Below are 57,671 nucleotides of genomic sequence, written 5' to 3' on the forward strand. Positions count from 1 at the left end.
ATAAAGTAGAGTAAATTTCATGCAGACTTTACAAATCAGCATTTATGTCGTCGCAGCTCTGGTTGTGCTGGCACTGCTATTTGATTTTATGAACGGCTTTCATGACGCAGCCAATGCGATTGCAACCGTTGTTTCTACCGGGGTATTGAAACCTCAGCAAGCGGTGGCAATGGCCGCGTTTTTTAATGTTCTCGCGGTGACGGTGTTTCCGCTGACGGTCGCGGCAACGATAGGTAAGGGCACGATACAACCGTGGGCAATTGATCATTATGTTATTTTCGGAGCACTGGTCGGCGCAGTATTCTGGAATCTGGTGACCTGGTATTTTGGTATTCCATCCTCGTCATCGCATGCGCTGATCGGCGGCCTTGTGGGAGCTGCAGTCGCAAAGTCGGGCACGACAGCGCTGGTCTCTGCCGGCTTGATTAAAACGATCGCGTTTATCATAGTTTCTCCGTTACTGGGATTTATTCTTGGTTCTCTGATGATGCTGCTGGTGTCGTGGTTATTTGTCCGTTCAACGCCGATGAAAGTCGATAAATGGTTCCGTCGTCTGCAACTGGTCTCTGCATCTATGTACAGCTTGGGTCATGGCGGTAACGACGCACAGAAGACCATGGGTATCATCTGGATGTTGCTGATTGCCGGCGGTTACTCGAGTACGCAGGATGCGATGCCGCCCTGGTGGGTAATTTTGTCCTGCTATACCGCGATCGGTCTGGGGACTTTGTTTGGTGGCTGGCGTATTGTGAAAACGATGGGACAGAAAATTACCAAGCTCAAACCGGTTGGTGGTTTTTGTGCCGAGACAGGTGGTGCGATCACCCTGTTTATCGCGACAGCACTGGGTATCCCTGTCTCGACGACGCATACGATTACCGGCGCAATTGTCGGTGTTGGATCTGCGCAAAAAATGTCAGCGGTGCGCTGGGGTGTTGCCGGTAACATCGTCTGGGCCTGGATATTAACGATTCCGGCGTCTGCGTTCGTTGCTTCGATTGCATGGTGGGCGGGAACGAAAATTTTATAACGGACAACGTATTAACTGAGAAAAAAGCGCCCATTGATGTGGGCGCTTTTTTATTCATAGCACAACTGATCTGGGGCATTTCTCACTACATCTGTTTAAATAAATGGACGAAGCTTCTGCTGACTTCCAGTTTTTCCGTCAACCCTTTGACCTGTACCAGATGCCTGCCGCGCAAGTCCCGTACAACGCCCGAAATTGCTTTAGCATTGACCAGCGTTGAGCGGTGAATTTGCCAGAATAAAGCCGGGTCCAATTCTTCGGACAGGTCTCTTACAGGTTTGCGTATCAGTGCCTCATAGTTCGCAGTCTGAACCCGGGTGTATTTTTCATCAGACTGAAAAAACAGTATTTCCTCAACCGGAATCAGGCGCAGTTCCTGTCCGATTGAGGCTTGTATCCATTGCAGATAGCTAGGTTTCGACATCCCCATCTGTTTCGCCAGCTGTGACAGCATATTGCTCATGTCTGCTGGCTGATCGTGTTTCTTTAAGCGGGATTTCAGGCGTTCCACGGTTTTACTGAGTCGCTCGACATCTGCAGGCTTCAGCACATAATCAACAGCGCCGTGATCAAACGCCTGAATTGCATACTGATCATAGGCGGTAATGAATACGATATGAGCTTTGTTACCGATCTCCTGTGCTGCCTCAAGTCCTGTTTTAATCGGCATCCGTATGTCGAGGAAAATCAGATCCGGTTTGTGCTTTTCAACCAGTTGTATGGCTTCTTCTCCATTTTTTGCTTCATCCAGAATTTGAAGTTCTGGCCATACTTGTTCAAGACGTGACCGAAGCTGCTCTCGCATCAGTCTCTCATCATCGGCAAGGATTGCGGTTGGCATCATAATTATTAATTGGCTAATTCATAAGGAATTTCTATGGTAACGCAAACACCGCTGGGTTGATTCGGCGTGATGATCATTTGCCCTTTTTCTTTGTAAATGAGTTTCAGGCGTTCACGAATATTTTGCAGGCCCAGCCCGGTCCCATTACTTGGCATTGCACCAAATCCCAGGCCATCATCGGTGACGGAGACGCGCAGCTTATTATGCGCAACTTCCGCTCTGAATTTAATCGTGCCACCTTCGGCTTTACATTCGAGACCGTGTTTAATCGCATTTTCGACCAGAGATTGCAACATCATCGGTGGGAAAGATGCACTGCGTAAGCCTTCTGGCATAACGAAGTCAACATTGAGTCTTTCCTCCATCCGCATTTTCAGCAGGTCGAGATAGGCTTTGATCATGTCAGCTTCACGTCCCAGATTGGTCGTCGATGCATTCTCCCGCATTTGTGGCAAGACCGCACGCAGATAGCTGATCAGGCTCCGTTGCATCGCGGCGGCACGAGGCGGATCAGTTTCGATCAGGTGCTCGACAGATGCTAGTGTGTTGAACAGGAAATGTGGTTCGACCTGCGCTTGCATCATCTGCATCTTGGCTTCACTGACCTGTCGCAGTAAGGATTCTCTTTCTGCTGCGAGACCGGCTTCTTCTGCTTTTTCTTCAGCTCTGACTTTGCCGCCCATCAGTATTTTCATACCGAACAGCCCGAATACCAGTAGCAGAACAAAATTAACAAACCACTTCGACGATGTTTTTTTGTAGCTGCGCACCTCCTCATCGGCTGCATCAGCAACAGCATTGTTGATATCTTCACTGATTTCTTTGGCGACATCAGGAGGAAGCTTGATATGGATGTCCTCTGTTGCCGGGCCCGTTTTTTCCATTATGCCGGGTGTCGGCGGTATTCCCGGAGCGGCCGGGGCTGCCGGCGTCGCTGGAGCAGCCGGGGTGGTAGGAGCCTCGGGTGCGGGCAGGGAGTTGCCGGAGCTTAAATCGATATCGCTTTTGGTGCGGATACCATTTTCATCGATTTCGATTTGCTTGCCTTTGCCGTTCGAATTGGCCTTACGGATGCGGATGCCCGTGTCATCAATCTCGATGCTGGTATCGTTGTCAACGACCTGTGCTTTCTTTTTTGCTTTCTTTGCCGGTACGTTTTTTGTGACAACCACACTTTCTTCCGACGTGAACAGCATATCCTGCAGCATTGCACCGGCGATTATTGTGATCAGAGCGAACAAAAAAAATTTCCACCAGGATAATTTAGTCACCCATGCTGCGGTCTGATCGAAGCGTTTGCTCAGCCAGTTACTGAATTCTCCAATCAGATCTTTGATCGTTTGTGTTGTTGTTGGGTTCATTGATGATCTCCCTGTCTGTTGCGCTGTACCGTTGTGCCCTGCGTCTTTTTCACCGCAGAAGCGTTTTTTTGTTGATGGACAGACTGTGACAAAAATAAGGTCCGCACGCCACCGTTATGCGATAGTCTGTCAGAAACGGGTGGCAGAATGAAAAAAAGGCGACACGACTGCGCAGTGTGTCGCCTTCCGTAATTTATCTATGCGGACTTTGCGTCTGAAAATTCAGGGAGAAGGTCTGCTTTCCAGCCATGCGTGAAGATCGCTGCGTGTCAGCGGTTTTGTGTAGAAATAGCCTTGCGCCAGATTGCATCCATAAGACAGTAAGGTATCTGCCTGCATCTGATTTTCCACGCCTTCAGCAATCACAGCCAGTCCAAGATTCTGACCCAGCTGAACGATCATTTTTGCAATGCTGCCCTCGCTGGCATTTTCCTTTATGTCATTAACAAAGGCGCGGTCGATTTTAAGTTTATCGATATCGAGTTTTTGCAAATGACTTAATGAGGAGAAGCCGGTACCGAAATCGTCGATCGAGATACTGACGCCAAGTTGTTTAATCTGACGCAGGGTTTTAATCAGTAATTCCGGATCTTTCATCGCCATCGATTCGGTAATCTCGAGTTCGATGAATTGTGGTGGGGCATGAGTTTCTTCGAGAGCTTTGTTGAGCGTTTGCAGGAACAGTGGATGAGAGAACTGAACCTGAGAAACGTTGATCGCCATCTGGAAATCAGTGTAACCAAGGCCGCGCAGATAGACCAATTCATGGCAGGCGCTGCGCAGCACCCATTCGCCGATATCAACAATCAGACCTGAATATTCCGCAATGGGGATGAATTGATCTGGCGGGACAAATTTACCATCATCGGTTTTCCAGCGTAACAGGGCTTCGGCGCCGAGAATTTTACCGTTACGGATATCGACCTGCGGTTGATAGACAACGAATAAACGCTGATGCTCAAATGCAGCGCGCAAAGCATGCATCAGCAGCACACGCTCGCGGATTTCCACACCCATATTGCGCGTGAAATACTCGTAACCGCCCCGTTGGTGTGTCTTCGCGCGTTTGAGTGCGATATTGGTGTCTTTTAATGCTTCAGAGCCGTCGCCGTCGTATTCATCGAGTTTGATTAAGCCTATCGTCGCAGAGAGTTGTACTTCCTGATTGTCAACATCAAACGGCTTGGTGAAGAGCGCAAGAATATTTTCGGGGCAAACTAGTTTCTGGTCTCCCACCAGGGCAAAGGTATCGCTGCCGACCCTGGCCAGCTTGCATTCGCAACCGAAATGATTAATCAGGCGCTGCGCTACAGAATACAGCAGAAGATCGCCGAAATGATGGCCGAGCGCGTCATTGGTCTCAGCAAAATGATCAATATCGATCAGCGACAGCGTACTGTGATTCTTGAGCGGTGACGCGATAATTTCATTGAGGGTCTGTAGTAGTTTTAATCGATTGGAGAGGCCGGTCAATACATCATAAAACGCATAATTGTGCAGGCGGGAAGTCAGCACGACGTTATCCAGCCCCACGGAGACATTACTACAAAAGACTTCAAGCAATCGCTTGTTCATTTCATTGAGGCGCAAACCTTTTTCAAGGTAGAGCGTGAAGTCTTTTCTGGCAGGATTATTGAAACGGAGTACGGTGGCATCACTGCCGTAGATGCTTTGTCCTTCCGTGAGTGACTGCCTGATGATGTCCAGTGCGTTGGTATTCCTGATCGCTGCAATCGGCTGATCCAGCAGCTCGGAAAACGCTTTTGTTGCCGCGACGACGTGCAGATCATGAACTTGCTCGTCATTACTGAGCGGATTTTGTCGAGCGCAGATGAAGCCTTCCGCATTAATTCCGAGCAAATTATTGATCTGTGTGAGCACGCCCTCGGCAAAATGAGGCAGGCCATGCAGTGCCATTAACTCAGTGCTCGCATTAATCACATTCTCGAGTCCGTGCCGGCTTGCGTTGATGTCGCAGATCTGCTCGTAAGAGCGTATCGCCGAGGTGACTGCGGTATAAAGCTTGGTGCGGGTCAGTTCTGATTTAGTTTTGTAATCATTGATGTCGTAGTCCCGGATCGCATCAATTTCAGGTGCGTAGCCAGGTTGCCCTGTTCTCAGAATAATGCGGACATCACTCAGCCGCAGGGTTTTGCGAATGTAATTGACGAGCTGTAAGCCTGCATCTTCCTGTTCCATCACCACATCGAGCAGGATAATGGCGATGTCCGATTCGGATTCCAATATGGCTTGTGCTTCTGCTGCAGAGTAGGCATGGAGAAAACTCAATGGCCTGTGCTGTATTTCAAGGCTGCCAAGCGCAAACGTCGTTGCTGAATGCACATCATGATCATCATCGATGATCATGATTCTCCAGCTGGAGCGCGCTTTAGATTCCGCCGGCGATGTTTCCTGATCGTGCTCATCAAGAAAAATCAGATTATCTTCGGCGGGGTGAGTCTGTGAAATCATCGGAAATGCTGCTCCATGCGTTGCATATCTTTGTACTCAGGTTGCGTGATTTTGTCATCTGCTTCAACTATGACATTAAAAAACACCTAAGCCAAGCCTCGGGCCTTTTGTTTCGCAATAAAAAGAGCAATATTAGTGCGGAAAACATCAAATGTCTGTATTTCGCCGTCCAACAGACGGGGCCGCGATGCGTACACCGGCAGCAAGCCCCGATTAAGCTGTTAGAATGATTTAAATTCTGTTTTTAACCTCTCTCGCAAAATATTATGTCTGGCAACACTTTTGGAACGCTGTTTACTGTTACTACGTTTGGTGAATCTCATGGTCCTGCGATCGGTTGTGTGATCGACGGATGTCCACCCGGCATGGAGTTATCAGAGTCTGATATTCAGCCGGAGCTGGATCGCCGGAAACCCGGAACATCCCGCCACGTTACTCAGCGCCAGGAGCCGGACACAGTGGAAATCCTCTCCGGTGTTTATCAGGGTGAAACCACGGGAACGCCGATTGCACTGCTGATCCGTAACCAGGATCAGCGCAGCAAAGACTACGGCAATATTACTGAAACCTTTCGCCCCGGGCATGCCGATTTCACCTACTGGAGCAAATATGGCATTCGTGATCCGCGCGGCGGTGGCCGTTCATCGGCACGCCTGACCGCACCGGTGGTTGGTGCGGCGGCGATTGCAAAAAAGTGGCTGAAGCAAAAATTCGGTACGGAATTTAAAGGGGGCATGAGCCAACTGGGCGAGATTGCGATTCCGTTTCAGGCCTGGGCGCATGCAGCGGAAAATCCTTTTTTCGCGCCGACTGCCGATGCCGCATTGATTGCGCAACTGGAAAACTACATGGATGACCTGCGTAAAGACGGCGACTCTATCGGGGCGAAAATCGATGTGGTAGCGACCAACGTGCCGGTGGGGCTGGGGGAGCCGATTTACGACAAACTCGATGCCGATATTGCTTTTGCCATGATGGGCATCAATGCGGTGAAAGGCGTGGAAATCGGCGCCGGTTTTCAATCGGTTGCACAGCGTGGCTCTGTCCATGGCGATGAAATCACACCGCAAGGTTTTGTCGGCAACAATGCAGGCGGAATTCTGGGCGGCATCTCTACCGGGCAAGATATTACGGTGTCGATAGCAATTAAGCCGACCTCATCAATTCGTACCCCGCGCCAGTCGATTGATAAAGACGGCAAACCCGTGATGGTCGAAACTTTCGGCCGGCATGATCCTTGTGTCGGTATACGTGCAACGCCGATCGCCGAAGCGATGCTGGCCTTGGTGCTGATGGATCATGCGCTGCGTCACCGGGCGCAATGCGGTGATGTGGTCAGCCCGGACTTTTTTGCACGGTAAACCAAGTACGCACTCCCTCAGCCTGCCATAAAGTCACCGCAAATTTAGTATTTAGGGGAGTATCCGGTGTTTTAGCCTTTATCTCCGCGTAAAGACTGGTTCTCTGGGTATACTGGGGGGGAGTATATTTCGGCTTCCCACGGGTGTTATTACTCCCGTTTCTACTCCTTGGCCGTTTTATTCATGACGGAATAAATATTGGTTATTCTGTGAAAATTCCTTTTTATGCAGATGAAAATTCGGGAATTTTTTTAAATTTCAGACTTTTCTACTGATTTAGAATTCCATTTTTGGCTTTCAGCGTGGTTTTGCATAGCACAATTGTGGCATAATCAAATGCAAAAAACAGACCCAATGCGGTTTCGCGGTTCAAATTCATCACGACTTCTTCAGGCTTCAGATTATGCTCAAAACGCTTTACGACAAATTGTGGGAATCTCATGTAGTTCACTCCGAAGACGACGGCACGGCCATTCTGTATATCGACCGTCATTTGCTGCACGAAGTCACTAGTCCACAAGCGTTTGAAGGCTTAAAGATAGCGGGACGTCAGCCCTGGCGTAATTCCGCGAATCTGGTGGTTGCTGACCACAACGTTCCGACCACGAATCGTATTAATGGCATTGATGATCCGACGTCCCGTTTGCAAGTTGAAACACTGGATAAAAATGCGAAACAATATGGACTGACTTATTTCAGTATGACGGATAAGCGTCAGGGTATCGTCCACGTCATTGGCCCTGAACAAGGTGCCACCTTGCCCGGTATGACGGTCGTTTGTGGTGACTCCCATACTTCGACGCATGGTGCGTTTGCTTGCCTGGCGCACGGTATCGGAACTTCTGAAGTCGAGCACGTACTTGCAACGCAGACTCTGGTTGCGAAGAAATCGAAAGCCATGCTGGTGCAGGTTGATGGCGTATTGCCTGCAGGTGTGACGGCAAAGGATGTTGTTCTGGCGATTATCGGCAAAATAGGAACGGCTGGTGGTACCGGTTATGCGATTGAGTTCGCTGGTTCGACGATACGCAGTTTATCGATGGAAGGCCGGATGACCATCTGTAATATGGCGATTGAGGCTGGTGCCCGTGCCGGTATGGTGGCCGTCGATCAGACGACGATTGATTATGTCAAAGGCCGTCCATTCTCACCGGTTGGCCCGCACTGGGATCGTGCTGTGGAATACTGGAAAACCCTGCATTCAGATGCGGGCGCCAAGTTCGATATGGTGGTGACCTTGAATGCGGCAGAAATTAAACCGCAGGTGACGTGGGGAACGTCGCCGGAAATGGTGGTAGCGATTGATAGCTGCGTCCCCGATCCTGATCAGGAAAAAGATGCGGTCAAGCGCGATGCGATTGAGAAGGCGCTGGCATACATGGAATTGAAGCCAAATACAGCGATTTCTGACATTCGTATCGACAAAGTTTTTATCGGTTCGTGTACCAATTCACGGATAGAGGATTTACGTGCCGCCGCTGCCGTAGTGCGTGGCAAATTCCGCGCCTCCAACGTGAAGCTGGCACTGGTTGTGCCGGGTTCCGGTCTGGTCAAAGAGCAGGCGGAGCGCGAAGGTCTGGATAAAATTTTCCGTGATGCCGGTTTTGAATGGCGTGAGCCAGGTTGCTCTATGTGCCTGGCGATGAATGCTGATCGTCTGGAGCCGGGGGAGCGCTGCGCTTCCACATCTAACCGTAATTTTGAAGGGCGCCAGGGGCAGGGTGGACGCACCCACCTTGTGTCTCCGGCGATGGCTGCAGCAGCAGGAATTGAAGGTCATTTTGTTGACGTACGTCGCTTGTCATAAACATTTGCAAAAGGAATTATCATGAAAAAAATCTTCTTTATTTTGTCTTGTGTGGCTTGTGTACTGACTTTGTCTGCCTGCAATACTGTGCAGGGCATCGGTAAAGATGTGAAAAAAGCCGGTGAGGTTGTTGAAGGCGCAGGGAAAAAATAAGTCGTTATATGGAAAAATTTACTTTACTGGATGGCGTCGTAGCGCCTATGGACAGGGCGAATGTGGATACCGATGCCATCATTCCTAAGCAGTTTCTGAAATCGATACAACGTACTGGTTTCGGTCCGAATCTGTTTGACGAATGGCGTTATCTGGATCACGGCGAGCCGGGCATGGATAATAGTGCTCGTCCGCTGAATCCTGATTTCGTGTTGAATCAGGCGCGCTATCAAGGTGCCTCAATCCTGCTGGCCCGTAAGAATTTTGGCTGTGGCTCTTCGCGGGAGCATGCGCCGTGGGCGTTGGAGCAATACGGTTTCCGCGCGATTATCGCGCCGAGTTTTGCCGACATTTTCTTCAATAACTGCTATAAAAATGGGCTGCTGCCTATCGTTCTGAGTGAGACGCAAGTCGATCATTTATTTAACGAGGTTAAAGCTTTTCCAGGTTTCCGTCTGGTGATAGATCTTGAAAAACAAATGGTCACAACATCGAACGGCAGTGTCAGTTATCCGTTTGAAATTGACGCGTTCCGTAAATATTGCCTGTTGAATGGCTTGGATGATATTGGTCTGACCTTACGTCAGGCAGACAAAATCCGTGCGTTTGAAGAGCGTCACATTGCCGCCCAACCTTGGCTGGCTAATACGATTTAATAAAGAACAGAGAAAATGAAGATAGCAATTTTGCCAGGTGATGGTATCGGTCCTGAAATCGTCGACCAGGCTGTACAGGTGCTCAATGCGCTGGGTGAGTCATTTGAAATGGAAACCGCGCCAGTTGGTGGCGCAGGTTATGAGGCATCCGGTCATCCGTTGCCCGAAGCGACGCTGAAGCTGGCGCAAGAAGCGGATGCGGTATTGTTCGGCGCCGTAGGTGACTGGAAATACGATACGCTGGAACGTGCTTTGCGTCCTGAACAAGCGATTCTGGGTTTGCGTAAAAACCTGAAATTATTTGCTAATCTGCGTCCGGCGATTTTGTATCCTGAGCTGGCGGGCGCATCGACGCTGAAGCCGGAAGTGGTTTCTGGTCTCGATATTCTGATTATCCGTGAATTGACGGGAGATATTTATTTTGGTCAGCCGCGTGGTGTGCGTGAATGCCCTGATGGCCCGTTCAAAGGTGAGCGCGAGGGTTTCGATACCATGCGTTATGCCGAAACGGAAATCCGCCGTATTGCGCACGTTGCTTTTCAGACTGCGCAAAAGCGTGACAAGCGCCTGACCAGTGTTGACAAAGCGAACGTACTCGAAACTTTCCAGTTCTGGAAAGATATTGTTACGGATGTGCATAAAGAGTACCCGGATGTCGCGCTGGATCATATGTATGTCGACAATGCAGCGATGCAGCTGGTAAGGGCCCCGAAGAAGTTCGACGTGATTGTGACAGGTAATATGTTCGGCGATATATTGTCTGATGCAGCAGCGATGCTGACCGGTTCTATTGGCATGCTGCCATCGGCTTCACTCGATGCGAATAACAAGGGCTTGTATGAGCCTTCACACGGTTCAGCGCCGGATATCGCTGGGAAAGGCGTGGCAAATCCGCTGGCAACTATTCTGTCTGCAGCGATGATGCTACGCTACTCACTGAACAAAGCGGAGCAGGCGGATCGTATCGAAAATGCGGTGAAGAAGGTGCTGGCTCAGGGCTTGCGCACGCCGGATATTTACGAAGCGGGTACAACCAAAGTTGGTACCGCGGAGATGGGGCGCGCGGTGGTGAATGCGTTGTCGAGTTAAGGTTTTTATTGATGGGCAGGGACGTCCTGCAATTTTTAGGGAAAAATGATGAAACTGGTGGGTTTGGTAGGTTGGCGTGGGATGGTGGGATCGGTTCTGATGCAGCGTATGCAGGAAGAAAACGATTTCGCTCATATAGAACCAGTATTCTTTTCAACATCGAATACGGGCGGCACAGCGCCTGCGATGGCAAAAAATGAGAAGACGCTGAAAGACGCGAATGATATTGACGCATTAAAAAAATGTGAAATTATCATTACCTGCCAGGGCGGTGATTATACCAACGAAGTTTTCCCGAAATTGCGCGCTGCCGGTTGGAATGGACATTGGATTGATGCCGCGTCGAGTCTGCGTATGAACGACGATGCGGTGATCGTGCTGGACCCGGTCAACTTGCCTGTGATTAAAGATGCGCTGGCGAAAGGGCAGAAAAATTGGATCGGTGGTAATTGCACGGTCAGTTGTATGTTGATGGGTGTTGGTGCTTTGTATAAAGCCGGTCTGGTTGAGTGGATGAGTACCCAGACTTATCAGGCAGCATCTGGCGGAGGCGCTCAGCATATGCGTGAATTGCTGACACAATATGGAACACTGAATGCGGAAGTCAGAGATCTGCTGGATGATCCTAAGAGCGCAATTCTGGAAATTGATCGTAAGGTCATTGCAAAACAGCGTTCACTGTCTGCTGCTGAAACGGCGAACTTTGGTGTGCCATTGGGCGGCTCCCTGATCCCTTGGATAGATAAAGACCTTGGTGACGGTATGTCCAAAGAGGAATGGAAGGGCATGGCTGAGACGAATAAAATTCTTGGTCAGGGCGAAGGTTTTGGTACGACAGCAGTTCCAGTGGACGGGTTCTGTATCCGTATCGGAGCGATGCGTTGCCATAGCCAGGCATTGACATTCAAGTTGAAAAAGGATGTTCCTGTTGCAGATATCGAGGCAATGATCGCTGCCGACAATGAATGGGTGAAAGTTGTGCCAAATACGCGCGAAGCAAGTATTCGTGACCTGACACCGGTTGCAGTAACAGGCACGATGACAATTCCTGTCGGACGTATCCGTAAGCTGGCAATGGGACCAGAATATGTGGGTGCATTTACGGTCGGCGACCAGCTGTTGTGGGGCGCTGCTGAGCCTCTGCGCCGCATGCTGCGTATTCTGATCGACTGACATCGATATGTATTAAAAAGCAAAAAAAGGGGAGCGTTTGCTCCCTTTTTTTTCTTACAAATAATTACAAAATACGTTGTTAAATTACTTGCATTGTCAAATGACAACAACGATATTGGCAAATCGTGTCCTCATTCTCTTCTTCGTGTATTTACCATGCTTGCAAATCGGGTTAAGCTTGCACCGCTAAGTTGGTGATGTTATCGTAAAACGATATGATGCTTAGTTCGGCAATTTATTAAGCCTATCCCAGCGGACTTTGTTCGCCAAATTCCCAATATGTCTGACAAAATGCATAAACAAAAAAGAACATCTGTGACTTCCCTGGGACGTAAAGTCTTGAGCATTGCGGTAACTTCCAGCTTGCTGTTCATGTCGCAGGCAAATGCGACGGGCATGGGGCGACTGACAGTGCTTTCTTCTCTGGGACAGCCACTCAGTGCAGAAATAGAACTGACATCGCCCAGCAAAGAAGAAATCGGTTCTCTGGTGCCTAAGCTGGCATCTCCTGAGGCATTTCGTCAGGCAAACATCGATTTTAATGCGGCGCTTTTATCGTTGCGTTTTGCAGTCGAGCCGCGTGGCTCAGGTTACGTGATTAAAGTGACGTCGTCACAAGCGATGAATGAACCGTTTGTCGATATGTTGCTGGAAATGAATTCATCGAATGGGAAGTTGCTCCGTGAGTACACATTCCTGCTTGACCCTGCGGAGTTAAGAAATAGTCAGTCTCCTCAGCTGGCAAATCCGACGGTTGTAGCAAATAAGCGACAAGCAACGGCGACACCTGAAACAGCATCCCGCGCCGCTGCGCCTATGCCCCTTAACGGAAATCAGAAATCACCGGTTCAGGGAAAAGAGTCTGCTGTTCCTGCCCAGGCACAAACACAAACTAAGCCTGCCGGTGAGTATGTTGTAAAAAAAGGCGATACGCTGGCAAAGGTCGCGTCTGCACATCGTGCAGAGGGTGTTTCCCTGGATCAGATGCTTGTGAGCCTGTACAAGGCGAATCCGCAGGCATTCGTTGGTCAGAATATGAATCGCCTGAAGGCTGGTCAGATTCTGACAATACCAGACAGCGATACCGTAAAGACGAGTGCTGGAAACGCAGCCGGCGCACGCTCCGTCGTTCTGGCGCATGCCGCAGATTTTAATGCCTATCGTAATAAACTTGCTGATCATGTAGATCGTGCTCCTGCGGAAAAAGGACAGGCAGCAAAGCAGACAGCGAGCGGTACCATTACTGCGAAGGTAAAAGAAACGCCTACCGCGACCAGCGAATCCGCTGATAAGCTGAAATTATCAAAGTCAGCAAATGCTGCAGCCAAAACCAGCGATGGGAAAGGTGTTTCCGAAGAAGATAAACTGGCAAAAAGTAAGGCTGCCGAAGAGGCTGCCGGCCGTCTGAAAGAATTAGAGAAAAATGTCGGTGATCTGCAGCGATTGCTTGATATAAAAAATAAAGATCTTGCCGCAAAAGAGCTTGAGTTAAATGCGAAGGCAAAGGCTGAACAGAATCCGGTACCGGCAAGTGCAGCCGTTGCGGCTACTGGAAAGACTGAAGTCGCTTCAAATGTCGTCGCCACGCCTGAGCGTGCCGACGTTGCTTCTGGATCTGCGTCTGTTGTGGCCGCGAGTTCAGCGAGTGCTCCGGCAGCATCAAACAAGCCGCCAAGACGCAAGCCTGTTGCGCCTCCACCACCTCCGCCAGAACCAAGTTTCTTTGAAAGTATTTCTGAGTTCCTGCTTCCGGGCGGAGCTGTCGCTCTGGCGCTTCTTGCCGGCGCGGGTCTGTGGTTTAACAATAAAAAGAAAAAGGCACAGCAGTTTGAGGACAGTATTCTGACTGGTTCCAGTATGAAGGCGAACTCAATGTTTGGTTCAACTGGCGGTCAGAGCGTCGATACAAATAATAGTGTCTTTAATTCAAATTTTGCGCCGTCTGCCAGTCAGCTGGATGCGAATGAAGTTGATCCTGTCGCTGAGGCCGATGTTTATATTGCTTACGGACGAGATTCTCAGGCCGAGGAAATTTTGAAAGAGGCGTTGCGTACTCAGCCTGACCGTCATGCTGTCAGAGTTAAATTGCTGGAAATTTATTCAGCAAGAAAAGACACAAAGTTGTTTGAACGTCTGGCCAGTGAATTGTATGGTATGACAGGTGGTGAGGGTGAGGAATGGGCGCAGGCTGCCTCGATGGGGATTGCGCTAGAGCCTGGTAATCCTCTGTATGCTGGTGGTAAAGCGATGCCGGAGGCGGGTGTGCAGGGTGGTTTGGGGGCGACAACTCAACCATTAGAAGATCTTGATCCTGATGCTTTGCTGGCAAATTCTTTGTCTAGAGATATGCTTGATGCCATCAGTATTATCGATACTGCATCGCATGCACCGGAACCGACGCCGGAAGCTGAGAAGGAAATGGTCTCAGATACGGAAACAGATAATGCTGCAGCGCTTGATTTTGACCTGGGGCTGAGCGAGTCTGCGGTTCCAGAGATTTCAGCGACTCCGGAAGTTTCTGAGGTTCAGGCAACTGCACCAGCAGTCGCGGCTGATGAGCAAACCCATGATATCGATTTCGGCAGTATTGATTTTGACTTTGGCGATAACAAGCCTGTCGATGCTGAAGTTAAACCGGTTCCAGAAGAGGAGCCAGTGAATGATGTGGTTGCAGATCTTGACTTCGCATCGCTGGACTTTGATGTGCCTGCGATAGAAGCTGCTCCGGTTGAGCCTGGTGTGCTTGAAGTGCCGGTAGTTGATGAGCATGTCGAGTCAGTTGCCGAAGTCGTAGCCGACTCTGCGAAGCTTCAGGAGCAAGATCACGCAGCTGCATTTGAATTTGATTTATCGGGAATTGATCTTGATTTGCCGTCAGACGATACGCACAAAGCTGTTGACGCTGATTTGCCTCCGGCTGCAGTCGAAGAGTCTGTTGAGGAAAACGCTGAGATGTCCACCAAGCTCGATTTGGCGGTTGCTTATCATGAAATCGGCGATAAAGAAGGTGCCAGAGAGTTGCTTGATGAAGTGCTCAAAGGTGGTACCGCATCGCAGAAAGAGCGGGCGAGTGCTATGTTGGATCAGATGGCATAATCTGCTCTTGAAATTTTTGCGGGCGCAGCGCTTTGCTTGCGCCCGTTTTTCTTTTTGAATGGTGATTTGTTGTGAAACGTCTTGTGTTGGGAGTGCAGTACGACGGAAGTGGTTGGCATGGCTGGCAGACGCAACCGTCCGGTAAAACAATACAGGACGTTTTAGAGTCGGCGCTTTATCAATTTTGCGGGACAAAAGTTGACACCGTTTGCGCCGGACGAACTGATGCAGGGGTGCATGGCCTCGAACAAGTCGTCCACTTTGATACCGGGCTTGCCCGTGCTCCTTATTCCTGGGTCAATGGTGTCAATGCGTTTTTGCCTCAGACGATAGCAATACAGTGGGCGAAGGAACTGGTGCTGGATGAGAATTCGCTGGATAATTTTCATGCCAGATTCAGTGCCAGAGCCAGAACCTATCACTACGTATTAAGTAATAGTAAAATACGTTCTCCTATGTGGTCCGGGCGTGCAGGATGGGTGTTTCGTCCGCTTGATGTTGCGAGGATGCGCGAGGCGGCTGAATATTTACTGGGAGAGCATGATTTTTCTGCTTTTCGTGCTTCAGGTTGTCAGGCAAAGACCCCGGTTAAACAGATGTATGAGATCCGGATTAGGCAGCAAGGAGGATTGATTGTTTTTACTTTGAGGGCAAGTGCTTTTTTGCATCACATGGTGAGAAACATTGTCGGTTCTCTTATTTTTGTCGGTACAGGTAAGCGTGAGCCTTCATGGATCGCTGATGTACTGATAAGTAAAGACAGAAGTATTGCAGCGCCGACATTTATGCCGGATGGTTTATACCTGGCAAAAATCGACTACGAAGAGAAGTGGGGATTGCCGCAGTCTGCAGGTTCGGATCTTCCCGGGTTCTTATCTCTTTTATAGTATTTAGTCGTGCGCTTTATGTGAATTATCAGTTACCCACCTTGAAATCCGGTAAAATGCCGGAATGCAAAACCAGAACTGAAGGCGCTCGCCTGGGGACTGTTGCCCAGACTGGAGCGCTTTTTTTTAGCCCTTATTTGCCTCATTTCAGTAAATATTTGTAATTTCAATGAACAATATCCGGAATTTTTCTATTATCGCCCATATCGATCACGGTAAGTCCACGCTTGCGGATCGGATTATTCAAATTTGTGGTGGCCTGTCTGATCGCGAAATGGAAGCGCAAGTCCTTGACTCTATGGATATTGAGCGCGAGCGCGGAATTACAATTAAAGCGCAGACAGCTGCGCTGCACTATAAAGCACGTGATGGTCAGATTTACAACCTGAATCTGATTGATACACCGGGACACGTCGATTTTAGCTACGAAGTCAGCCGCTCTTTATCTGCGTGTGAGGGTGCTTTGCTGGTCGTTGATGCATCCCAGGGCGTTGAGGCGCAGACTGTCGCTAACTGCTACACCGCAATTGAGTTGGGCGTTGAGGTGGTGCCTGTACTTAATAAAATTGACTTGCCTTCAGCTGATCCGGATAACGCTTGTGCTGAAATCGAAGAAGTGATTGGTATTGATGCTTCGGATGCCGTGCATTGCTCGGCCAAGACGGGGCTGGGTGTTGTCGATGTACTGGAATCTCTGATCGCTAAAGTACCTCCGCCAAAAGGTGATCCTGACGCGCCACTGCAAGCACTGATCGTTGACTCCTGGTTTGATAATTATGTTGGTGTTGTCATGCTGGTCAGAATCATGAACGGTACTTTACGACCAAAAGACAAAATTCTTTTTATGGCCACGGGTGCGCAACATCTGGTTGAAAGTGTCGGTGTTTTTACTCCGAAATCATTATCGCGTGATCAATTGTCCGCAGGACAGGTAGGCTTTGTTATCGCAGGAATTAAAGAGCTGAAGGCGGCTAAAGTAGGGGACACGATCACGATTGCGAATAAGCCTGCTGCTGAGCCACTTCCTGGTTTTAAAGAAGTACAGCCACAAGTTTTCGCCGGATTGTTCCCGGTTGAGGCCAATCAGTATGATGCTTTGCGCGATTCTCTGGAGAAATTAAAACTCAATGATGCTGCCCTGATGTACGAGCCTGAAGTATCTCAGGCGCTTGGTTTTGGTTTCCGCTGTGGTTTCCTCGGCTTACTTCATATGGAGATCGTTCAGGAACGTCTCGAACGTGAATTTGATATGGACCTCATCACCACGGCGCCAACCGTCGTTTATGAAGTGGTGATGGCAGACGGCTCCATTCTGATGGTTGATAATCCATCAAAAATGCCGGATCCATCCAAGATTGAGGAAATTCGGGAACCGATTGTTACTGTTAATTTGTATATGCCGCAGGAATATGTCGGTGCTGTCATTACCCTGTGTACCCAGAAACGCGGTGTCCAAATGGATATGAGCTATCACGGACGCCAGGTGAAATTGACCTATGAAATGCCGATGGCTGAAATTGTGCTTGATTTTTTTGATCGTTTGAAATCGACTTCGCGTGGATATGCGTCCATGGATTACGAATTTAAAGAGAATCGTGCTGCCGATGTAGTTAAAGTCGATATGCTGATTAATAGTGAAAAAGTAGATGCTCTGGCGATTATCGTCCATCGTTCAAACAGTCAGTTCCGCGGACGTGCCGTTGCCGCTAAGATGCGTGAACTGATTCCACGGCAAATGTTTGATGTAGCGATTCAGGCTGCAATCGGTTCTAATATTATTTCTCGTGAGAATGTGAAAGCGCTGCGCAAAAATGTGTTGGCGAAGTGCTATGGTGGTGATATCAGTCGTAAACGAAAATTGCTTGAAAAGCAAAAAGCGGGTAAAAAACGAATGAAACAGGTGGGTTCTGTCGAAATTCCTCAGGAAGCGTTTTTGGCAATTTTACAAGTGGATGAAAAATGAGTTTTCAGTCAATTTTAGGGAATTTTGCCCTGATTCTGTTTGTGTTGACGGTGGGGACGGGAATCGTCTGGTTTCTTGATGTGTTTTTTTTGTCTAAACAAAGACGCCTTGCCGCAGATAAAGCGCTGGCTGAGTTTGATGCGAGAACAGCAAAACTGGAGGCGGATGGAATCCGTGTTGAACAGGGAAAACGTGCAGAGATAGAAGCCAGCCTATTGCGTCAACCTGTGTGGATAGAGTATTCCGGCAGTTTCTTTCCGGTGATCGCACTGGTTTTCTTTCTTCGTTCGTTTCTTTACGAGCCATTCAAAATTCCATCAAGTTCGATGTTGCCAACTTTATTTGTCGGCGACCTGATTCTGGTAAATAAGTTTGAATATGGTATCCGTTTGCCTATCCTTAATAAAAAGATTATTGAAGTAGGCAATCCGCAGCGTGGTGATGTGATGGTTTTTAAATACCCTGTAGATCCAACTGTTGACTATATTAAACGTGTGGTCGGTGTGCCAGGCGATAAGGTTGTATACAGGAATAAGCGGTTGTTGATTAACGGCAAAGCCCTTGATTATCAGACTATGCCGGATTTTCTTGATGAAGAGCACCTGAATTATTCAAAACAATATAAAGAAAATCTGACCGGAGTATCGCACCGGATATTGAATGATGATAATGCACCTGCGTTTGTCCGGGATCCGTTCAATTTTCCGAAAAGAGAAAATTGTACTTACGACACTGAAGGATTTTCCTGTGTGGTGCCGGATGGACATTATTTTATGATGGGCGATAATCGCGACAATAGTCTCGACAGCCGTTACTGGGGCTTCGTTCCGGATCAGAATATCGTTGGTAAGGCATTTTTCATCTGGATGAATTTGGGAAATATTAAACGCATCGGTAGTTTTAATTAAAATAACTGAAATGTAGAGAAAGAGAAATTATGCAAAAAGCTCAACGTTTTTCTTTGAAGTCGCAGCGTGGTATTTCTTTAGTCGGACTTATTTTATCTTTAGGTGTGATCGTTTTAATTGCGATGCTGGCAATGAAAGTGGTGCCAACGGTGATTGAATACACATCGATAAAAAAGGCGATCGGTGTCGCTAAAACGGGAGGGTCAACTGTTAACGAGATCCAGAATACTTTTGATAAACAGGCAGAAGTTGGCTACATTACTTCAATCACCGGTAAAGATCTGGTCATCACCAGAGATAACGGCGATATTGACATCAGTTTCTCCTATCAGAAAAAAATCCCTTTATTTGGTCCTGCAACATTATTGCTGGAATATGAAGGTACAACGGCAAAAAGTGGCGTCTCCGCTAAAAAGCCAGAATAAACAGAACACGTATGAATCTTCAACTATTGCAAAAAAAGCTGGGGTACCAGTTCAGTAACCCGGCTTTATTGCAGCAGGCCTTGACGCATCGCAGTCATAGCGTTTTACATAATGAACGATTGGAATTTCTGGGCGACTCGATTTTGAATTGTGTGGTTGCTTCGCTCTTGTTTGATAGTTTTTCGGATATTGATGAGGGCGATTTATCAAGGGTCCGCGCCAATCTGGTCAAACAGCAATCGCTCTATGAAATTGCACAAAGAATAGAACTATCTCAATTTTTAAGGTTGGGTGAGGGTGAACTGAAATCAGGCGGCTTTCGTCGCCCATCCATTCTTGCTGATGCGCTGGAGGCTTTATTTGGCGCAATTTTCCTTGATTCTGGCTTTGATTCCGCGAAAGAAGTGATTCGCATGCTTTACGCGCCGGTTATGATTGCTATTGATCCGACAACCTTAGGTAAAGATGCCAAGACCTTGTTGCAGGAATTTTTGCAGAGTAAAAAAATTCCTTTGCCTCAGTACAATGTGGTTGCGACTCATGGCGCTGCGCACAATCAGGAATTTGAGATTGCATGTCTGGTTCCCAAGCTTGACATTCAGGTTTTTGGTACTGGCGGCAGCCGCCGTGCTGGTGAGCAGGCGGCTGCAAAACTGGCGTTAGAGGCGGCAATGTCGGCATTGGCCAAGACGCCAGGTGCGCGCAAATCGAAACCGAGATCCGCACAATTAAAACTGGCCGGAATAGCGACGTCGCAACTCGACACTGCAAGCGCGCTGACAGATTTGCAACAGACTACACCAGAAATACCTGAATCTGCTTCGACGAATCCACCTGATGCGGGGGGGGATTCAAGCCCACACCCGAAAACAGCATGAGCACTCTATGAATGAATTAACTGATAACCCTGATTTTCGCTGTGGGTATATAGCTATCATCGGCCGTCCTAACGTTGGTAAGTCGACTTTAATGAATGCGTTGATTGGAGCAAAAGTCAGCATTACCTCTCGTAAAGCTCAGACGACCCGGCATCGTATTACCGGTATACAAACGAAAGACAATACGCAGTTTGTCTATGTTGATACACCGGGTTTTCAGACCCGGCACTCAAATGCTTTAAACCGCACGCTGAACCGTACTGTGACAACAACTCTCACAGCGGCTGACGTGATTCTGTTTTTGGTAGAGGCCGGCACTTTTGGGCAAGCAGATCAGCAAGTCATTGATTTGTTACCAAAAAATGTCCCTTGTATTCTGGTGATTAACAAATCTGATCGTATTAAAGATAAAGCGGTCATGATGCCATTTGCACAGAAGGTGGCAGCATTGTATCCCTTTGCCGCGATTGTTCCGGTCTCAGCTACTCTGCGTTTCCAGCTTGAGAACCTCGAGGGCGAAACGAGAAAATATTTACCACTGAATCCGCCGATGTTCGCGGAAGATGATATTACTGACCGCAGTGAAAAATTTCTCGCGACTGAAATTGTCCGCGAAAAATTATTCCGTTTTGTCGGAGATGAGTTGCCGTACACAAGTACGGTGCTGATTGAAAAATTTGAACAGGAAGGCAACCTGCGGCGGATTTTTGTCGCTATTCTCGTCGATCGGGATGGACATAAATCGATGGTGATTGGTCATAAGGGATCGCGTCTCAAAGATATTTCCACGCAGTCTCGTGTGGATATGGAGAAGCTGTTCGGCGGCCCTGTTTATCTCGAAATCTGGGTCAAAGTCAAATCCGGTTGGGCAGATAACGAGGCAGGTTTAAGAGCCTACGGTTACGAATAATTTGTCGTATGACTGCTGTTCGTACAGTCGATGTAAATCAGCTTGGCGACACTTTCAATGAGGTCGCCATCGCTACTGATGCTGCTCTGACTCCCGTTGGTCCCCAAAAAAAATCCCGAACGAGTGCTGGCGGTATCGCTTCGCGTGAGCGCAGAATACTCAATCAGCCCGGGTTTGTATTGCACTCGTGGCCGTATAAAGAAACCAGCCTGATTGTAGAGATATTCACTCGCGACTACGGCCGTATTGCTCTTGTCGCCAAAGGTGCTAAGCGACCCCACTCTCAGTTACGCAGTGTGTTACAAACCTTTCAGCCTTTACAGTTGGGGTGGACAGGAAAATCCGAAATCCGGGTAATGACAGGAGCTGACTGGGTGGGTGGTATGCTTCCCCTTGAACGCTCAGCGTTATTGTGCGGGTTTTACCTCAATGAGCTGCTGGTCAAATTTCTGGTGCGTGATGAACCACATACGGCACTGTTTGAACAGTATGTCAGCACCTTGAATTTGTTGGCTCATGATGAGCCGGCGTCTGTCGTTCTGCGTCAGTTTGAACTGGCGTTGTTGCGGGAGTCGGGTTTGTTAGGTGATTTAACGTTTTGCACGGTTTCCGGAAGTAAAGTCGATGCAGCCTTGAATTACGTCGTCGATCCTGAAGTCGGTACGCGGCTTGCGACGGCTGCAGATAATATTCCCGTTGTCGTTGGTAAAACCTTATTGGATATGGCTCAGGCAGATTACGCTGATACGCTCACGCAATTTCAAAGTAAGATGTTGATGCGTTTTTTGCTTGGTTACCACTTGCATGGCGCATCCTTAAACACCAGGCAGATTCTGATAGATTTGCAAAATTTATGAACATCTACCCATATCGGCAATCTACCTTGCTTGAAGTCAGTCTTGATCCGCTGTTCAGCTTAATGGATGGTGACAACGACAGTTCCCTCGATCCTGTTGCATTCGCGATGACCGCAGAAGAAGCTGGTGCAGATGGCTTATCTGTCTATTTATCCGAGCAAAACGCAACTGTCCGGCTTGTGTTGATACAGGTCATGTTACGGCAATTTACAGGGCGTATCAAAATCAATACCGCAGCAACAGCGCTGGCAGTGAACATTGCTGCGGAACTCAGCCCGGCTGCTGTGTGTCTGGTCGCGCCGGGTAGCGGAATGCATGGTCGTCCGGTACCTGTCGATGCTGTTAATGATTTTTCGCTATTGCAGCCTTTTGTTCGTCAGTTGAATTTGTCCGGGCATATCTCATCCTTGTTTGTCATGCCAGTTGCCCGACAGGTTCAGGCGTGTGCAGAATTAGGTGTGAAAGCGATCGTGCTGAGCGTTGACCGCTACACTCTGGCGCGCAACGAGGAGGAGCGAGACCAGGCGTTGAATGAGTTGCAGAGCATGACGATTGAAAGCATGCGGCAAGGTTTGTCAGTACAGCTGGGTGGCAGCGTTGATTATCAAAATATTGCGGTCTTTGCAGCGATAGCTGATGTTACGCAAGTCAATATCGGTGACGCGATATTTTTCCGCGCTCTTTCAGTCGGATGGAACGTCGCCGTCAAAGAAATGAATGCGATGGCGGTCCGCGCAGGATTAATGCAGAGGGGGTGAGATGATTTATGGCGTCGGCACTGATATCGTTCAACTTCTCCGTATAGAGCAGGCGTTGGCCAGGGGAGGCGAGCGCTTCGCAAAAAAAATTCTGGGCGACGACGAGCTGCGTATTTTTTTTCAGAGAAGAGAGATGAATTCTCAGCGCGGGACAAGGTATCTGGCCACCAGATTTGCGGCGAAAGAGGCATTTTCCAAGGCGATCGGGACAGGCGTGACGGCACCGATGACCTTGCATAATATGCAGACGCTGAACGATGATGAGGGTAAGCCTTTTGTTAAGCTGACCGGCGTTATGCAAGAGTGGATGAGCTCGCGCTGCCTGACCGCTCATATTTCACTGAGCGACGAAGCTGATCACGTTCTGGCCTTCGTCATTGTAGAGAAAAAATCCCCTGCATTCGGCGCAGAAATCTGATGGATACGAATCAATCTCCTCCGTTGAGTGATGCTCGTCAATCAGTATTAGATACGGTATCAAAACTTCCCCACCTACCTGGCGTCTATCGCTACTTTGACGAGCAAGGTCAGGTGTTGTATGTGGGGAAGGCGCGCGATCTGAAGAAGCGCGTTAATAGTTACTTTCAAAAGACCTTATCGAGTCCGCGTATTGCCATGATGGTCGAAAAAATCGTCAGGCTGGAAACGACAGTGACACGCAGCGAAGCGGAAGCCCTGATTCTGGAAAATAATCTTATCAAGGCTTTACGGCCTCGCTACAATATTTTGTTCCGGGATGACAAGTCTTATCCCTACCTGAAAATTACTTCGGAAAAGACGCCGCGGATGACTTATTACCGTGGCGCGATCGATAAAAAGCACCAGTATTTCGGTCCGTTCCCCTCGGGATGGGCGGTAAAAGAGTCGATGCAAATTCTGCAGAAAGTATTTTTGTTGCGCAGTTGTGAAGACAGCGTTTTTGCAAATCGTACGCGACCCTGCTTGTTGCATCAGATTCAGCGTTGTAGTGCGCCTTGTGTCGATCTTATTGCCCCCGAAGATTATTTGCAGGATGTAAAAAATGCCGCTGACTTTTTGCGTGGACGGCAACTCGAAGTCATGCAGACATTGGAGAAGAAAATGCTGGCATTTTCTTCTGAACTGAAATTCGAACAGGCCGCATTCGTTCGTAATCAGATGTCAGCCTTGTCTAAAGTTTTGCATCAGCAAAGTATGGAGACTACCGGCAATACCGATGTCGATATCATTGCTGTGATCGTTGAGGGGGGGCGGGCCTGTGTGAATCTAGCGATGGTTCGTGGCGGGCGGCATCTCGGGGACAGGGCTTATTTCCCCAGTCATATTGATGATGTCAGATCTACTGCAGAAGACTCGATTGAGCAGGAAATCGTTGCAGCTTTTCTTGCACAGCATTATGTCGATCAGTTCATTCCATCCACGATTGTGATGAATGTCGAACTCAATGAACCAGATCTGATGCTGGCGCTTGCTGAACAGTGCGGACACAAAATTCATTTATCTTTCCAGCCCCAGGAGCAACGACGTATCTGGCTGGAAATGGCGGTGAAGGGCGCCGCTTTGGCGCTGACCAGACTGCTTTCGGAGCAAGGCTCACAGCAAGCCAGGACGCTGGCACTGGCGTCTGTGCTTGATCTCGATACGGAAAATCCTGAACAGCTGCGGATTGAATGTTTTGATATCAGTCATACTCAGGGAGAAGCGACGCAGGCGTCATGCGTGGTTTTTCATCATCACGCAATGCAGAGCAGCGAATACCGTCGCTACAACATCAAAGACATTACGCCGGGGGATGACTACGCTGCAATGAGACAGGTACTGTTCCGTCGTTATGAAAAAATTGTCTGCGATCAGGATGAAAATGTGCGGAATCTGCCGGATGTTGTTTTGATTGATGGTGGTAAGGGGCAAGTTGAGATGGCGCGCCAGGTCTTTGTTGAGCTTGGTCTGGATACCAGCAGAATTGTGGGCGTTGCCAAAGGTGAGGGGCGCAAGGTTGGTCTGGAAACCCTGGTCTTTGTTGATGGTCGCGAGCCAAAAGAACTCGGTAAAGAGTCTGCAGCATTGATGCTCATTGCACAAATTCGTGATGAGGCGCATCGCTTCGCCATTACTGGCATGCGGGCGAAGCGGGATAAATCCAGGCAGGCTTCACAGTTAGAAGAGATCGAAGGTGTGGGACCGAAGCGCAGACAAAAATTACTGGTGCGCTTCGGTGGCTTAAAGGGGGTCAGTGACGCCAGCGTTGAAGAGCTCGCCAGCGTTGAAGGCATATCCCGTCAGCTGGCCGAAGAAATTTACAAGCGATTGCGTTAGCCCAATATAATTACCGGAAATAATCTGAATAAAAACTTATGCCATTTAATTTTCCTATTTTGTTGACGTGGTTGCGTGTCGCGTTGATTCCGCTGGTCGTCGGTGTATTTTATTTGCCTGATACATGGTTGAGTCCCTTTGAAAAAGGAGTTGCCTCCAGCCTTGTCTTTATTATCGCAGCGGTGACAGATTGGTTTGATGGTTTTCTTGCGCGTCGCTGGAATCAGACTTCTTCGTTCGGCGCCTTTCTTGATCCGGTCGCGGATAAGTTAATGGTCGCCGGTGCGTTGCTTGTGCTGGTAGAGTTTGACAGAGTCAACGCCGTTGTCGCATTCGTGATTATTGGTCGCGAAATTACCATCTCTGCGTTGCGAGAGTGGATGGCGCTGATTGGTGCTTCAAAGTCGGTTGCAGTCAGCTCGATTGGTAAAATCAAAACTGCCGCGCAAATGACAGCGATACCGCTGCTTCTGAGCCCTGATTTTGTGTTACTCAATTATATTGACAGCGGTTTGATCGGGTCCTGGTTGCTGTTGATTGCTGCGGTGTTGACGGTATGGTCCATGTTTTATTATTTAAGGAAAGCATGGCCTTTGATTAAAGAGACAACGGAAAAACTGAGTTAGCTCGCTTGACAGAATTCAGGGATACTATATAATTCTGGTCTTTCGTTGATGCGGGAATAGCTCAGTTGGTAGAGCGCAACCTTGCCAAGGTTGAGGTCGAGAGTTCGAGACTCTTTTCCCGCTCCAAGTTCTTTTTCAATGAAAATTAGTACGATAATGCGGGAATAGCTCAGTTGGTAGAGCGCAACCTTGCCAAGGTTGAGGTCGAGAGTTCGAGACTCTTTTCCCGCTCCAGTTTTTAGTAATGCCTGATGTATTTGTAGTAACAATGCGGGAATAGCTCAGTTGGTAGAGCGCAACCTTGCCAAGGTTGAGGTCGAGAGTTCGAGACTCTTTTCCCGCTCCAGATTCTGAAGGGAAGCAGCGCTTCCCTTTTTTCTTAAAGTTGTTTTACCGCGTTTCAGTTTTTTGATTGAAACAGCACCCTTGGCGGGGTAGCAAAGTGGTTATGCAGCGGCCTGCAAAGCCGTAGACGCCGGTTCGATCCCGACCCCCGCCTCCAGTTTTAAGAAAGCGCTGTTAAGCGCTTTTTTTTCAGAGCAAGCAGTTTCGGCTGCATGTTGTAGAGATGGGCCCGAGTGGTGAAATAGGTAGACACATCGGACTTAAAATCCGCCGCTTTCCGTAAAAGGGGCGTGCCGGTTCGATTCCGGCCTCGGGCACCATATCGACATCTTAGTAAGTCTGGAAACCCGCAAACTTCCTCGAGTTTGCGGGTTTTTTATTATCTGTTTTAAATGCCAGATATCATTACTTCCAGATTGTCTGGTGCTTAGTTTGTCGCCATAACGCTTATCTGCCTGGCCAGTAAGCGTGTTTGCTTTTCTCTACTCACAAGGATCATTGATGTCTGCTATATCTCCTGAATGCACGGTAGTTTTACAGATTGATGGATTGCATATTGCGTATCGGCGCCTCGTCTTACGTGACTGGACGACTGCGATTTCTGCAGGTGTGACACTGGTGTGCGATGAGGAAGGCGAGTCCAAGACGGATTTTCTGCGTTTGCTGGCGGCTGAGTTACCGTACGCTGCGGGCAGACTTAATTTTCAAGGTGTGGCGCAGCATGCGGATATGTCTGCTTACAGGCAGCAGGTATTCTGGATCGAGCCATCGACTGCAGAGTATGATGAATTCACCGTAGAAGGATTTTTTTCCTTGCAGGCAAGTCGCTATGCCGGTTTTGATCAGGCTGCGCTGTTGCAGTTGATAGACGGGCTGGCGCTGGAGTCGCATTTGTTTAAGCAGATACAGATGTTATCTTCCGGTACCCGGCGTAAGGTGTGGATTGCCGCTGCGTTCGCGAGTGGGGCCGCGCTGACATTGCTGGATGATCCGCTGGCGGCACTCGATAAAAGTTCTGCGTTGTTTGTATTATCCCGGATGGCAGCCTTGGCGCAAGCTGGGCAGCGGGCACTGGTGGTGGGTGATTATCATGCACCGGCGAATGTGCCGCTGGCGGCGAGGATAGATCTAAGTTTGATGACCAGTGCCTGACCGTTGTTGTGGGCTTGTCCGCTAGTCTGAACGCTGAAAAAAGCTCACGTCAACTTTCGCCAGTTGAGCTGCTTTTGAGTGTTAATTCAAAAGCACCGACGATTGTAGCGATGTGACTGCAATCATTGCAATGCAGCTCGTCACAGGATATCGATATTCTCTAGGATAAATTTCGCCTGTTTTTGGAACTCTGCAATCGTGGTGGTATCCATTTTTTCTAATTGGCGATAGGCCATACCTATACGGGGATTTTTTGTAAGGGTATCTGTGTTACGCTGAAAAAAATCCCAGTACAGCGCATTGAACGGGCATGCATTCTCGCCGATGCGTAATTTTTTATCGTAATGGCAGCCTTTGCAATAATCACTCATGCGGTCAATGTAGGCGGCGCTCGAAACATAAGGTTTGGTCGCTAATATTCCGCCATCGGCAAATTGGCTCATGCCTGCCGTGTTCGGCAGCTCCACCCACTCAAATGCATCGATGTAGATGCCCAGATACCAGTGATGTACTTCAGCCGGATTCAGACCCGCCAGCAGCGCAAAATTACCTATCACCATCAGGCGCTGGATATGGTGGGCATGTGCGTGCTCCAGTGATTGTGTAATGGCATGCGACAGACAATTCATTCTGGTTTTTCCATTCCAGAACCATTGCGGCAACCGACGACTGTGATGGAAGAAATTTTTCTCTGTGTACTCAGGCATGTTTGCCCAATATACGCCGCGTACATATTCACGCCAGCCTAATATTTGCCTGATGAAGCCCTCCGCCGCAGCCAGCGGCGCACACCCGGAGTGATATGCCGCCTCTGCTTTTGCGACCACTTCACGCGGGTTCAGCATTTTGACATTTAAGGCAAACGACAGCAGCGAATGAAATAGACGCCATGATTTAACACTCATCGCGTCTTGAAAATCGCCGAACTGCGGTAGTGCATTGTCGATAAACGCATCCAGTTGTTGTAATGCTTCCTGGCGGTTAAGCGGCCATGCCAATTGTTTTGCCTGAGGATTGCCAAAACTTTTTACACCCGCATCAACAATGGTCTGCCACAAATCCGAATGATCATGCAAAGTTCGCGTATCTTGTGGCTCAGGCGGTGTGCCGCGCCAAGGCTTGCGATTGTCGTGATCATAGTTCCATTGCCCACCCAGGGGCTCTTTCGTGTCTTTCATCAAGACAAGATGAGTCATGCGCATCTGGCGATAAAAAAATTCCATCAGCCATTGCTTGCGGCCGGTAAAAATATCCGCTACTTCATTGCGCGTTGTATAGAAATGGTCAGTATCAACCATGATCCACGGAATATCTGAGCGGCGGCCGTATTCGTATAACTGCTGATCCAGGCGCCACTCATCTGGTGCCTGATACTCAAATACCGTAGCCTGATGTTGGCTGATCAGCGCATCAATGTTAGCGGGTATGGATTGCAGATTGTCAGGGTCATCAATCGTCAGGTAATGCACGCGATGTCCTGCCTCACGCAACTGCCGGGCGAGATCACGCATTGCTGCAAAAATCGCCAGAATTTTTTGTGCATGATGTAAAACATAATCCGTCTCTTGCCGTACTTCCATCAGGACATAGATTATCGCCTCATTGACTTCGCTGAACCAGCGATGCTGAGGGTTTAGCTGATCACCCAGAATTAGTCTGATTGTCTTATGTGGCTGAGGTACGTGGGCGGTATTGTGTTTCATTATTTGTGTGCCGAGATCTATGTTGATTTCGTGTTCCAGAGTTGCTGATATGTGCCATCGCGATCATAATCATGGGCTTGTTTTTGTATGTTGAATCTTCTGCCGTTGCGAGGATCGGTACCGCGCCCGGAGATGTATAGCCAATTGCCCTGATTGCTATAGACATCATAATCGATTAGCTGTGACTCGAACCATGCCGCGCCCGCGCGCCAGTCGCAGCCCAGGTCGTGCACCAGATAACTCGCGACAATTTGACGCAGACGATTTGACAGATAACCGGTTGCAGCAAGTTCGGCCATTCCTGCGTCGACAAGAGGTTCTCCAGTTTGAGAGTTGCACCACGCCTCAAATCGGGACGCATCGTGGCTTGGTACCGATAAATTTGTCAGACCTTGCTGGCGATACAATCGTCGGCCGTACTTCAGATGCAGAAAACGGAAATAGTCACGCCATAACAATTCAAACCAGATCCAGTAGGTGCTGTCATTAGCACCGTATTTTGCCTCATATTCTTTTAGTGCCTGATACACGGTTCTGGCCGATAAAGCGCCAGAGGCCAGCCACGGAGAAAATTTCGTCGAGTAATCGATGCCGCTTAAATCATTTCTTGTTAGTTTGTAGTTACGTGCCAAATGGCGATCAAAATACTGGCGGAGATGTGCCGCGGCTGTGCTGGCACCTCCGGAAAATGGCGGCAGAAAATAGGGAAAAGAGGAGCGGCCGTCAACATTGAGGACAGTCTTATCGGAGATTGAATCTTCATTGGTAGCCGTATTGCCTGAACGGTGTTGCGCTGGCATTTGCAACGCACTCCATTTTTTTGCTAATGCCGGATATATTTCCGGCAAGGGCGACATGTCTGCGGGGCGCGGCAAAGGGGCGGATGGTTTTATTTGCTTGCTCTCCACCATCAGCCGGAAGTGACTGAATACATCCGGCAAAGCGTCAAGCGGAATCGCTAAATCAGCGGGATTAAGTAAGCTTGATTGCCACGACGTCGTTACCTTCAGCCCGCTTGCGCGTAAGGCTGTTACCTGGTCTTGTTCTTCAGGCGCAGCAATTTCCTCACAATAAATCTGCACGGTGCCTGCATCGTTTGCGAGTAAAGGCAATACATCTTCCGGCTTCCCGGTGATTTCAAGAAGATCGCTGCCTTGCTGCTGCAACTGATGGCGTAAATCGGCCAACGCTGAATTTAAAAAAAACTGACGGTGCTGGCTGGTACGTGACACATTCCACTTTGTCTTGTCCCATGAGGAAGGGGAGTGACAATAGACCAATAATAAACGTGTTGACTGCTGACATGCTTGCGTCAGTGCCGGTTGATCTTCCAGTCGCAAATCATTACGAAACCAATAGATCGTGGTTGTTGCAGATATTGGTGTCTTCATACTTTTCGCTTGCTATTCTGACGGCACCGGTCTGAACAGTATTTCACATCGGTCCACACTTTTTCCCATTTTTTGCGCCATGTAAATGGCCGCTCGCACTGCAGGCAGAGTTTGCTTGGTAACTCCGACTTTTTTCGCATACCCATTTCTGTCGTCCTTTATGAAAGAGTCTTCAAAATTTCCATGATCTTACCGGTGAAACGAATCGGATATGTGGCTGCCGCTAAATCCGCCCCGGAGTCAGGCAGCGTGCTGGATTGAGCGAGTAGTGGGGCGGATGTTGAGAGGCTTGCTGAAAGTGTTCTTTTTACAGGGGCGCAATACTAGCGCGGAAAAAGCGGAGGTGCATTTGAGGGGGGGGGATTGCCGGAGACGGGCGTTGTTGCGGGGGACATTTACTGGGGAAGCAGTCGCTAATTCGAAAAGATTGCTGGCTCCGCGATGAAAATCTATGCCATTTTCACTTTAATTAGTTAAATTAAATCAATTTCATAAATTTAATTAAGTTGATTAATCGATTTCTGGTCTCTAGAATGAATTCCGTAGCAGATGTCAAACAAACGATGTCACGATTGATCGCTTGCTTGATGTATTCACTGCAGGTCAGTATTGCGTTGTCAGCTGAACCTGCCCTGTCCAAGTCCGAATTCTGAGGAGAAATCGATGTCAAACGAAGCAAAATGCCCTTTTCATGCCGCTGCAGCTGCAGCAAAAAATGCGGTCGCCAGCGCAGCGCCAAACAATGCAACATGGTGGCCGAACCAATTGAAGTTGAATATCCTGCATCAGCACTCGCCTCAGTCGAATCCTATGGGGGAGGCCTTTGATTACGCTGCGGAATTCAAGACACTCGATCTGGACGCAGTGATACAGGATCTGAAAGCGCTGATGACGGACTCACAGGATTGGTGGCCAGCCGATTGGGGTCACTATGGTGGTCTGATGATACGTATGGCGTGGCATGCGGCGGGTACTTATCGCGTCTCAGATGGTCGTGGTGGTGCAGGTACCGGTAATCAGCGTTTTGCGCCTTTGAATAGCTGGCCAGATAACGGCAATCTCGATAAAGCACGTCGTTTGCTCTGGCCGATCAAACAGAAATATGGCCGCAAAATTTCCTGGGCTGATTTGTTCATCTTAGCGGGTAATGTCGCTTTGGAATCGATGGGCTTTAAGACCTTTGGTTTTGCTGGCGGTCGTGAAGACATCTATCAACCAGAAGAAGATATCTACTGGGGTTCAGAAACTGAATGGCTGGCCACCAGCGATAAAGCGAACAGCCGCTATGCAGGTTCCAGCGCGGGTAAGCGCGATCTCGAAAATCCTTTAGCTGCCGTACAAATGGGCTTGATCTATGTGAACCCAGAAGGCCCGGATGGTAATCCAGATCCGGTCGCCTCTGGCCGTGATGTACGCGAAACCTTTGCCCGCATGGCGATGAATGATGAAGAAACCGTGGCCCTGGTTGCTGGCGGCCATACTTTCGGCAAAGCGCACGGCGCTGGCGATCCAAGCTTGGTCGGGCCAGAACCAGAAGCGGCGTGCATAGAAGAGCAGGGCCTGGGATGGATCAATCAATTCGGTTCCGGTAAGGGTGTACATACCACTACCAGTGGTATCGAAGGTGCCTGGAAACCGAATCCGACGACCTGGGACAACGGTTACTTCGATATGCTGTTCGGCTACGAGTGGGAATTGACCAGAAGTCCGGCCGGTGCCAAACAATGGGTGGCGAAAGATTGCAAACCCGAGCATCTGATTCCCGATGCGCATGACCCATCGAAGAAACATCCGCCGATGATGACAACAGCGGATCTGTCGCTGCGTTTCGATCCGGCATATGAAAAAATCGCGCGTCGTTTCCACCAAAACCCGGCAGAATTCGCTGACGTATTTGCGCGAGCCTGGTTTAAGCTGACGCATCGCGATATGGGGCCGGTAACACGCTATCTGGGGCCATTGGTGCCGAGTGAAACCCTGATCTGGCAGGATCCGATTCCGCAGGTTGATCACATTCTCGTTAACGCACAGGACATCGCCGCCTTGAAAGCCAGAATCCTGGCTTCGGGATTATCGATTTCTTCTCTGGTCAACACAGCATGGGCATCGGCATCAACTTTCCGTGGCAGTGATAAACGCGGTGGTGCGAATGGTGCACGCATCCGTTTGTCGCCTCAGCGCGACTGGGAAGCAAATCAGCCGCTGCAGTTGCAGCAAGTACTGGCAAAACTCGAGGCGATACAACAGGAATTCAATGCAGCCCAGTCTGATCGAAAGAAAATCTCTCTGGCGGATTTAATTGTTCTGGCAGGTGCTGCGGCGATTGAAGCAGCTGCAAAGAGAGCCGGGCAAGATGTGCAAGTGCCTTTCGTACCCGGTCGTATGGATGCGTCGCAAGAACAGACTGATGTGGAATCGTTTGCCGTGCTGGAGCCAGTAGCAGATGGTTTCCGTAACTATGTGCGTGCTGGTCTGGAACAGCATGCAGCGGAACTGTTGATCGATAAGGCGCAATTGTTGAATCTGAGTGCGCCAGAAATGACGGTTCTGATCGGTGGTATGCGGGTGTTGGATGCAAATACAGGAAAAACGCAGCATGGTGTATTCACTCAACGGCCCGAGACACTGACCAATGACTTCTTCGTTCATCTGCTCGATATGCGTACCAAATGGCAACCATTGGCGACGGCTGCCGGCGTGTTAGAGGGGCGTGATCGTCAGACTGGCGAACTCAAATGGACTGGTACCGTGGTTGATCTGGTGTTTGGTTCCAATTCACAACTGCGTGCGCTGGCTGAAGTCTATGCGGGCAGCGATGCGCAAGCGAAATTTGTGAATGACTTTATCGCCGCCTGGAATAAAGTCATGAATGCGGATCGTTTTGACCTGAAATAATCCGTCGTAATTGACTGCTAACAGTCATTTTTCTGTAGTTAATGCGTACCCATTTTTTTCCTTGCATGGAATAAGATGGGTATCGCGTTAATTCCTCTCTTCCTGAAAGCAGCGGTAGCTGTTTAGCCCGAATACCTGTTCTCTTCATTTCAGCAGATCAAGCGGGAAGCTGAATTCAGCCATTTCCCGACGCGCTCTTGTGTTTTTCTGATGGTCTTCCTTCACGCAGGCTACGATATTTTCCCTCTTCAATTTGAATAAACGGGTATTTACTCCTTTATTCCTCGTATCCAAGTCCGGCTGCACATTCAATAATCTCATCTGTAAATTTACGTAATCGAAGCATTACTTGCTTCGCGGAAATAACAGGAGTCGGCAATGGCCGAAGATAGCGATCTCGAAAAAACAGAACCGGCCTCGGAGAAGCGCCTTGAACAGGCGCGTGAGGAAGGGGATGTTCCGCGTTCGCGTGAACTGTCAACTTGCACCATTTTGCTGGCAGCTGGTGGAGCGCTCTGGGCGATGGGCGGCACGCTGGTTCAGCAATTAAATAAAAATCTGATTACCGGTCTGACGCTGGAGCGCGAAGCTGCCTTTGACTTTAACTTGTTGATTGGAAAAATCGGCGTCAATTTACTGGATGTTCTGTTGGCATTTTCCCCTGTCGTATTAGTGCTGTTGCTGGTGGCATTGGGTTCGCCCTTGCTGATCGGTGGCTGGTTGTTCAGCGCTAAGGCTTTGCAGCCGAATTTCGGCCGCATGAATCCGATTACTGGCTTGGGAAACATGATTTCTGCGCGTGCCGGTGTTGAATTGTTGAAGGCGATTGTGAAAACTATCCTGGTTGGCAGCGTTGCCTGGGTTGTCATCATGGGGCAAAAAGAGGCGATTTTTGGTTTGCCTCTGGAAAATCTGCATGCCGGGATGGCACACGTAGGCCACATGATGGCCGTTTGTTTTATGTCTATCGTTGCTGCTTTAGTTGTAATTGCGGCGATAGATGCGCCTTATCAGATGTGGCATTACGCCAACAAATTAAAAATGACGCATCAGGAAGTGGTGCAGGAATCGAAAGAGTCGAATGGTAATCCGCAGATTAAAGCGAAGATTCGCCAGCAACAACGTGAAATGGCGCGTCGCCGCATGATGTCTGAAATTCCGACTGCAGACGTTATTGTGACCAACCCGACGCACTTTGCCGTCGCACTGAAATACACCGAAGGTGGTGGTGGCGCGCCGAAAGTAGTCGCGAAAGGTGCCGATGAAGTCGCTGCAAAAATCCGTGAGCTGGGTGCAGAACACAATGTTCCTTTACTTGAAGCGCCGCCGCTGGCACGTGCGCTGTGTAAGCACACAGAGTTAGGCGACGAAATTCCTGAAGCTTTATATGCTGCCGTTGCTGAAGTTCTTGCGTATGTATTCCAGCTTCGCAGTTACCGAGAACGTGGTGGCATCAGACCGGAAGAACCACGTGAATTACAAGTTCCAGCAGAGTTAGACCCGAATAATCAAGTAGGAGTAGCAGTATGAACAGCCTGAAATTACCTTTGTGGATGAACGGGCTCAATGGGAGGGCGCTGGCAGCGCCTGTCTTGATTATTCTGATGCTGGCCATGATGGTGTTGCCGTTGCCGGCGTTTATTCTTGACGTCTTTTTCAGCTTCAATATCGCGATTGCGATCATTGTTTTGCTGACGAGTTTGTACACAGTGAAGCCGCTGGACTTTATGGTGTTCCCAACAGTACTGCTGGTCAGCACTATGCTGCGTTTATCGCTCAACGTTGCGTCTACCCGTGTTGTGTTGACAGAGGGGCATACAGGCCCGGACGCTGCAGGTAAGGTGATTGAGGCTTTTGGTCATTTTCTGATTGGTGGAAATTACACCGTCGGTATCGTGGTGTTTGTGATTCTGACGATCATTAACTTCACCGTGGTGACAAAAGGCGCGGGTCGTATCGCTGAAGTGGGCGCGCGTTTTGCGTTGGATGCGATGCCTGGTAAGCAAATGGCGATTGATGCTGATCTGAATGCTGGTCTGATTGCTGAGCAGGAAGCGCGTCGCCGCCGTACCGAAGTCGCTCAGGAAGCTGAATTCTACGGTGCGATGGACGGTGCGTCTAAATACGTGCGCGGTGATGCAGTTGCCGGGATCATGGTAACGGTGATTAATATCGTCGGTGGCCTGATTGTGGGGATGGTGCAGCACGATCTGGACTTTGGTTCCGCGCTGAAGAATTACACTTTGCTGGCCATCGGTGATGGTCTGGTTGCGCAGATTCCATCGTTGATTATTTCTACTGCTGCTGGTGTGGTTGTCTCGCGTGTCGCCAGTGAGCAAGATATCAGTGGTCAGTTGATCGGGCAGTTATTTGCTAAGCCACAGGTGATGTTTATTACGGCTGGCATTATCGGTGGCATGGGTATTATTCCCGGTATGCCACACATCGCCTTTGTACTGTTGGCCGGATTACTGGCTGGCGCTGGCTATCTTGCACGTCAGAAGGCGCAACAGGCAGCAGGTATTTCTCCTGCTGATGCAGCGGCACAGGCGGAAGCGCAGAATGCGCCGGCGCCCGAGGTCGAAGAAGCGACATGGCAGGATATTCTGCCCGTGGATACGCTGGGGCTGGAGGTTGGTTATCGTCTGATTCCTTTGGTCGATAAATCGCAGGGCGGTGAGTTGCTGCGTCGTATTAAGGGAATACGTAAAAAATTCGCGCAAGAGGTGGGATTTTTATCACCGCCGGTACACATTCGCGACAATCTTGAACTGAAGCCATCGGCTTACCGCATCGCGTTGAAAGGTGTTGAGGTCGGCGCTGGTGAAGCGATGAATGGCCAATATCTGGCGATTAATCCCGGCATGGTTTCCGGTCCTTTGCCGGGTGTGGAAACGACTGATCCGGCGTTTGGTTTGCCTGCGATCTGGATTGATGCCAGTGCGCGCGAACAAGCGCAAGCGATGGGATATACCGTGGTTGATGCCGGCACAGTGATTGCCACTCATCTGAATCATCTGATCACTACACATGCCGCTGAATTGTTAGGTCGTCAGGAAGTGCAGCAGTTGCTGGATCATCTTGCAAAAGAAATGCCGAAAATGGTTGAGGATCTGGTGCCTAAACTGATTCCTTTGTCGGTACTGCAAAAAGTCTTGCAAAACCTGCTGCTGGAAGGTGTACATATCCGTGACATGCGTACCATTATCGAGACCTTGTCTGAGCAGGCGATGCATACTCAGGATGCCAATGAACTGACTGCGCAAGTTCGTATAGCGCTTGGCCGTGCGATTGTTCAGCAAATTTTCCCGGCAACAAATGAACTGACCGTGATGACTCTGGATAGTCGCCTGGAACGTTTGCTGATGCAGGCGATCCATGCCGGTGGTGGTGATGGCGCCGCGCTGGAACCTGGTCTGGCTGAGGCGCTGACAACACAAACAGAAACTGCTGCAAAACATCAGGAAGAAATGGGCATGACGCCAGTCCTGCTGGTGCCCGCACCACTGCGTGCTTTGCTGTCTAAATTCTTACGCCGTACATTGCCGCAACTTAAAGTGTTGTCGCATGCCGAATTACCTGAAACAAAAACCATTAGAGTTACCAGCCTTGTTGGAGGGCAATCATGAACGTCAGAAAATTTACTGCTAATACCTCGCGCGAGGCGCTTCGCTTGTTAAGGGAAGCATTGGGGGCAGATGCGGTGATTTTGTCCAACCGGAGTGTAAACGGTAAGGTCGAGATTATGGCGATGGCGGATGAGACGATACAGTCGATTGCGCCAGCGAAGGATGAACGCGAGATCTTGCCGGAAAGCATAAGAATGGCACCACCGGTGCAGCACGAGCCTCGGATCTTCGCGCCACGCGGAATGGGTGTGGAGTCAGGTGGATATACTTCAGCCCCAGCTTCTGTTGCCGGGGAATTAAGTGATGTGATGAACGAGATCCGTTCTATGCGTAGTATGCTGGAGTCACAACTGGCAGAATTGTCATGGGCGAACACGCAAAAACGCGAACCTCACAAAGCGCTGGTATTGAAGGAAATGCTGGCGACAGGCCTGAGTGCCAGCTTGTCGCGATTCATGGTTGCAAAGTTGCCGGAGAATGAAACAGGTGACCAGGGTATTGAATGGATAAAATCGATTCTGGCCCGCAACCTGACGACAATAGATAACGAGAATGAAATTTTAGAAAAAGGTGGCGTCTATGCCCTGGTCGGACCAACTGGTGTGGGCAAGACGACGACGACAGCAAAACTGGCAGCGCGCTGTGTGATGCGTCACGGCCCGTCTAAACTGGCGTTGATTACAACCGATGGCTATCGTATCGGTGGCTATGAACAGCTGCGAATCTATGGGAAAATTCTCGGAGTGATGGTTCACGCGGTCAAAGATGAGAGTGATTTGCGTATAGCTTTGTCCGAACTCAAGAATAAACATACCGTTTTAATTGATACTGTCGGTGTCAGTCAGCGCGATAAGATGGTGACCGATCAGGTCGCAATGTTGTCGGGTCCGGGTACGGATGTGAAGCGCCTTTTGTGCCTGAATGCTACGTCAACTGGCGAAACACTGAGTGAAGTGGTGAGAGCCTATCAGGGAACCGGTCTGGCAGGCTGCATTCTGACCAAACTTGACGAGGCTGCAACGATAGGTGGTGTGCTCGATATTGTGATACGTCAGAAACTGAGTCTGTATTACATTGCGAACGGACAGCGCGTGCCGGAAGATTTACACGTGGCAAACAAGCAGTACCTGATTGATCGCGCCTTTAAGTTGAAACGTGAAACGGCGCCGTTCCGTTACCTGGATGAAGAGCTGCCTTTGCTGATGGCTGGTGTCGGATCTGCTGCAACTGGTGGACAAGCGGCTGCGCGGGAGGTGTCTCTTGGCTAATGTTGATCAGGCAGAGGGACTGCGTCGCATGCTGGCTGGACCAAAGCCGCGTGTATTTACTTTTTTATCAGCGTTGAAAGACAATGAAAAAAGCGAAATGCTGGTGAATCTGGGTGTGTCAGTAGCGCGGCAGGGACAGCAAATTTTGATGGTTGATGCACGTTCGTCTTCTGATAGTGTAGGCGCGTGGTTCAATGCGAGCAGAGAGCGCACCTTGTTGGATGTAGCGCAACAACAGCGTACAATGCACGAGGCAGTAAAAATGGTTGCGTCTGGCTTGTCAGTATCGATGTTATCGCGTCAGAGGGCTTTGTCGTCCAGCTTGTCTGCCGAGAATTCGAGACGATTGTCGAGAGTATTTGATCTGGCAGTACATCGTGCCGATATGGTCGTGGTTGATTGTGATCTCGATGCCTGCGATGCGTTTCCACTTGCATCTCTGGATGATAGTGAAGTGGTGATTCAGGTTTCTTCAGATCCGTCAGCAATCAAATCTGCGTATGGACTGATTAAGCGTATGAGTGCTCGTCTGGGGCGACGCTCTTTTAGTATTTTGGTGTCCGGTGTATCTGAGAAAGAAGCAATGTTGATTTATACGAATATGGCTCAGGCGTCTCAACGATATCTTGCGGTACCCTTAAATTTCATTGGTTATGTGCCGGATGATGAATTCGTCAGAAGAGCTGCTCATCAGGGGCGGTCAGTGATCGACGCTTTTCCAAAAGCGCGCTCTTCCATGGCTTTTTTTCAACTGGCAGAGCGGCTTGCTGTCAGTGCGCGATCTGCATTGTGTCTGGACAGTGTATCCGGACAACAGGGCGTCGCTCTCGGAATCTAATTGGAATATGTACACGGCCAGCGGAAAATCAGATAAAAATTTTCTCCTCAGGGAGCATGCGCCTTTGGTTAAGCGACTGGCTTACCAATTAAAGGCGCGCTTGCCTCCCAGTGTTGAGGTGGATGATCTGGTACAAGCTGGAATGATTGGTCTGCTTGATGCGATCAGTCGTTACGAAGATACGCACGGTGCACAATTCGAAACCTATGCCGTCCAGCGGATTCGTGGCGCGATGCTCGATGAGCTGCGCAACACCGACTGGTTGCCGCGTGGGGTTCGGCAAAACATGCGGAAAATCGAAAATGCGATGAACCAGATGCAGCAAAAGCTGGGTAGGCCGCCGACAGAAACCGAGGTGGCGAAGTCGCTCAAGTTATCTTTGGGCGAATACCAGGAGCTTTTAGGCGAGAGCGGTGGACATCAGCTGGTGTACTACGAAGATTTCCACGACGCAGAAACAAAAGAGCACTTCCTCGATCATTATTCTTCCGATAATTCAGGTGATCCTTTGCAGGATTTATTGAACGATGATTTCCGCGATGCAGTTATCGGTGCAATTGACAGCTTGCCTGAACGCGAGAAGTTGTTGATGGGACTGTATTACGAACAGGAATTAAATCTGAAGGAAATCGGCGCGGTGATGGGAGTCTCAGAGTCGCGCGTGTCTCAGCTACACAGTCAGGCGGTTGCACGTATGCGTGCTCATTTAAGGGAGAAAGCGTGGACTGGGCTAGCTTAGCAGGACTTATTCTCGTCGTTTTCGGCATCAGCGTCGGTCAATTGATGGAGGGGGGGCGTCTTTCATCATTGGTACAGCCAGCGGCATTTGTGATTGTGGTGATCGGTACGCTGGGGGCAGTTCTTTTGCAGAGCCGCATGAGCACTTTCCGGCGAGGTCTGCGTATGTTGAAATGGATCGTTTCCGAGCCGAAAGATAACAGTAGTAAAAATATCCAGGATGCGTTGGTCTGGAGTGCTGTTGCCCGGCGTGAGGGATTTTTGAGCCTTGAGCGCTACATGGATGCAACTGATGACGCCTTTATCAGTAAGGGATTGCGCCTTGTGATTGATGGTGTTGATCCCGCGCGACTGAAAGATATTCTGGATGTTGATATTTCGTTGTATGAAATCGAGCAACGGCAGGCGGCCAAAATATGGGAGGCAGCGGGCGGCTATTCGCCGACGATCGGAATTTTAGGCGCGGTGTTAGGGCTGATTCACGTCATGGAAAATCTGACCGATCCGTCTAAACTGGGCGGCGGTATTGCTGTGGCATTCGTCGCGACGATTTATGGCGTCGGTTTGGCTAATTTGTTCTTTTTGCCTGTCAGTAATAAGCTAAAAGAAATTATTGGCAGAGAAATTACCCGACGCGAAATGCTGTCCGATATCTTTTACAGTATTGCTTTGGGTGACAGTCCGCGTATTGTCGAAGAGCGGGTTGATAACCGCAGCAGTCAGGTTTAAGCATGGCAAGAAAAAAATATCACGAAGAACCGGAAAACCACGAGCGCTGGATGGTTTCTTACGCTGATTTCATTACCTTGCTGTTTGCTTTTTTTGTCGTTATGTATGCGATCTCTTCGCTGAATGAGGGGAAGTATCGCGTATTGTCCAGCTCCCTGACCGGTGCATTCAGCAATGACCCTGCTTCTTCGGTTATTGCCGGAGCTACTCAACAAGTGGTAAAGCTGGATCCTCTTCCTATAGTGAAGCGGAAATCAAACGAAAATATACGGAAAGAACGCGAGGTAATGACCGGTCTGGCAAAAGATGTGCTCGCCGCGCTTGAGCCTTTGGTAAAAGAGGGGAAGGTCAGGGTGACACAAACCGCCAGAGGCGTGACCATAGAAATCAATGCCAGCTTGCTGTTTCCACCAGGCGAAGCGAAGTTAAATGCAGATTCAGTGCAGGCACTGACTGCGATTGCATCTGTCTTGAAACTCGATAATCATGCAATTCAGGTTGAAGGGCATACTGATAATGTGCCAATTAAAAATTCGGTTTTTCCCTCTAACTGGGAATTGTCAGCCGTCCGCGCCAGTACGGTAGCCAGGCTTTTAACAGAAAATGGTGTCGATGAATTCAGGGTGACGGCTGTCGGCCAGGGAGCAAAATTGCCAGTGGATTCTAATGATACTCCCGAAGGACGATCGCGTAACCGCAGGGTAAGCGTGACGATTTTGTCTGTATTGCCGGAACCTGTGGTGGAGATTCCTGTTCCGACCCAGGCACCAATCACACCCTGATGAAACGCATAAAAAAGCCCCGGTTCCGGGGCTTTTTTATGTATTAAGGGGACTATTCAGCAAACGATCTCAGCGGACAATCAGCCCTTTCGCAGGGGTTGTTCTGATTGATGACTGACCATCAGGCCCATACAGGGATCCAGTTGTTGTTCCTTGTTGAAATGCACTCAGAGCAGTCTGATTTTGAGACAGCCTGCGGGTGATCATCAGACCATTGGTCTTGTTATCTTCTTTGGCTTGTGCTGTTAATGTCAATAAACTGTCCCAGAGCGACTGTGCTTCTGGGCTTTGACGTACAAAATTTAATGTGCTGTCTGCATCTTCGCCAAAACCTTGCTGTTTCAGGTGCGAGTGACGCAGTTTGTCAAAATCAGCCAGTTGACGCACTAGATCGTTTTTTTGCACTGAGGTTTGGTTAAGGCGCACTACATCGCCTTCTACAAGCGCGGCTTGCTCTTCTTTGAGTAAGTCAGCGAGTGCTGTCATTGCTTCTTTTTCCGCTTTTAAGCACTGCAGAATAGCTTCGCTGTTTGCGCTTGTACTGGTCATATTAACGTTTTCTGGAGTTAAGTAAATCTTTCACGGTTTCCAGAAGTCCATCAGCAACTTTTTCGGAGTTCACCTGAAAGCGCCCCTCAGAAATGGCTAATTTAATTTCTTCAACCTTTTTGGCCTCAAATACGCCACTGCTCGCCTGTGTACTTTGCAAAGCTTGCAATTGCGTAGAAAGAGGAGAAATTTTTACGTTTATAGAAGGCGCCGGAGTGGAAACAGTTCTCTCTGGTGCTTTTTCTGTACGTACAGGCTGCTGGCTGGGTAAACCAGCAGCTTTATTTAGTGTGTCATCAATTTTCACGGCGTTACCCTCGAAAGTGGGAATAGTCTGCTTCTACTATCCGGTTATCGGCCAGGTATTTTTAAACTTTAATTTTACGTACAAAAATATTCGCATGCCCAGACCATTCGATTGCTCGAGTCTGTTGAAGCATTAATTAGTATGTTATTTCGATGATACCACCGGCTTTTGCTATGCCACTGACAGTCTGTCCGTTACTTGTTCTCGCCTTCGCTACCTGACCTTCCGCCGCATTATTCAGTGCCTGAGCGTCTGTTGCAACCTGAAAGCCGGGTCCATTACTGACAACTCTGACGGATTGACCTTGTTGTACCACTGCCGGACTACGAAATAAATCCACACGTAAGGGGGTGCCGGAAGAAACCGAGCTTTGTAAAGATTTGCCTAACACTTGTTCGGGGTTGGTAACGATCCCGGCCGGTAAATTGGATATATCGCCTTTAATTTTACTCATGTCATCAGGCACTACTAGCTGCCCCTGGCTCAGGGTGCGGGATGCGACATAGTACTCAGAAGTGATCTGGACGTTTGCCTGCAAGTAAATAACCCAGTTGACAGGGGCTGTGCAACGGACTCCAACAGTGATCTTCCCCCATGCTTTGCTCCCGCTTGGCAGAAATGCGACGGGCGACTGACAGGCTGCCAGATTCAGCCGCTTATCTACCTGTCCCATTGTGATGGTCGTTTCCCCGGTCTGAGCCTTGGCCTGATGATATAAAAAATCGGCCGCCAGTTTTCTGACGATTTCGTGGTCCTGCATTGCAGCCGTCATTTGAGCCTCAGCGTACGCAGACGTCAGCACCAACAAAAAAATGATTAATTTGGCAAATTGTTTCATAACTCATGGGATGCAAACTACTTAGGATGTGTTCTCATTTTAGAGGTCCGGATTGGTTTACTAAGCCTTGAATAGAAGAGGTTTTTCACCTTTACTCAATGAATTGAATTACCTGAGGCGGATATATGATGCCAATCATGGAAAACCGTGATGTGGCTGGCGAATCGCTGGCTTTAGATTGGCGAGAGGTTTGAATGACTAAATTAGATGATTTCATGCGTTTTCACGAAACAGCATTGTCTGTTCGTGGGCAGCGGCAACAATTGCTCGCATCTAACATTGCCAATGCTGATACGCCAAATTACAAAGCCAGGGATATTGATTTCACCTCTGCGTTGAATAATGCCCTGCAACAGAATGCGAGGCAGGTGACGCCGGGACTGAATAAAACTGATTCGCAGCATATGGGAAGTGCCTCAGCGGAGGCTGGGGTAGAGCCAATGTACCGAGGCGTTTCTCAGGGCAATATCGACGGCAATACTGTGGATATGGATGTTGAGCGTAATCAGTTCGCCGAAAACTCACTGCGGTATGAGGCGAGTCTGACAATTATTAACATGCAAATCCGTAACATGCTTGCAGCAATTCAGGGGTGATCATCATGTCGCTTTTTAACGTTTTTAATGTGGCAGGTTCCGCCATGAGTGCTCAGGCTCAGCGCCTGAACGTAGTGTCGAGTAATCTGGCGAACGCCGATAGCGTGACCAGTTCTGACGGAAAACCATACAAGGCAAAGCAGGTGGTATTCAGTGCAGTACCTGTTGCAGGCACACCTTCGACTGCGGTTAAGGTGACGGAAGTCGTTGAGGATGCAACACCTGCAAAACTCAAGTACGACCCCAAACATCCGCTTGCCGATGAAAAGGGCTATGTGGCAATGCCCAATGTCAACGTGGTCGAGGAGATGGTGAATATGATTTCAGCATCCCGATCATATCAGACCAACGTTGAAACGATGAATGCAGCGAAAACCATGTTGTTGAAAACGCTGACTTTGGGTCAATGATCCTCATAAAAAGGAAATGAAATGACAACGATACAAAGTAATACAGTTGATCAGAGTCTGCTCAATACCATGAATGGTACGGCCAGCAGCACATCCGCCGCAAAAACGTCAGAGAGTACCTTCCTGAACTTGTTAGTAACGCAAATGAAGAATCAGGATCCGTTGAATCCTATGGACAATGCTCAGGTAACAAGCCAGATGGCGCAATTATCGACGGTATCAGGCATTGAGAAATTGAATGCCTCGTTTGCTGCACTCAGCAGCAATATGCAGGCGAGCCAGAATTTACAGGCAGCTAATATGATCGGTCATGGTGTTATGACTGAGGGGAGTTCCATTTCGCTCTCGAGCTCGAAAGCAATTTACGCCGTTGATCTGCCGCAAGCGGCCGACAAAGTTGAGGTGGTGATTAAGGATGCATCAGGTGCGACAGTGCGGAAAATGAGTCTGGGCGCTTTGCCAGCCGGTGTGAATGATCTGACCTGGGACGGTAAAACCGATTCCGGTGCGGCCGCAGCGGATGGTTCCTACACCTTTGAAATCGCAGCGAGTTCGGGCGAAAAGGCATTGGATGCGACTAAATTATGTTTTGGTATGGTCAATAGTGTGAGTTCCGGTACAGGGGGCGTGAAATTGAGTGTTTCCGGTGTCGGTGAAATATCAATGGCAGATGTAAAGCAAATTTTCTGAGACTGCTGATTGCTCGGGTAATCGCGGTATTTAAAATGAGGGAGAAAAATCATGGGTTTTCAGCAGGGTCTTAGTGGATTAAATGCAGCGTCGAAATCACTGGATGTGATCGGTAACAACATTTCGAATGCGAATACAGTCGGTTTTAAGCAGGCGCAAGTTCAATTTGCTGATGTATATGCCAATTCTTTAAGTGGTGCATCTGCGAATGCTGTTGGGATCGGTGTACGGGTATCGACGATTGCCCAGCAATTTACTCAGGGTAATATCAGCTCGACAAATAATCCGCTTGATACAGCAATTAACGGTAACGGTTTTTTCCGAATGGTAAAAAACGGAGCAGTCACTTATACCCGTAATGGTCAGTTCCAGCTCGATAAAAATGGCGGTCTGGTCAATGCGCAGGGGCAGCAACTGACCGGGTATATTGCAAATGCCGCGGGCGTCCTTTCTACCGGATCAGCGTCGCCCATCACGATTAATACTGCGGATATTTCACCTGCACAAACAGCAAAAATCAGCGGCGTAATGAATCTGGATTCGCGTGAATATGTACCAGGTACGCAATTGCCAGTGACCATTCCTCCTACTATCACGCCGATCGCTTTTTCTCCGACTGATCCGACCTCCTACAATAAATCGACGTCAGTAACGGTGTTCGACAGCCTGGGTAATTCACACGTCTTACAAACTTACTATGTACGTGTCGATCCTGTCACGACGCCACCGGCAACCGCTGGCACCATCGAATGGAACGTTTTTGCGACCGTGGATGGCAATCCCTTTAACGCAGCAGGTGCTTTGACTCCGACAGGTACGACACCGACGCCGATCGGTAAGCTGGCATTTGACAACCTGGGTAAGCTGACGGGTGCGATTCCCGCATATGCTGCCACTGATCCGCGCGCTCTGCAGATGATTGTGCCCGTCGCTTCCGGCGCTGTCACACCGATCAATACGACTGCGAATATCAAATTTGATTATACAAATTCGACCCAGTTCGGCTCGGATTTCAGCGTCAGCAGCATGAAGCAGGATGGTTATACATCAGGCAAATTATCAAAATTTAATACCGCCAAAGATGGCACGATCGTTGGTAGCTATACCAATGGTCAGACGAAAGTCTTAGGTCAGGTTGTTCTGGCGTCATTTACCAATTCCAACGGTTTGCAATCCTTGGGTGATAACCAGTGGGCAGAGACTTCCGAATCTGGTCAGCCGCTGGTTGGTCCACCAAATTCAGGCGGTCTCGGTGTGTTAACTGCGTCTGCGACTGAGGATTCCAATACAGACCTTACGGGTGAGTTGGTCAATATGATCACGGCACAACGTGTTTATCAGGCGAACTCACAAACCATTAAAACGCAGGATCAGATTTTGCAGACGATTGTGAATCTGCGTTAATGACTTGAATGAAAACAGATATTGAATTGGGTGTGAGCGTGTCGGGAGGTAGTAATGGATAGGTTGATTTATACAGCGATGACGGGTGCCAAGCATATTCTTGAGCAGCAGGCGACGAATGCGCACAATCTGGCCAATGCGACGACCACAGGTTTCCGTGCCCAATTGGATTCATTCAGGGCAGTGCCGGTGCAGGGTGCTGAGTTGCCGACCCGCGCTTTCGTTGTCGATGCAACGGTCGGGACGGACTTTTCCACAGGTAGTCTTCAAATGACCGGACGTGAACTGGATGTCGCGGTCCAGGGCAAGGGGTGGCTGGCGGTGGAAAAGCCGGATGGTACCGAGGGCTACACCCGCAGTGGTAGTCTGAAGTTAAGTGAAAACGGTGTTTTACAAACACAGAATGGCTTAAATCTGATCGGTGATGGTGGTCCGATTACGATTCCGCCTGATGTGTCGATCGCGATCGCGAAAGACGGTACTGTCTCAACCGTGCCGGTAGGTTCTAATCCGAATGCGGTGCAGGTGATCGGTCGCTTAAAGCTGGTGAATCCGCCGGAAGAAAATCTGGTGCGCGGCGACGATGGATTTTTCAAAACGAAAGACGGTAGTGTTGCCGATGCGGATGCTGCGGTCAGTGTTGCCGGTGGCATGCTGGAAAACAGTAATGTCAGCGTGGTGGAATCGATGGTGACTATGATTAATCTCGGCCGGCAATTTGAAATGCAGATGCGCCTTTTGCAGAATGCTGAGAATAACGCGGCAAAAGCCAGTCAGCTCCTTAGTTTGAGCTAGTCGTTTCAGGCGCACAATAACCGGTAACAAATTACGCTGTTCACTACGCCGCATGGCGTGCAGGAGAAATCAATGATACGTTCACTCTGGATCGCCAAGACTGGCCTGGATTCACAGCAGACACAAATGGATGTGATTACCAATAATCTGGCGAACGTCAGCACCACCGGATTTAAGCGCTCACGTGCAGTTTTTGAAGATTTGCTGTATCAGACAATACGTCAGCCCGGTGCGCAAAGTTCCCAGCAGACGCAACTACCGTCTGGGTTGCAGTTAGGCACGGGTGTACGTACAGTCGCAACCGAGAAAATTTTCACACAAGGGAATTTACAGCAGACCGGGAATGCCAAGGATGTGGCCATTCAGGGGCAGGGCTTCTTTCAGGTGCTGATGCCTGATGGCTCCACGGCATACACACGTGACGGCTCTTTTCAGATGGATAGCCAGGGTCAATTGGTGACGTCGAGCGGCTTTGTGATTCAGCCTGCGATCACCATTCCTGCCAATGCGCAGTCCATTACTGTTGCGCGTGATGGTACGGTTTCTGTCACGCAGCCTGGTTCGAGCGCGCCGGTACAGGTTGGTTCCATTCAGCTAGCGACGTTTATCAATCCCACAGGCTTACTGGCGCTGGGCGAAAACTTATACGCAGAAACGGCCGCATCCGGGAATCCGGGAACCAATACACCGGGAACAAATGGCGCAGGTTTACTGATGCAAAATTTTGTCGAGACCTCGAACGTCAATGTCGCAGAAGAACTGGTCAATATGATACAGACTCAGCGTGCTTACGAGATTAATAGTAAGGCGATTACGACCTCGGATCAGATGCTGCAAAAATTGACGCAACTCTGATTGTTAACCAGTTGAGAACATCATGAAGGCTTTATTTTTATCTGCCACTATCGTGTTGTCGCTGACGGCGTGCTCAGTCACTCCGCCAGCCATCGTACATCAGCCGACATCGCTGCCGGCACAGTCCGCCAAACCGCATAAAGAAATTAACGGCGCGATTTTTCAGTCTGCGAGCTATCGTCCGTTATATGAAGATGCCAAGCCGAGAATGGTTGGTGATGTATTGACAATTGCCATCAGTGAGAGAACTTCGGCAGCAAAAGGTAGTGCCAGCTCTTCCAGTAAATCGTCAGGTTTGTCACTGGCAGCACCAACCGTTTTTGGTGTTCCGTCTTCGACCACTGCAAAGCTCGGCCTGAGTACGAACGGGTCCTCAAAATTTGATGAGAAAGGCGCAGAAACGGCCAGCAACAGTTTTACCGGAACGATTGCTGTGACTGTCATTGATGTTTTGCCCAATGGTAATTTGCTGGTCAGCGGTGAAAAGCAGCTTGCCTTTGATAAGGGCGCTGAGTTTGTTCGCTTCTCGGGTGTGGTCAGTCCGCAGACAATAGCTGCAGGAAATGTTGTGCCATCGACGCAGGTAGCCGATGCGAGATTTGAATACCGTTCGACAACGAGAATTGATAAGGCAGAAGCTAACTCGATGCTGACGCGTTTCTTCCTCAGTTTTCTTCCTATGTAAGAAACTGAAAAGAGGTTAGATATGAAAAAAATTACGCAGTTGCGGTCGTTGCTTTGTACGTTGCTTATCAGTCTGACGATGGGGATGACACTGACGGCAGAATGTCAGGCAGAGAGGTTAAAAGATCTTGCCGGTATTCAGGGCGTTCGTCAGAATCAGCTGCTGGGTTACGGTCTGGTGGTCGGTCTTGATGGAAGCGGTGATCAGACAACGCAAACGCCCTTTACTGTGCAAAGTATCGTCAGTATGTTGCAGCAGATGGGGGTTGCTCTACCTGTCGGCACCAGTCTGCAGTTAAAAAATGTCGCAGCGGTCATGGTGACGGCGTCGCTTCCGCCATTCGCGCAACCAGGACAAGCACTGGATGTGACGGTGTCTTCGATGGGAAATGCGAAGAGTCTGCGTGGTGGTACGCTGCTGATGACGCCGCTGAAAGGTGCGGATAATCAGATTTATGCGATGGCGCAGGGCAATGTGCTGGTTGGTGGTGTCGGCGCTTCCGCGAATGGTAGTAAAGCGCAAGTCAACCATCTGAGCGTAGGACGCATTTCTTCGGGGGCGACAGTGGAGAGGGCGGTTCCCAGTTCAGTGGGGCAGGGCAATACGATACAGCTGGAATTGAATACTTCCGATTTTTCCACGGCGAGCAGAGTCGTCGATGCGATTAACCGCCGGTTTGGCCCGGATACAGCGGCTGCACTGGATGGGCGAGCGATACAGGTGAAGGCGCCAGTCAGTCCGGATCAGCGGGTCTCATTTTTAGGTGCGCTGGAAAGCTTGGATGTGACTCCTGCTCAGACTGTAGCAAAAGTGATCCTGAATGCACGGACTGGTTCTATCGTCATGAATCAGGCCGTGACGCTGGATTCCTGCGCTGTTGCACACGGAAATCTTTCTGTTGTCATCAATACCGATAATGCGGTCAGTCAGCCAAATGCATTGGCAGCAGGTCAAACGGCAGCAACAGCGAATTCAGGCATCAGCATCACCAAAGATGCCGGGCAGTTAATGATGCTGAAAGCGGGCACATCCTTGGCCGCTGTTGTGAAAGCCTTGAATGCGATAGGTGCGACACCTCAGGATTTGCTGGCGATTTTGCAGGCGATTAAAGCCTCTGGTGCTTTGCGTGCAGAACTTGAGATTATTTAAGGAAGCCTCATGATCGGTCGTGCTGATCTTTCGGATAATAAATTAGCTTTCGATAGCAAGAGTCTGGATGGTCTCAAGCAATCCGCGAAAGATAATTCTCCCGAATCAATCAAAGCAGCAGCCAAGCAATTTGAGGCGCTGTTCATGAATATGATGCTGAAGTCTATGCGTCAGGCAGGTGGGCAGGACGGTCCATTTGACAGCGAACAAACCCGGACCTATACGTCCATGCTAGACCAGCAGTTGTCACAATCGATGGCAAACCGGGGTATCGGTTTGGCGGACGCCCTGGTACGGCAACTGACCAATAATGCTGTGAGCCAGGCTTTGCAATCGGAGAATGGCGCAGGCGGAAATGACCTGGGTATCAGCGGAAACATTGCAGGTAACGCCAAAGGCATCAGCTCCTATCTGGATAACCTGAAATTTGAACCGCAACCGGCGGCTGTGAAAAGTAATTTCTCCGGACCGGCGCATGTTCGCGAATTTCAGGAAAAATTAAGCGCTGATGCTGAGGCTGCAAGTAAGGCTACAGGGATTCCGGCGAAGTTCATGTTAGGACAGGCGGCTCTCGAGAGTGGCTGGGGCCGCCGTGAAATTAAAACGCTTGATGGCAGTACCAGTCATAATATTTTTGGTATGAAGGCCAACAGTAAGTGGAAGGGGAAAACGGTTGATGCGGTAACAACGGAATACGTCAATGGTGTTGCTTACCGTAAAGTTGAGAAATTTAAAGCCTACGACTCCTATGCCGATGCGTTTAAAGACTATGCGAAGCTTCTGACAAAAAATCCTCGCTATGAAAATGTGATTGCGAATGCCAAAGATGCAACCAGTTTTGCTGTCGGTCTGCAAAAGGCAGGCTACGCAACTGACCCGCAATACGCAAGTAAACTGACTAAAATAATCAAACAGACAATGGCGACTTAAGCATCAATGCTGCCGGCTATTGCTTGTTATTTTTATCATATTAAAGTTTTTGGGTTTTTCACCGAAAACATCAAGGTGATAGCTGAACAAAGCTCAAATAATCAATAGGTTAAATTATGGGTACAAATATTCTGAATATCGGGCAAACTGCATTGGCCGCTGCCCAAATGGGAATTAGTACCACGGGACATAATATTGCCAATGCCGGAACGCCAGGCTATAACCGTCAGGTCGTATTGCAATCGGCAAATGCGCCGCAGTTGCTCGGCGGTTCTTTTGTCGGACAGGGCGTTTCTATCAGCCAGATACAACGCCAGTACGACGCATTTATCAGTCAGCAAGTCAATGCGACGCAGACAACCAAGAATCAGGCTGACGCGTATTATTCTCAGATTCAACAGATCAATAACCTGATTGCAGATCCCACGGCTGGTGTAACACCTGCTCTGCAAGAATTTTTTACGTCGATACAAAACCTTTCAGCAAGCCCGAACGGAACCGCCGGTGCGGCAGCACGTCAGGCTGTTTTATCCAGTGCACAGTCCTTAGCCGGCCGTTTCAATAGTTTGCAGACACGTCTGGATGAAATACGTGAGAACGTTAATGGTCAGATCGGCGGTGCGATCAGTCAGATCAATACCTATGCGACGCAGGTCGCGAGCCTGAATGAGACGATAGCGAAATCGGTCAGCACCACAGGTTCGCCTCCAAACGATTTGCTGGATCAGCGAGACCAGTTAATCACTGAGATGTCGAAATACACCAAAGTGACGGTGATTCCTCAGGATAATAAATATAATGTCTTTATCGGTAACGGCCAACCTCTCGTATTAGGAGGCGTCGTTAACCAGCTCGAATTGAGCGTCTCTAAAACTGACTCGACCAGAGCTGAAGTGTCCTACTCGGCTAACGGTACGTCCGTACAAATTGCGGAAAATGGTTTGCCGGGCGGTGTGTTAGGTGGTTTGTTTGATTTTCGTGCGAATACATTGGATCCGGCGCAGAATGCGATCGGTCGTGTTGCTATCGGTATCGCGACTGCGTTCAACGAGCAGCATGCACTGGGGCAGGATTTAAATGGTGCTACTGGCGGAAAGTTTTTTAACATTCCTCAGCCGATCACAACACCAAGCACATCAAACACAACCAATGCTGATGTTAACGCGACTATTTCCGATGTCAGCGCCCTGACAACCAGCGATTACCGTCTGCAGGTAACCAGTCCCGGAAATTACCGCATCATCCGTGTCTCGGATGGGCAGACCCAGACCGCGACATCACAGCCGATCAGAGTTGACGGTATCACGATGGAATTTCCGCAGCCGCCGGCTACGCAGCCCGCGGCTGGTGATGAATTTTTGATCCGTCCAACTCTGGCTGCAGCAGCCGGTTTTTCCGTGGATATGATTGATCCATCAAAAATTGCGGTCGCTGCGGCAATCAAAACAGCTGCACCGACAACGAATATCGGGAGTGGAAAAATTTCAGTCGGTACTGTCGATTCGGCTGTCGCGAGTGCATCAACCTCGGCGACTGCCACGATCAGCCCGGTTAAAACGGATAGTTCTTTCTCCGCTTCTTCTGTCACGCCACCGGTAACACTGACGTATTCAGGTGGTTCTTTGACCGGGTTTCCAGCCGGAGTCAGCGTTTCTGTGACCGTGGGAGCGACAACGACGAATTATGCTCCTCCTGCGACAGTACCATACACAAACGGGGCAAAAATCAGCTTTTCTGGCATGAATTTCACGATCCAGAACAGTTCTGGTGCACCGGCAAACGGGGATACTTTTACTGTATCGCCGTCTGTCCCTGTTGCAGCATCCAAGCTGACTTTCAATTCCGCCGGTAACACCCTGACTGGATTCCCTGCCAATGCAAATGTGACTGTCACCAGAGGGACAACATCAACAACATATCCGGCGGGAAGCGCGGTTCCTTACTTTGATGGCGCAACTTATAGCTACTCAGGTACAAGCTTTACTTTATCCGGCACGCCGTCAAACAGCGATGTTTTTAATATTTCGGCAAATGTGACGGGCTCTGGCGATAACCGGAATGCTCTGCTGTTGGCGGGAATACAGACAAAAAACAGCATGGTTGGCAGCACCACGACGATACAAGGTGCTTATGCGCAATTTGTAAGTCAGGTCGGCAATAAAACCCACGAGTTGGGAATCACGACAGCATCTGAAGCAACCCTGCTGAAAAATGCAACCGACAATCAGCAATCCATCTCTGGCGTGAATCTTGATGAGGAAGCCGCCAATTTACTTAAATACCAGCAGGCATATCAGGCTGCCGGTAAATTGATGCAGATTGCCAGTCAGTTATTCGACGCAATACTGGCCATCGGAAGGTAGGTAATATATGCGCATCAGTACCAGTATGATCTATGAGGGCGGTGGTTCCCGCATCAGCGATCTGCAATCTTCTCTGAACCGTACGCAACAACAGATTGCTTCCGAGCGCAAGATACTCACGCCAGCGGATGATCCTATCGGTTCCGCACGTGCTTTGGTGATCACACAGGCAGACGCAATCAATGAGCAGTATGCCGTGAATCGTGGGAATGCTAAAGATAACCTGCGTATGGCAGAGAGTACTCTCGGCAATGTCACGACGACGCTGCAAAATCTGAAGACCCTGATTGTCAACGCCGGTAACGGTACGCTGAACGATAAGGATCGCGGTTACATTGCGGTTGAAATGCAGAGCAATCTCGATCAGTTGTTAGGCCTGGCAAATACAACCGATGGCACGGGTGCTTATTTGTTCTCCGGCTTCTCAACGACTACCGCACCTTATACCAAGACGATTAATGGAGCTGTTTATAATGGTGACCAGGGACAACGGTATCTGCAAGTCGAAACATCCCGTCAATTGCCTCTGAGCCCCCCCGGAACGCAGATTTTTGAAAATATCCGTACCTCGCCGGGTCAATTTAATGTTGTTCCGAATCCATCAAACAACGGGCAGGTTGTGGCTGCCGTCAGTATCAATGCGCCGACAGCGAATGCATTGACTGGTCAGAATTACGATATTGCATTTGACTCAACCGGTTTGAATTTCACTGTTACGAACAAAACGACTGGCGTCGTCGTTGTGCCCAGCACTCCCTACACCAGTCCGGCCACGGTGACGGTGGATGGGATGGACATCACGCTGACCAACACACCGGGTGCTCCGGGACCGGGAGATCATTTCAGTGTGCAGCCGGGTAATCAGAACATTTTTGAAACGCTGACTGACATTATTAATGCGCTCAACACGCCGGCAACGACCAGCAGCGCGAAGAAAGACCTTGCTGCTGCATTGGCTCAGGGAAATAATAATCTGGATGCGTCCTTGAGTAATGTACTAACTGCACGTGCGCAGTTAGGTGCAAGTCTGAAGGAAATTGATGATCTGGATAGTTTTGGTTCAGCCAATTCGCTGAATTACAAATCTGCATTATCGGATATTCAGGACTTGGATTATGTGAAAGCGCTGACATCCCTGTCGCAGCAGCAGACGACTTTGCAGGCAGCGCAGCAATCATTTGTGAAAACTGCCGGACTGTCATTGTTTAATTACATTAATTAAATCGTTTTTCTGCGCATTATTTTTTAAGGTGTGTCTCTGTCAGATCGGCAGATTCACACCTTTTCCATTTCTTCTGAATCGAGAGCAATTACATGGGTCTGCAGTAGACCGCGCTCATCGTGCCATTCCCGCATGACGCATGGATAACCATCTTCGTCCAAGTCGATGACTTTAAAAAATTGCCCTATCATCGATTCAATCAAGATGCGTTCGTCTTCCGGGAAGTTATTGATAAATTTTTTACTCAAGGTGACGATGCGGACGATATCGCCAATGGCGACGGTTTGATTTTTGCAATCGGTGACAGGTGTGGTGGACATGAATGTTTGATCAAATTAAAGGCGTATGCCATTGTACTGGCAAACTTCTGCTCGAAGAAGTCTGCTGCCTGCTCTCATGAAAAAAGGACTTAAATCCCAGCATGGATTTAAGTCCTTTTTTATTCTGTCGCGACTCGTTTCCGAGCCTGCGAAGTCAGGTTGGATCAGTCTGTTTCAGTTTGCTTTCACATTCTTTTCACGGGCAACCAGATACAGGGTCAGAATGATGACTGCATACGGAATCAGCGTTAATCCATTCGCGTAAGCACCTTCAAAGAATGGATTATGCGCAGTAGCCCAGTCACCGATCGCTTTGTCGAATCCTGTCAGGATACCGGCGGTAAACGCAATCACGATACCTGCCAGTGCGCCACCGGCAATGTAACCGGAGGAAAGCAATACACCGGAACTGCGGTCGCCAGCGGCCTGCATTTCTTCCGCGTTCAGCGACTTATATTGATCAAGTTTGTTGTTACGGCGGTCCACCAGCCAGCGTATCATGCCACCGATAAACAAAGGTGCGGACGAAGACAATGGCAGGTAAACGCCGACTGCAAAGGCCAGCGAAGGAATGCCCGCCATTTCCAGTACCAGTGCGATCATCACGCCAAACAAGACCAGTGTCCACGGCAGTTGCTGATCGAGTATGCCCTTGATGATGTAAGACATCAGTACGGCTTTCGGCGCATCATATTTCTTGACTTCCGTACCGTCCGGGCGCTTGTTGTAAGCACCATTGATACCCGGATCAACCAGATACACGGCTTTGCCTGCGTTATCGACCAGATATTTACCTGCCGGGCCGCCAACCGTATCAGTTTTGTGCCAGACTTTGTAACTCGCTTTATCCTGCTCTGCCTGCGGACCTTGCAAACTGGCGGTTTCCGTCAGTTTGCTGGCGTCGGTGCTCAATGCCGGTGCGACCTGTGCGGCAGGGACGTAGACGGTACCCGCATCATTCAGTTTCAACAGAATAGGGCCGAGTATCAGCGCTGAAGAAAGGGCACCGGCCAGAATCGCGTATTGCTGCAGGCGTGGCGTTGATCCCACCAGATAGCCGGTTTTTAAGTCTTGCGAAGTCGTGCCGCCATTGCTCGATGCGATACAGACAATCGCGCCGACCGACAAAGCAGTAACGTAATACTGACCACCAGTCCAGCCCATCAGCAAGAAAATCAGGCAAGTGAATAACAGCGTGGCCACTGTCATGCCGGAAATCGGATTAGATGAGGAGCCGATTTCACCTGTCAGGCGCGAGGAGACGGTCACAAACAGAAAACCGAATACCAGAATCAGCAAAGCACCGAGAAAATTCATGTGCAATGGTGTGGCAAAGGTGATGATGGCAATGATGGCAAGCGCGCCGATCACAACCCATTTCATCGGAATATCCTGATCCGTGCGCAATGTCGCAGCAGCATCATTTTTACCATTGCGCATACCAGCCAGACCCGCCGAAAGGCTGCGCCAGATGGTTGGCATCGCACGCACCAGGCTGATCAGACCGCCTGCCGCAACGGCACCGGCACCGATGTAAAGAATATACGAGCTGCGGATATCATGCGGGCTCATCTCGCTGATGAGTTTGGTCGCCGGTGCCAGAGGCGTTAGCAGCGCATCGCCAAAAAATTTGATCATCGGAATCAGCAGCAGGTAAGACATGACGCCGCCCGCAGCCATCACGGCGGCGATACGCGGTCCGATGATGTAGCCAACGCCGAGTAATTCTGGGGACACTTCCGCGCCCAGGGAACCAGCTTTGAGCGGTGCGCCGAACGTGACTTCCGGTGTGTCTTTCCAGCCTTTAAATGCAACGTTCGCAATTTTGTACAGCAAGCCTATGCCGAAACCTGCAAAAATAATTTTAGCGCGGCGGTTGGCATCGTCCTGTGCATGCGGGTTGCTGCTTTCTCCGGCCGCTTCGCGTGAGGTATCGGTCGCTGCGGCTTTCAATACTTCCGCGCATGCCGTACCTTCAGGATATTTCAGTTCGCCATGTTTTTCGACGATCATTGTCCGGCGCATGGGAATCATCATCAGAATGCCCAGCAATCCACCGAGACAGCCGACCAGCATCACGCGCGAAATTTCCAGATCAAAACCCAGAATCAGAATCGCCGGCATGGTGACACCAAGACCAAATGCCAGCGACTCACCTGCAGAGCCGGCGGTCTGCGTAATACTGTTTTCAAGGATAGTTGAATCTTTACCACCGAACTTGTTAAACAAGCGGAACAGCGTGATGGCGATGACAGCGACCGGAATCGATGCACTGACCGTTAAGCCGACTTTGAGCACCAGATACAATGAAGAAGCACCGAAGATCATGCCGAGAATGACACCCATGATTAAGGCGCGCGCGGTCATTTCCGGTAGCTGTGCCGATGCCGGTATGTACGGCTTGAATGAAGAAGCTGACGTTTCTTTTGGCATTGAATTACCTTTTTTATTGTCAATGAAGAGCCCGTATTGTTTGATTCCCCCGGGCCCGCCTGAAATCACTGATCGTTAAGACATTTTCTTAAACGATAAGCAATGAACACCGATCGCGCATTATCACGCTTTTTTTCTTTTCTGCGCAATCGTATGCGCACCGTGTCTGAAAATATGTCTGTAACGCCGCATCGTCAACACGGCTGCTCATAACGATTGCCGTTCTTCCTGTGGGCTTAAGCTCGGTAACACGCTGATGCCGCGAATAATCGGATTGCGCCACGCGAATGCAGCCAGTATCAGAGCTGTGGCGCCAGCGAACGCCAGCGAATTATGCAGGCCGGCGTGTTCACCCATCCAGCCGCCGATCAGCGCACCGGGGCCAGCCGGTAACAGGATCAGCCAGCGCATGGTACTGGTCATGCGTCCCAGCATAGGTTCAGGAGTCACGGCCTGCCGCAAGGCGAGAAAATTAATGAAAATCAGCACCGCGCCAACGGAATAACACATCAGCATCAGCGCGAATGAGACAATACCCCATTGATTGGCCGGCGCGATGGCTAGCAAACTCCAGCCGGCACCGCAGATCGTGATACCCAACACCATACATGGCCCCGGTCCGATTGCGCGGCTGATGCGGTAACCGTAAACGCTGGCAAGAATGGTACCGACGCCCATGCCCATGTAACTCAGGCCGACAGTCTGCTCGGAGAGGCCGAGCGTACGGGTAGCATATAAAATCTGCACAACCAGCGCTGCGTTGTAGCAAAGTTGCCAGCCGCCGACGGTAGCGGCAAGCGCCAGTAATAAAGGTTTTTTAGCGACAAAATGAATACCGGCTCTCAGGTCTCGCCAGAAAGCTGAATCCGTCGCAACCGGCCGGTGTTCGGTGACGTTGATGCCACGCAGTATGATTGCCGAGCTGATCAGCAATGCAGCATCGGCGATCAAGGCGACCGGTGCACCGAGCAATTTGATCAGGGCGCCGGCAGTGGCTGGTCCGGCAACTTCAGCACCGGAAGTCGCCAACGCATTTTTGGCATGTGCTTCGACCAGACGTTCCCGCGGTACGATTTGTGTGAGAACGATTTGTGCAGCGGTTCCCG

The 57,671-nt window shown here is 49.5% G+C and carries 51 protein-coding genes and 5 tRNA genes (1 of these 56 cut by a window edge); 44 read left to right on the plus strand and 12 right to left on the minus strand.

The annotated features are described in order from the left end of the window. Positions 1 to 19: 19 nt before the first annotated feature. Positions 20 to 1,030 (plus strand): inorganic phosphate transporter, encoded by a 1,011-nt coding sequence (locus tag ACOTSW_RS07335; protein ID WP_423681905.1) that lies wholly within the window; start codon positions 20 to 22, stop codon positions 1,028 to 1,030. A gap of 85 nt (positions 1,031 to 1,115) precedes the next feature. On the opposite strand, the gene ACOTSW_RS07340 is transcribed toward ACOTSW_RS07335, so the two are convergent. From ACOTSW_RS07340 to ACOTSW_RS07350, 3 genes are all read right to left on the minus strand, one after another. After that, positions 1,116 to 1,871: a LytR/AlgR family response regulator transcription factor gene (locus ACOTSW_RS07340; protein WP_423681907.1), complete on the minus strand. Its 756-nt coding sequence runs from the start codon at positions 1,869 to 1,871 to the stop codon at positions 1,116 to 1,118. Positions 1,872 to 1,879: 8 nt separating this feature from the next. After that, entirely contained in the window at positions 1,880 to 3,235 is a 1,356-nt protein-coding gene (locus ACOTSW_RS07345; protein ID WP_423681908.1) for a sensor histidine kinase, read from the minus strand. Between the two features lie 222 nt (positions 3,236 to 3,457). Further along, on the minus strand, positions 3,458 to 5,707 hold the full coding sequence (locus ACOTSW_RS07350) for a bifunctional diguanylate cyclase/phosphodiesterase (RefSeq protein ID WP_423681910.1): 2,250 nt from the start codon (positions 5,705 to 5,707) through the stop codon (positions 3,458 to 3,460). 266 nt (positions 5,708 to 5,973) lie between these two features. On the opposite strand from ACOTSW_RS07350, the gene aroC reads away from it, so the two are divergent. The 24 genes from aroC (at position 5,974) to ACOTSW_RS07470 (ending at position 27,046) form a co-directional block, all read left to right on the plus strand. Then, entirely contained in the window at positions 5,974 to 7,068 is a 1,095-nt protein-coding gene (gene aroC / locus ACOTSW_RS07355) for a chorismate synthase (protein WP_423681912.1), read from the plus strand. A 403-nt stretch (positions 7,069 to 7,471) separates the two neighbouring features. Continuing rightward, the gene (leuC, locus tag ACOTSW_RS07360; protein WP_423681914.1) at positions 7,472 to 8,875 is read left to right on the plus strand and encodes a 3-isopropylmalate dehydratase large subunit; all 1,404 of its coding nucleotides are present in this window, start codon (positions 7,472 to 7,474) and stop codon (positions 8,873 to 8,875) included. Between the two features lie 21 nt (positions 8,876 to 8,896). Further along, entirely contained in the window at positions 8,897 to 9,028 is a 132-nt protein-coding gene (locus ACOTSW_RS07365; protein ID WP_186883672.1) for an entericidin A/B family lipoprotein, read from the plus strand. Positions 9,029 to 9,036: 8 nt separating this feature from the next. Further along, entirely contained in the window at positions 9,037 to 9,684 is a 648-nt protein-coding gene (gene leuD / locus ACOTSW_RS07370; RefSeq protein ID WP_423681916.1) for a 3-isopropylmalate dehydratase small subunit, read from the plus strand. A gap of 15 nt (positions 9,685 to 9,699) precedes the next feature. Next, positions 9,700 to 10,773 carry a 3-isopropylmalate dehydrogenase gene (leuB, locus tag ACOTSW_RS07375; protein WP_423681918.1) on the plus strand — a complete coding sequence of 358 codons (1,074 nt, stop codon included), beginning with the start codon at positions 9,700 to 9,702 and terminating at the stop codon, positions 10,771 to 10,773. A gap of 45 nt (positions 10,774 to 10,818) precedes the next feature. Then, on the plus strand, positions 10,819 to 11,946 hold the full coding sequence (asd, locus tag ACOTSW_RS07380; protein WP_423681920.1) for an aspartate-semialdehyde dehydrogenase: 1,128 nt from the start codon (positions 10,819 to 10,821) through the stop codon (positions 11,944 to 11,946). 291 nt (positions 11,947 to 12,237) lie between these two features. Then, positions 12,238 to 15,042 (plus strand): FimV/HubP family polar landmark protein, encoded by a 2,805-nt coding sequence (locus ACOTSW_RS07385; RefSeq protein WP_423681922.1) that lies wholly within the window; start codon positions 12,238 to 12,240, stop codon positions 15,040 to 15,042. A 71-nt stretch (positions 15,043 to 15,113) separates the two neighbouring features. Then, positions 15,114 to 15,929 (plus strand): tRNA pseudouridine(38-40) synthase TruA, encoded by an 816-nt coding sequence (gene truA / locus ACOTSW_RS07390; protein ID WP_423681924.1) that lies wholly within the window; start codon positions 15,114 to 15,116, stop codon positions 15,927 to 15,929. Positions 15,930 to 16,098: 169 nt separating this feature from the next. Further along, entirely contained in the window at positions 16,099 to 17,892 is a 1,794-nt protein-coding gene (gene lepA, locus ACOTSW_RS07395) for a translation elongation factor 4 (RefSeq protein ID WP_423681926.1), read from the plus strand. Then, positions 17,889 to 18,800: a signal peptidase I gene (gene lepB, locus ACOTSW_RS07400; RefSeq protein ID WP_423681928.1), complete on the plus strand. Its 912-nt coding sequence runs from the start codon at positions 17,889 to 17,891 to the stop codon at positions 18,798 to 18,800. The genes lepA and lepB overlap by 4 nt, the downstream gene beginning before the upstream one ends. A gap of 29 nt (positions 18,801 to 18,829) precedes the next feature. Beyond that, complete coding sequence (locus ACOTSW_RS07405) at positions 18,830 to 19,225, plus strand: DUF4845 domain-containing protein (protein WP_423681930.1); 396 nt, start codon at positions 18,830 to 18,832, stop codon at positions 19,223 to 19,225. Between the two features lie 11 nt (positions 19,226 to 19,236). Beyond that, the gene (gene rnc / locus ACOTSW_RS07410) at positions 19,237 to 20,103 is read left to right on the plus strand and encodes a ribonuclease III (protein ID WP_423681932.1); all 867 of its coding nucleotides are present in this window, start codon (positions 19,237 to 19,239) and stop codon (positions 20,101 to 20,103) included. Between the two features lie 7 nt (positions 20,104 to 20,110). Beyond that, complete coding sequence (era, locus tag ACOTSW_RS07415; protein ID WP_423681934.1) at positions 20,111 to 21,013, plus strand: GTPase Era; 903 nt, start codon at positions 20,111 to 20,113, stop codon at positions 21,011 to 21,013. A gap of 8 nt (positions 21,014 to 21,021) precedes the next feature. Continuing rightward, positions 21,022 to 21,870, plus strand: a complete 849-nt coding sequence (recO, locus tag ACOTSW_RS07420; RefSeq protein ID WP_423681936.1) for a DNA repair protein RecO — start codon at positions 21,022 to 21,024, stop codon at positions 21,868 to 21,870. After that, a complete protein-coding gene (locus tag ACOTSW_RS07425) occupies positions 21,867 to 22,628 on the plus strand; it encodes a pyridoxine 5'-phosphate synthase (protein ID WP_423681937.1) in 762 nt (253 codons plus the stop codon). Before recO ends, ACOTSW_RS07425 begins: the two co-directional genes overlap by 4 nt. Position 22,629: 1 nt before the next feature. Then, positions 22,630 to 23,046 (plus strand): holo-ACP synthase, encoded by a 417-nt coding sequence (gene acpS, locus ACOTSW_RS07430; protein WP_423681938.1) that lies wholly within the window; start codon positions 22,630 to 22,632, stop codon positions 23,044 to 23,046. Then, complete coding sequence (gene uvrC, locus ACOTSW_RS07435; RefSeq protein WP_423681939.1) at positions 23,046 to 24,923, plus strand: excinuclease ABC subunit UvrC; 1,878 nt, start codon at positions 23,046 to 23,048, stop codon at positions 24,921 to 24,923. Before acpS ends, uvrC begins: the two co-directional genes overlap by 1 nt. Positions 24,924 to 24,961: 38 nt before the next feature. Continuing rightward, positions 24,962 to 25,549: a CDP-diacylglycerol--glycerol-3-phosphate 3-phosphatidyltransferase gene (pgsA, locus tag ACOTSW_RS07440; protein WP_423681940.1), complete on the plus strand. Its 588-nt coding sequence runs from the start codon at positions 24,962 to 24,964 to the stop codon at positions 25,547 to 25,549. A gap of 50 nt (positions 25,550 to 25,599) precedes the next feature. Then, positions 25,600 to 25,675 (plus strand) — tRNA-Gly (locus ACOTSW_RS07445). A 32-nt stretch (positions 25,676 to 25,707) separates the two neighbouring features. Beyond that, positions 25,708 to 25,783: transfer RNA gene (locus tag ACOTSW_RS07450), tRNA-Gly, on the plus strand. 36 nt (positions 25,784 to 25,819) lie between these two features. Continuing rightward, positions 25,820 to 25,895, plus strand: a tRNA-Gly gene (locus tag ACOTSW_RS07455). Between the two features lie 82 nt (positions 25,896 to 25,977). After that, positions 25,978 to 26,051 (plus strand) — tRNA-Cys (locus ACOTSW_RS07460). 70 nt (positions 26,052 to 26,121) lie between these two features. Further along, positions 26,122 to 26,214: transfer RNA gene (locus ACOTSW_RS07465), tRNA-Leu, on the plus strand. Positions 26,215 to 26,395: 181 nt separating this feature from the next. Beyond that, complete coding sequence (locus ACOTSW_RS07470; protein ID WP_423681941.1) at positions 26,396 to 27,046, plus strand: ABC transporter ATP-binding protein; 651 nt, start codon at positions 26,396 to 26,398, stop codon at positions 27,044 to 27,046. Positions 27,047 to 27,186: 140 nt separating this feature from the next. Here the strand turns inward: ACOTSW_RS07470 and ACOTSW_RS07475 are convergent, their stop codons facing one another. The 3 genes from ACOTSW_RS07475 to ACOTSW_RS07485 are packed head-to-tail and all read right to left on the minus strand — an operon-like array spanning position 27,187 to position 30,286. Next, positions 27,187 to 28,749, minus strand: a complete 1,563-nt coding sequence (locus ACOTSW_RS07475) for a cryptochrome/photolyase family protein (protein WP_423681942.1) — start codon at positions 28,747 to 28,749, stop codon at positions 27,187 to 27,189. A gap of 17 nt (positions 28,750 to 28,766) precedes the next feature. Then, positions 28,767 to 30,140 (minus strand): DASH family cryptochrome, encoded by a 1,374-nt coding sequence (locus ACOTSW_RS07480; RefSeq protein ID WP_423681943.1) that lies wholly within the window; start codon positions 30,138 to 30,140, stop codon positions 28,767 to 28,769. Beyond that, positions 30,137 to 30,286, minus strand: a complete 150-nt coding sequence (locus ACOTSW_RS07485) for a DUF2256 domain-containing protein (protein ID WP_423681944.1) — start codon at positions 30,284 to 30,286, stop codon at positions 30,137 to 30,139. The genes ACOTSW_RS07480 and ACOTSW_RS07485 overlap by 4 nt, the downstream gene beginning before the upstream one ends. A 517-nt stretch (positions 30,287 to 30,803) precedes the next feature. Here ACOTSW_RS07485 and katG point away from each other — a divergent pair. The 8 genes from katG (at position 30,804) to motD (ending at position 41,019) form a co-directional block, all read left to right on the plus strand. Further along, entirely contained in the window at positions 30,804 to 33,035 is a 2,232-nt protein-coding gene (katG, locus tag ACOTSW_RS07490; protein WP_423681945.1) for a catalase/peroxidase HPI, read from the plus strand. A 378-nt stretch (positions 33,036 to 33,413) separates the two neighbouring features. Continuing rightward, the gene (flhB, locus tag ACOTSW_RS07495) at positions 33,414 to 34,565 is read left to right on the plus strand and encodes a flagellar biosynthesis protein FlhB (RefSeq protein WP_423681946.1); all 1,152 of its coding nucleotides are present in this window, start codon (positions 33,414 to 33,416) and stop codon (positions 34,563 to 34,565) included. Then, positions 34,562 to 36,664, plus strand: coding sequence for a flagellar biosynthesis protein FlhA (gene flhA / locus ACOTSW_RS07500; protein WP_423681947.1), 2,103 nt, complete (start codon positions 34,562 to 34,564; stop codon positions 36,662 to 36,664). Before flhB ends, flhA begins: the two co-directional genes overlap by 4 nt. Then, the gene (flhF, locus tag ACOTSW_RS07505; protein WP_423681948.1) at positions 36,661 to 37,932 is read left to right on the plus strand and encodes a flagellar biosynthesis protein FlhF; all 1,272 of its coding nucleotides are present in this window, start codon (positions 36,661 to 36,663) and stop codon (positions 37,930 to 37,932) included. Before flhA ends, flhF begins: the two co-directional genes overlap by 4 nt. Continuing rightward, positions 37,925 to 38,770: a MinD/ParA family ATP-binding protein gene (locus tag ACOTSW_RS07510; protein WP_423681949.1), complete on the plus strand. Its 846-nt coding sequence runs from the start codon at positions 37,925 to 37,927 to the stop codon at positions 38,768 to 38,770. The genes flhF and ACOTSW_RS07510 overlap by 8 nt, the downstream gene beginning before the upstream one ends. A 7-nt stretch (positions 38,771 to 38,777) precedes the next feature. Next, a complete protein-coding gene (locus ACOTSW_RS07515; RefSeq protein ID WP_423681950.1) occupies positions 38,778 to 39,509 on the plus strand; it encodes an RNA polymerase sigma factor FliA in 732 nt (243 codons plus the stop codon). After that, entirely contained in the window at positions 39,491 to 40,237 is a 747-nt protein-coding gene (locus ACOTSW_RS07520; protein ID WP_423681951.1) for a flagellar motor protein, read from the plus strand. Before ACOTSW_RS07515 ends, ACOTSW_RS07520 begins: the two co-directional genes overlap by 19 nt. Positions 40,238 to 40,239: 2 nt before the next feature. Next, on the plus strand, positions 40,240 to 41,019 hold the full coding sequence (motD, locus tag ACOTSW_RS07525; protein WP_423681953.1) for a flagellar motor protein MotD: 780 nt from the start codon (positions 40,240 to 40,242) through the stop codon (positions 41,017 to 41,019). Positions 41,020 to 41,088: 69 nt separating this feature from the next. Here the strand turns inward: motD and ACOTSW_RS07530 are convergent, their stop codons facing one another. The 3 genes from ACOTSW_RS07530 to flgA form a co-directional block, all read right to left on the minus strand. Next, entirely contained in the window at positions 41,089 to 41,568 is a 480-nt protein-coding gene (locus ACOTSW_RS07530; protein ID WP_423681954.1) for a flagella synthesis protein FlgN, read from the minus strand. A 1-nt stretch (position 41,569) separates the two neighbouring features. Next, the gene (gene flgM / locus ACOTSW_RS07535) at positions 41,570 to 41,875 is read right to left on the minus strand and encodes a flagellar biosynthesis anti-sigma factor FlgM (RefSeq protein ID WP_423681955.1); all 306 of its coding nucleotides are present in this window, start codon (positions 41,873 to 41,875) and stop codon (positions 41,570 to 41,572) included. Positions 41,876 to 42,011: 136 nt separating this feature from the next. After that, positions 42,012 to 42,647, minus strand: a complete 636-nt coding sequence (flgA, locus tag ACOTSW_RS07540) for a flagellar basal body P-ring formation chaperone FlgA (protein ID WP_423681956.1) — start codon at positions 42,645 to 42,647, stop codon at positions 42,012 to 42,014. A gap of 260 nt (positions 42,648 to 42,907) precedes the next feature. On the opposite strand from flgA, the gene flgB reads away from it, so the two are divergent. From flgB to flgL, 11 genes are all read left to right on the plus strand, one after another. Continuing rightward, the gene (gene flgB, locus ACOTSW_RS07545) at positions 42,908 to 43,309 is read left to right on the plus strand and encodes a flagellar basal body rod protein FlgB (protein WP_423681957.1); all 402 of its coding nucleotides are present in this window, start codon (positions 42,908 to 42,910) and stop codon (positions 43,307 to 43,309) included. A gap of 5 nt (positions 43,310 to 43,314) precedes the next feature. Continuing rightward, positions 43,315 to 43,719 (plus strand): flagellar basal body rod protein FlgC, encoded by a 405-nt coding sequence (gene flgC, locus ACOTSW_RS07550; RefSeq protein WP_423681958.1) that lies wholly within the window; start codon positions 43,315 to 43,317, stop codon positions 43,717 to 43,719. A 21-nt stretch (positions 43,720 to 43,740) separates the two neighbouring features. Continuing rightward, positions 43,741 to 44,409, plus strand: coding sequence for a flagellar hook assembly protein FlgD (locus tag ACOTSW_RS07555; protein ID WP_423681959.1), 669 nt, complete (start codon positions 43,741 to 43,743; stop codon positions 44,407 to 44,409). Positions 44,410 to 44,460: 51 nt separating this feature from the next. Then, entirely contained in the window at positions 44,461 to 45,813 is a 1,353-nt protein-coding gene (gene flgE, locus ACOTSW_RS07560; RefSeq protein ID WP_423681960.1) for a flagellar hook protein FlgE, read from the plus strand. Between the two features lie 54 nt (positions 45,814 to 45,867). Then, positions 45,868 to 46,608, plus strand: a complete 741-nt coding sequence (flgF, locus tag ACOTSW_RS07565; protein WP_423681961.1) for a flagellar basal-body rod protein FlgF — start codon at positions 45,868 to 45,870, stop codon at positions 46,606 to 46,608. A 72-nt stretch (positions 46,609 to 46,680) separates the two neighbouring features. Continuing rightward, a complete protein-coding gene (flgG, locus tag ACOTSW_RS07570; RefSeq protein WP_423681962.1) occupies positions 46,681 to 47,463 on the plus strand; it encodes a flagellar basal-body rod protein FlgG in 783 nt (260 codons plus the stop codon). Positions 47,464 to 47,485: 22 nt separating this feature from the next. Next, entirely contained in the window at positions 47,486 to 48,148 is a 663-nt protein-coding gene (locus ACOTSW_RS07575) for a flagellar basal body L-ring protein FlgH (protein ID WP_423681963.1), read from the plus strand. 78 nt (positions 48,149 to 48,226) lie between these two features. Next, positions 48,227 to 49,297, plus strand: a complete 1,071-nt coding sequence (locus ACOTSW_RS07580; RefSeq protein ID WP_423682274.1) for a flagellar basal body P-ring protein FlgI — start codon at positions 48,227 to 48,229, stop codon at positions 49,295 to 49,297. A gap of 9 nt (positions 49,298 to 49,306) precedes the next feature. Next, positions 49,307 to 50,227, plus strand: a complete 921-nt coding sequence (flgJ, locus tag ACOTSW_RS07585) for a flagellar assembly peptidoglycan hydrolase FlgJ (RefSeq protein ID WP_423681965.1) — start codon at positions 49,307 to 49,309, stop codon at positions 50,225 to 50,227. 116 nt (positions 50,228 to 50,343) lie between these two features. Further along, entirely contained in the window at positions 50,344 to 52,590 is a 2,247-nt protein-coding gene (gene flgK, locus ACOTSW_RS07590; RefSeq protein WP_423681966.1) for a flagellar hook-associated protein FlgK, read from the plus strand. A gap of 7 nt (positions 52,591 to 52,597) precedes the next feature. Next, positions 52,598 to 53,812, plus strand: a complete 1,215-nt coding sequence (gene flgL, locus ACOTSW_RS07595) for a flagellar hook-associated protein FlgL (RefSeq protein WP_423681967.1) — start codon at positions 52,598 to 52,600, stop codon at positions 53,810 to 53,812. 53 nt (positions 53,813 to 53,865) lie between these two features. Here flgL and ACOTSW_RS07600 read toward each other — a convergent pair whose 3' ends face one another. From ACOTSW_RS07600 to ACOTSW_RS07610, 3 genes are all read right to left on the minus strand, one after another. Then, positions 53,866 to 54,132, minus strand: coding sequence for a hypothetical protein (locus ACOTSW_RS07600; protein WP_423681968.1), 267 nt, complete (start codon positions 54,130 to 54,132; stop codon positions 53,866 to 53,868). 174 nt (positions 54,133 to 54,306) lie between these two features. Continuing rightward, entirely contained in the window at positions 54,307 to 56,565 is a 2,259-nt protein-coding gene (locus ACOTSW_RS07605) for an OPT family oligopeptide transporter (protein ID WP_423681969.1), read from the minus strand. Positions 56,566 to 56,772: 207 nt separating this feature from the next. Then, on the minus strand, positions 56,773 to 57,671 hold the 3' portion of the coding sequence (locus ACOTSW_RS07610) for an MFS transporter (protein WP_423681970.1). 394 nt of this gene lie beyond the right edge of the window; 899 of the gene's 1,293 nt are visible here — the last part of the coding sequence; its start codon lies beyond the right edge, outside the window; the stop codon is at positions 56,773 to 56,775.

The sequence above is a fragment of the Undibacterium sp. WLHG33 genome (assembly GCF_049544815.1).
Classification (GTDB): Bacteria; Pseudomonadota; Gammaproteobacteria; order Burkholderiales; family Burkholderiaceae_D; genus Undibacterium.

Bases quoted from the DNA above. Each gene is read 5' to 3' on its own strand.
- motD (WP_423681953.1), top strand. From the start codon at position 40,240: ATGGCAAGAAAAAAATATCACGAAGAACCGGAAAACCACGAGCGCTGG.
- ACOTSW_RS07425 (WP_423681937.1), top strand. From the start codon at position 21,867: ATGAACATCTACCCATATCGGCAATCTACCTTGCTTGAAGTCAGTCTT.
- lepB (WP_423681928.1), top strand. From the start codon at position 17,889: ATGAGTTTTCAGTCAATTTTAGGGAATTTTGCCCTGATTCTGTTTGTG.
- ACOTSW_RS07350 (WP_423681910.1), bottom strand. From the start codon at position 5,707: ATGATTTCACAGACTCACCCCGCCGAAGATAATCTGATTTTTCTTGAT.
- flgK (WP_423681966.1), top strand. From the start codon at position 50,344: ATGGGTACAAATATTCTGAATATCGGGCAAACTGCATTGGCCGCTGCC.
- katG (WP_423681945.1), top strand. From the start codon at position 30,804: ATGTCAAACGAAGCAAAATGCCCTTTTCATGCCGCTGCAGCTGCAGCA.
- acpS (WP_423681938.1), top strand. From the start codon at position 22,630: ATGATTTATGGCGTCGGCACTGATATCGTTCAACTTCTCCGTATAGAG.
- ACOTSW_RS07385 (WP_423681922.1), top strand. From the start codon at position 12,238: ATGCATAAACAAAAAAGAACATCTGTGACTTCCCTGGGACGTAAAGTC.
- ACOTSW_RS07335 (WP_423681905.1), top strand. From the start codon at position 20: ATGCAGACTTTACAAATCAGCATTTATGTCGTCGCAGCTCTGGTTGTG.
- rnc (WP_423681932.1), top strand. From the start codon at position 19,237: ATGAATCTTCAACTATTGCAAAAAAAGCTGGGGTACCAGTTCAGTAAC.
- lepA (WP_423681926.1), top strand. From the start codon at position 16,099: ATGAACAATATCCGGAATTTTTCTATTATCGCCCATATCGATCACGGT.
- flgA (WP_423681956.1), bottom strand. From the start codon at position 42,647: ATGACGGCTGCAATGCAGGACCACGAAATCGTCAGAAAACTGGCGGCC.
- ACOTSW_RS07475 (WP_423681942.1), bottom strand. From the start codon at position 28,749: ATGAAACACAATACCGCCCACGTACCTCAGCCACATAAGACAATCAGA.
- flgE (WP_423681960.1), top strand. From the start codon at position 44,461: ATGGGTTTTCAGCAGGGTCTTAGTGGATTAAATGCAGCGTCGAAATCA.
- flhB (WP_423681946.1), top strand. From the start codon at position 33,414: ATGGCCGAAGATAGCGATCTCGAAAAAACAGAACCGGCCTCGGAGAAG.
- ACOTSW_RS07530 (WP_423681954.1), bottom strand. From the start codon at position 41,568: ATGACCAGTACAAGCGCAAACAGCGAAGCTATTCTGCAGTGCTTAAAA.
- ACOTSW_RS07575 (WP_423681963.1), top strand. From the start codon at position 47,486: ATGAAGGCTTTATTTTTATCTGCCACTATCGTGTTGTCGCTGACGGCG.
- ACOTSW_RS07345 (WP_423681908.1), bottom strand. From the start codon at position 3,235: ATGAACCCAACAACAACACAAACGATCAAAGATCTGATTGGAGAATTC.
- aroC (WP_423681912.1), top strand. From the start codon at position 5,974: ATGTCTGGCAACACTTTTGGAACGCTGTTTACTGTTACTACGTTTGGT.
- flgB (WP_423681957.1), top strand. From the start codon at position 42,908: ATGACTAAATTAGATGATTTCATGCGTTTTCACGAAACAGCATTGTCT.
- leuD (WP_423681916.1), top strand. From the start codon at position 9,037: ATGGAAAAATTTACTTTACTGGATGGCGTCGTAGCGCCTATGGACAGG.
- ACOTSW_RS07480 (WP_423681943.1), bottom strand. From the start codon at position 30,140: ATGAAGACACCAATATCTGCAACAACCACGATCTATTGGTTTCGTAAT.
- ACOTSW_RS07470 (WP_423681941.1), top strand. From the start codon at position 26,396: ATGTCTGCTATATCTCCTGAATGCACGGTAGTTTTACAGATTGATGGA.
- pgsA (WP_423681940.1), top strand. From the start codon at position 24,962: ATGCCATTTAATTTTCCTATTTTGTTGACGTGGTTGCGTGTCGCGTTG.
- flhA (WP_423681947.1), top strand. From the start codon at position 34,562: ATGAACAGCCTGAAATTACCTTTGTGGATGAACGGGCTCAATGGGAGG.
- ACOTSW_RS07340 (WP_423681907.1), bottom strand. From the start codon at position 1,871: ATGCCAACCGCAATCCTTGCCGATGATGAGAGACTGATGCGAGAGCAG.
- flgG (WP_423681962.1), top strand. From the start codon at position 46,681: ATGATACGTTCACTCTGGATCGCCAAGACTGGCCTGGATTCACAGCAG.
- flgL (WP_423681967.1), top strand. From the start codon at position 52,598: ATGCGCATCAGTACCAGTATGATCTATGAGGGCGGTGGTTCCCGCATC.
- flgC (WP_423681958.1), top strand. From the start codon at position 43,315: ATGTCGCTTTTTAACGTTTTTAATGTGGCAGGTTCCGCCATGAGTGCT.
- ACOTSW_RS07515 (WP_423681950.1), top strand. From the start codon at position 38,778: ATGTACACGGCCAGCGGAAAATCAGATAAAAATTTTCTCCTCAGGGAG.
- ACOTSW_RS07605 (WP_423681969.1), bottom strand. From the start codon at position 56,565: ATGCCAAAAGAAACGTCAGCTTCTTCATTCAAGCCGTACATACCGGCA.
- era (WP_423681934.1), top strand. From the start codon at position 20,111: ATGAATGAATTAACTGATAACCCTGATTTTCGCTGTGGGTATATAGCT.
- recO (WP_423681936.1), top strand. From the start codon at position 21,022: ATGACTGCTGTTCGTACAGTCGATGTAAATCAGCTTGGCGACACTTTC.
- ACOTSW_RS07485 (WP_423681944.1), bottom strand. From the start codon at position 30,286: ATGGGTATGCGAAAAAAGTCGGAGTTACCAAGCAAACTCTGCCTGCAG.
- ACOTSW_RS07365 (WP_186883672.1), top strand. From the start codon at position 8,897: ATGAAAAAAATCTTCTTTATTTTGTCTTGTGTGGCTTGTGTACTGACT.
- asd (WP_423681920.1), top strand. From the start codon at position 10,819: ATGATGAAACTGGTGGGTTTGGTAGGTTGGCGTGGGATGGTGGGATCG.
- ACOTSW_RS07580 (WP_423682274.1), top strand. From the start codon at position 48,227: ATGGGGATGACACTGACGGCAGAATGTCAGGCAGAGAGGTTAAAAGAT.
- leuC (WP_423681914.1), top strand. From the start codon at position 7,472: ATGCTCAAAACGCTTTACGACAAATTGTGGGAATCTCATGTAGTTCAC.
- flgJ (WP_423681965.1), top strand. From the start codon at position 49,307: ATGATCGGTCGTGCTGATCTTTCGGATAATAAATTAGCTTTCGATAGC.
- ACOTSW_RS07405 (WP_423681930.1), top strand. From the start codon at position 18,830: ATGCAAAAAGCTCAACGTTTTTCTTTGAAGTCGCAGCGTGGTATTTCT.
- flhF (WP_423681948.1), top strand. From the start codon at position 36,661: ATGAACGTCAGAAAATTTACTGCTAATACCTCGCGCGAGGCGCTTCGC.
- uvrC (WP_423681939.1), top strand. From the start codon at position 23,046: ATGGATACGAATCAATCTCCTCCGTTGAGTGATGCTCGTCAATCAGTA.
- flgF (WP_423681961.1), top strand. From the start codon at position 45,868: ATGGATAGGTTGATTTATACAGCGATGACGGGTGCCAAGCATATTCTT.
- leuB (WP_423681918.1), top strand. From the start codon at position 9,700: ATGAAGATAGCAATTTTGCCAGGTGATGGTATCGGTCCTGAAATCGTC.
- ACOTSW_RS07555 (WP_423681959.1), top strand. From the start codon at position 43,741: ATGACAACGATACAAAGTAATACAGTTGATCAGAGTCTGCTCAATACC.
- ACOTSW_RS07600 (WP_423681968.1), bottom strand. From the start codon at position 54,132: ATGTCCACCACACCTGTCACCGATTGCAAAAATCAAACCGTCGCCATT.